Origin of the sequence: Ornithinimicrobium sp. F0845 (assembly GCF_023015765.1) — a bacterium.
In the GTDB taxonomy this organism is placed as follows: domain Bacteria; phylum Actinomycetota; class Actinomycetes; order Actinomycetales; family Dermatophilaceae; genus Ornithinicoccus.
In genome coordinates, this window is sequence record NZ_JALKAL010000005.1 from 171368 (window position 1) to 225318 (window position 53951).

The following is a 53951-nucleotide window of genomic DNA, read 5'->3' on the forward strand; positions in this document are numbered from 1 at the left end:
GAGGTGGCGCGGGCCTATGTCTCCGCCCTGCGCGATCTGCTCAAGGCGCTCGCTGTCTCCGAGGTCAGGATGGAGCAGGGCAACGTGCGCTGCGACGCCAACGTGTCGCTGCGGGCGAAGGCCGGTGACGGCGCGACCTCGGCAGAGCAGCTGGCCGTGCCGCTTGGCACCCGCACCGAGACCAAGAACGTCAACTCCCTGCGCTCGGTCGAGCGTGCGGCGCGTTATGAGATCTGCCGGCACGCGGCGGTGCTGGACTCCGGCGCGAGCATCCTGCAGGAGACCCGTCACTGGCACGAGGACACCGGGGTGACCACCTCCGGTCGCCCGAAGTCGGACGCCGACGACTACCGCTACTTCCCCGAGCCCGACCTGGTGCCGGTGGCGCCGACCCGGGAGCGGGTGGAGGAGCTGCGGGCCACGCTGCCCGAGCCGCCTGCCCAGCGCCGCAAGCGACTGCAGGGGGAGTGGGGCTACTCCGACCTGGAGATGCGCGACGTGCTCAACGCCGGCGCGGTCGAGGTCATCGAGGAGACCGTGGCCGCGGGCGCGACCCCGGCGGCCGCCCGCAAGTGGTGGACCGGCGACCTGGCACGCCGCGCCAACGAGGCCGGCACCGCGGTGACCGACCTGGGTGTCACGCCGGCGCACATCGCGGAGCTCGACGGGCTGGTGCGCGACGGCCGGCTCAACGACTCCATGGCCCGCCAGGTCATGGAGGGCGTGCTCGCCGGCGAGGGGACCCCGATGGAGGTCGCCGACGCCCGAGGTCTGGAGCTGGTCCAGGACGACGGCGCCCTCGAGGCGGCCGTCGACAAGGTCATCGAGGCCAACCCGGACGTCGCCGACAAGATCCGCGACGGCAAGGTGCAGGCCGCCGGTGCCCTGATCGGCCAGGTCATGAAGGAGATGCGCGGCCAGGCCGACGCCGCCAAGGCCCGCGAGCTGATCCTGGCCAAGCTGACCTAATTTTGGGTCGTTCGGCCCGCTCCTCACGCATTCTGCCCTCGTCGACGCGTACGCCCCAACGTGCTCGAAAACCCGTGGAGCACGGGTACACTGGGGTCATGGCGAATCTCACGCTGGTCATCGACGAGGACGTGCTGCGGCGCGCGCGAGTTCGCGCCACTGAGCAAGGCACCTCGGTCAACGCGACAGTTCGGGAGTTTCTCGACGACTATGCCTCCGGCCGCGACGCCCACCGCGAGGCGCGGCAGCGGCTCCTCCAGCTCGCCGACCGGTCCTCGGCCTCGAGCGATGGCCGCCACATAACCAGGGACGAGCTCTATGACTGAGCGGGTGTTCCTGGACACCAACGTGGTCGTCTATGCCTTCGACGCGGCCGAGCAGTCAGCCCCCAAGCGGGAGACTGCCCGGGCTGTTCTCGGAAACGTCGGCTACGACCTGTGCGTGAGCGCTCAGGTCCTCGGCGAGTTCTTCGTCACCGTCACCAGAAAGCTCCCGCGTCCGCTGAGCCTCCGGGACGCCGCCAGTGCGGTCGCCGAGCTCTCCGCACTCGGGCCGGTCCCGACGGATGCAGACCTCGTGGCTGCGGCCGTGGAGACCTCGCAGCAGGCACAGTTGTCCTATTGGGACTCCTTGATCGTCGTAGCCGCGTCGCGGGCGCGCTGCCCGGTGCTGCTCACCGAGGACCTGTCCGACGGCTCCGTCATCCGCGGAGTCCGGATCGAGAACCCGTTCCGCGGTCGTTGAGGTCAGCGCAAGCCCCCGGACGGCTCTTCCATCGGCCTCTCCCGAGGCCATCCGGATTACCGCGTCTGACACTACTGCGCCTGCGTCACCGATAGACCTCGCGCCGGTGCGCCGCCTTGACAGCCAGGACGACCAGACCGTGATTCTCGAGGTGGCACAGGAGCCGGTAGTCGCCGACCCGGTACCGCCACTCGTCCCGGCCACTCAGTGCCTTGCCGCGAGAGCGCGGGTTCTGCAAGTCGAGGGCCTCGAAGAACCGCCGGATCCGCTTCACCTGCGCACGGTCGAGGTTCCCGATCTTCTTGAGTGCTTTCGGTGTGTACCGGACCCGGTAACTCATCGACCGAGAGCGTCCCAGTCCACATCCTCGTGCGCGATCGAGTCCTCATCGGAGTCGTAGAACTCCTGCAGAGCGTCCTTCAGCAGGTGGTGGTCCTCGAGGTCGTTTAGCCCCCGCTCGATGAACTCGGCCGCGTAGTGGCGGCCGGTCCGGGTCGCCAGACGTTCGAGCCGCTCGTAGAGCGATGACTCGATGCTCGTGTTGAGCTGCCTCGTTGCCATCGTGGGTATCTCCCTCCGCCGTGGGTCTCACTCCGGCGCGGGCAGCGGGCCGAGGAGTGCGTTGGCCCAGGCGCCATGCACGGACTCGTCGTCACTGGGGTGGAAGATGCCGGCCAGCACGTCGCGATAGAGGCGGGAGAGCTCGTTGGAGCTGAAGTATGACGAGCCGCCGCTGGCCCGGATGGCCTTGGTCACCACCGACAGCGCGGTCTCGGTCGCGCGGGACTTCACTGCCGACAGCTGTGGCATCCAGAGCGGACCACGGTCCACGCCCTGGTCGACATCGCGGGCCAGCGCCGCGATCTGCGGGTGGATGGCGTCCAGCTCGATCGCCGCGTCGGCCAGCCGCCAGCGGATGTCCGGGTCGTGGGCGTAGGGGGCACCGTTGTTCTTCATCGAGGTGCGCTTGCCCACCGTCGCGACGGCCAGGTCCAGGGCCCGCTGGGCGATGCCGGTATAGACCGAGGCCAGCAGCAGCTCGAAGCTGGCGAAGATCCCGAAGACAAACGGGTCGGCTGTGGGACCCGGCGGGATGCGTCGGATGACCCGGTCGGCCGGTGCGTGCGCCCCGTCCAGCACGGTGGTGCGCGACTGGCTGCCCCGCATGCCGAGCGTGTCCCAGTCGTCCTTGATCTCGAAGCCACCGCCGTCGCGGGTGATGAAGCCGAAGACCGACATCGGCTCCTCGCCGGTGCTGTCGGTGCCGAAGGTGCCCAGCCGCGTCCAGGCCGGTGACAGCGAGGTGAAGATCTTGGTGCCGTGGAAGCTGAAGCCGCCCTCCCCGTCGGGCCGGGCCTCCGTGCGGGAGCCGAAGAGCACCAGGTCGTTGCCCGCCTCAGAGATCCCGAAGCCGAAGACCTCACCGGCCAACGCGTCGGCGAACACCCAGTCCATCGAGTCATCACCGGTGGCGTGCACCACCCGGGCCACACCCATCCACACCTGGTGCATGTTGACCGACAGCGCCGTCGCCGGCGCGGCACCGGCCAGGCGCATCTGCTCGCAGGTCATTTCCTCCAGGCTTAGCCCCAGGCCACCGAACTCGACGGGCACCATCGCCCGCAGGTAGCCGGCCTTCGCCAGGTCCGCCAGGTCCTCGTGCGGGAAGCCGTTCTCCCGGTCGACCTGGGCGGCGCGGCCGCGGATCCGCTCCAGCAGGTCATCGGTGAGCAGCGCATCGGGGCGAGGCATCGGCATACTCCTTGGTCGGTCGAGGAGGGAGGGTCAGGGGACCCGGTGGGTCCACTCGGGGGTCAGGAACTTGGTCTCGGTCAGCTCGCGGGCCGCGGCAAGCTCGGCGTCGGTGTAGCCACTGTCCACCGTGTCATAGCGTCCTCGGAAGTGGGCCAGCAGGGCCTCGATCACTGCGTCGCGGGCCATCCCGGTCTGCGAGCGCATCGGGTCGACCCGCTTGTTGGCGCTCTTGGTGCCCTTGTCGGACAGCTTCTCCCGGCCGGTGCGCAGGACCTGCATCATCTTGTCGGCGTCGATGTCGTAGGCCATGGTCACGTGGTGCAGGACGGCCCCCGCGGCGAACCGCTTCTGCGCGGCCCCGCCGATCTTGCCGGCGTCGGAGGCGATGTCGTTGAGGGGGACGTAGCGTGCAGAGATCCCGACATCGGCGAGTGCCCCCAGGACCCAGTCGTCGAGGAAGGCGTAGGACTGCTCGAAGGTCAGCCCCTCGACCAGGGAGGTCGGCACCACCAGGGAGTAGGTGATGCAGTTGCCGGGCTCCATGAACATCGCGCCGCCCCCGGAGATGCGCCGGGCGATCCGTATGTCGTGGTGCCGGGCCGCGTCCTCGTCCACCTCGTTGCGCACCGACTGGAAGGAGCCGATGACCACCACGGAGGCGTCCCAGTCCCAGATCCGCAGCAGCGGGTTGCGACGGCCGGCCGCCACCTCCTGGGGGAGGACCTCGTCCAGGGCCATGTGCATGACCGGGTCCATGACCTGCGGGCCGATGACGTCGAAGGTGTGGTCGGCCCAGCCGGTGGCCCGGCCCAGTGCACGGCGCACCGCGATACCGACCGCCTGCGGGCTGAAGCCGATGAGGGCCACGGACTCGTCGAGCGCCCCCTCGATCGCGGCCGCTAGGCCGTCGGCCTTCGTGTCGGCCGGCATGCCGGTCAGCGCGGCGTCGATGTCCTCCAGCGCCGAGTCCGGCTCCAGGAAGAAGTCGCCCGAGACGTGGACGTCGGCGAGCCGGCCGTCGACCACCTCGAGCTCGACCACCACGAGCTTGCCACCGGGGACCTTGTACTCACCACGCACGGCACCAACCTACGTCGCGGGGCGTCGGTAGCCGGTCTCGGGGCCGTGGCGAGCGACCAGGAGGTCGTCCACGCGGCCGTGGGACAGCACGGGCTGCACGCCCCCGCTCACGTGGACGTCGAGGTGGTGAACGCCCTGCGAGGACTGGTCCTGGGTCGCCATCTGACCAGGCCTCGTGCCCGGGACGCGCTGCGGGACCTCGACGACCTCCAGATCCACCGGTGGCCTCTCGACCACCGGATGGCTGGCGCCACACTCGACCTGCTCGACACCGTGACGCCCTACGACGCGGCAGGCGTGGTCCTCGCTCAGGGGTTGGGCTGCCCGCTGGTCACCCGCGACAAGCGGTTGGGCCGTGCTGTCAGGGAGTTCGTGGCCGTCCGCATGGTGTGAGTCGATGCGCGTCGGCCCACGGTCGCGTGGCAGCTATCTCAGCTCGGCGGGGTCCGCGAGGAGCAGCAACCGATCGTCGTCGGGAGCAGGCTCGCCGCGGAAGGTGTTGCTGGTCAGCACCCACAGCTCGCCCCCCGCGCCGGCGACCACGCTGCGCAGGCGCCCGAACTCACCCTCCAGCAGCCGCTCCGGCTCGCCGACGCTCACGGACGCCGGGTCGGTGCCGGGCGTCTGGGGCTCCACGGGGACGCGCCACAGCGACTCTCCGCGCAGCGCTGCGACATACAGATCGCCGTCGGGACCGACCGCCAGCCCCGACGGTGAGGCGTTCTCGGTCGGCCAGCTCACCACCGGGTCGATGAACTCCGGCTCGCCGCCCGGTCCCTCCACCTCCGGCCAGCCGTAGTTGCCGCCCGGCACGATCAGGTTGACCTCATCGAGCGCATTCTGCCCGAACTCGCTGGCCCACAGCCGCCCGTCCGCGTCCCAGCCCAGGCCCTGGACGTTGCGGTGGCCCATCGACCAGACCGGTGACTCCGGGTTGGGGTTGCCCGGCGCCGGCGTGCCGTCCGGGGTCACCCGCAGGATCTTGCCCGCCAGGGAGTCCGGGTCCTGCGAGCTCTGGCCCTCCGAGGCGTCGCCCGTGGTCACGAAGAGGTTGCCGTCCGGGCCGAACGCGATCCGCCCGCCGTTGTGGTTGCCTGCCTTCGGTATGCCGTCCAGGACCACCTCCATGGACGGCTCGCCACCGTTCTGGGCGGGGTCGACGAGGAGCACCCGGTTGTCGTCGGCGGTGGTCGCGTAGGCGTAGAACGACCCCGTCGCGCCGCCGTGCCACGGCGAGTCCGCGGGGACCGCCAGTCCCAGCAGGCCGCCCTCGCCGCCGGGCTGGACTCCGGGCACGGTCGTGAGCAGCTCCGGGTCGGAGCCGGGCACCACGCGGAACACCCGGGCCGTGTCCCGCTCGCCGATCAGCAGGCTGCCATCCACCAGGGGCACCAGGCCCCACGGCACCTGGAAGCCGGTGGCCACGGTCTGCGGGTCGGGGTCCGGGGCGGACGGTGCGGGCGGAGTCGAGATGGCCTCGTCGGACGATGGGGGAACGACGGACGCCGAGGTGATCGAGGGCTCCGGGTCCGAGGGCGGCGTGGGCGGAGCGGCGGGTTCCGAGGAGTGGGCGGGCGCCGACGGCAGCCGGCCGGGGTCCGGGTCGGTGCCCGCCGAGCAGCCGGCCAGCAGCACGACCGCGGTCATTGCGATCGCGGGGCGGACGCGCCGTCGCATGTGTCCACTCTGGCACGCCCCTGCGCGGGACACCACGGGCGCGGCTCGGATAGCGTGGCGGTGTGCCCGTGATCAGCGTCCCCACCGTCATCGCCGACCTCGTGCAGCCCGTCGAGGGGGCCGAGATCGTGACGTGGGACGTGGCCGACGAGCCGTCACGGTCGGACGTCGAGGTCATCGTCGTGCCCCAGGGGCCGACTCCGTTCCTCACCCGGCTGGACGAGCTGCCGCAGTTGCGTGGGGTGATCCTGTCGGCCGCCGGCTATGACGACGTCGTGCAGCTCCTGCCGCCGGGGGTGGCGCTCTCCAACGCGGTCGGCGTGCACGACACCGCCACCGCGGAGATGGCACTGGCGCTGATGCTCGCGGCCCAGCGCGAGCTGCCCACCTACGTCCGCGCCCAGGACGAGGGCAGGTGGCGCCCGCAGCAGGACCGTCGGTCGCTGGCCGACCAGCGGGTGCTCCTCATCGGCTACGGCGGCATCGGGCGTGCCCTGGCCGCGCGGTTGCTGGCCTGCGAGACCACCGTCACCGCCGTCGCCAGCCAGGTCCGCGACGGCGATGAGTATGTCGAGCGGGTCCACCCGGTCTCGGACCTGCCGGCTCTCTTCCCGGACCACGACATCGTGGTGGTGGCCGTCCCGCTGAACGACACCACTCGGGGGATGATCGGCGCCGACCAGCTGGCCCTCCTGCCTGACGACGCACTCGTAGTCAACGTGGGGCGAGGCCCCCTCGTGGACACCGACGCGCTGATCGCCGAGTGCGGCTCGGGGCGGCTGCGCGCGGCGCTGGACGTCACCGACCCCGAGCCGCTGCCCGACGGCCACCCGCTGTGGCACACCCCGGGCGTGCTGATCAGCCCGCACGTCGGAGGCGGGGGCCGGGCCTACCCGCCCCGGCAGGCGCGGTATGTCACGGCCCAGATCGAGCACTACCTGCGCACCGGCGAGCTCGCGCACGTCGTCGCCACGGGACAGGAGGAGTGATGGACACCACGGACCCGACCCACGGACCGGCACGGCGGCTCGTGCTGGTGCGGCACGCCAAGACCGAGCAGGTGCCCGGCAAGGTGGACCACGACCGCGAGCTGCTGCCCCGCGGCGTGGCCGACTCGCGGGCCGGCGGGGCCTGGCTCGTCGAGCACGACCTCGTGCCGGACCTGGTGCTGTGCTCGACCGCGACCCGCGCCCAGCAGACCTGGGAGCGCCTGGCGGAGGGCGGTGACCTCGAGGACGTCGAGGTGTGGGACGACCGCCGGATCTACAACGCCTACCCCGACGAGATCCTCGAGGTGGTCTGGGAGGCCTCCGAGGAGGCACGGACGGTGATGGTGGTCGGCCACGCCCCGGGCATCCCGTCGCTCGCGGCGGGCCTCGCGGACCCCGAGGCCTCCGACTCCGCTGCGCTCGACCAGCTGCACGAGGGCATGCCGACTGCCGTCGGGGTCGTCCTCGAGCTCGACAGCCTGTGGGCTGAGCTCGGCGCCGAGTCGGCCCGACTGACCGGCTTCCACCGCTGGCGCGGATCCGAGGACGACGCGTGACACAGGCACGCCAGCTGGACCCGGAGTCCGCCGACCTGACGCTGCTGCAGGACCGCCAGGTCGCGGTGCTGGGCTTCGGCCCCGTCGCCTCCGGACACGCGCTCAACCTGCGGGACAGCGGTGTCGACGTGCGCGTGGGCGTGCCCCCGGACAGCCGGGCGGCGGCCCGGGCGGAGGTCGAGGGGCTGCTCGTGGTCGAGGTCCCCGACGCCGTCGCCACGGCCGACATCGTGGTCCTGCCGACCGACGACTCCACCGATCCGGCCACGCTCGCCCCGGTCCTGGAGGCCGGTCTCGAGCCGGGCGACCTGATCCTGGTCACCGGCGGGGGACCGGTGCACCACGGGGCCGTCCGCCCACCGGAGGGCGTGGACCTCGTGGTGCTCCAGGGGATCGGGGGAGCGGACCGGCTGCGCGGTGAGTACCTCGACGGCCGCGGCATCCCCTGCCTGGTGGCGGTCGAGACCGACGCGAGCGGCGTCGCCTGGCCGGTGCTCACGGCATACTGCCAGGCCCTGGGCGCCCTGCGCTCCGGTGCCCTCGTCACCTCGGCCGCGGAGCTGGCCGAGACCGAAGAGTATGCCGACGAGGCAGTGCACCGCGAGGTCCGGCGACTGGTGGAGTCGGGTTTCGACACCCTCGTGGGGCGCGGGGTGAGCGAGGAGGTCGCCTACCTGGCCACCCTGCACGAGCTGAAGCAGCGGGTCGACACCGCGTGGGCGGCGGGTTTCGGCACCGACCACGTGCCGGACCGGGCGGCGGCCGAGCTGCCGAGCCGCAGTGCCGTGGCGCGGGCCGCCCACCCGATCGAGCAGGTGGGGCGGCGGGTGCGGGCGCTGATGAGCTGGATCCGGTGAGCGGGTATTTTGGACAGGACGCAATGACGCTCGACCAGGAGGACGCATGACCACCCAGACCGCACCGACCTTCACCGTCGAGACGCGGCCCGACGCCGCCACCGACGAGCAGGTGGCGGAGCTCCTGGCCAACCCGGCCTTCGGCGCGAAGTTCACCGACCACATGGCCCTGGTCGACTGGACCCAGGGCGGCGGCTGGGCCAACCCTCGCGTCACGGCCTACGGCCCGATCCCGCTGGAGCCCGCCGCGTCGGTCTTCCACTACGGGCAGGAGATCTTCGAGGGGATGAAGGCCTACCGGCACGCTGACGGCAGCATCTGGACGTTCCGTCCGGAGATCAACGCCGCGCGGTTCGCCCGCAGCGCGCGTCGCCTGGCGCTGCCCGAGCTGCCCGAGGACCTGTTCCTGGAGTCGCTGCGCGCGCTGGTCGAGCTGGACCAGCGGTGGGTGCCGGACCAGTCGCTGGGCGAGGTCAGCCTCTACCTGCGGCCGTTCATGATCGCCACCGAGCAGGCGCTGGGGGTGCGGCCGGCCAACCGGGCGCTCTACTGCGTGATCGCCTCGCCGGCGGGCGCCTACTTCACCGGCGGGCTCAAGCCGGTCAGCATCTGGCTGTCGGAGGACTACGTGCGCGCGGCCCCGGGCGGCACCGGGACCGCCAAGTGCGGGGGCAACTACGGCGCCTCGCTGGCCGCTCAGGCCGAGGGCATCGAGAACGGTTGCGACCAGGTGGCCTTCCTCGACGCCGTCGAGCAGAAGTGGGTCGAGGAGCTCGGCGGGATGAACCTGTTCTTCTGCTACAAGGACGGCACCATCGTCACCCCCGAGCTGAGCGGCACCATCCTGGAGGGCGTGACCCGCAGCTCGCTCATCGAGCTGGCGCGCGAGCGCGGCCACGAGGTCGTCGAGCGCCGCTACTCGATCGGGGAGTGGAAGGACGACGCCGCCAGCGGCGACCTGGCCGAGGTGTTCGCGTGCGGCACCGCTGCGGTCATCACGCCCGTCGGTCGGCTGAAGTGGCGCGGCGGCGAGGTCTCCATGGGCGGCGGCGAGATCGCCGAGTCCCTGCGCAACGCCCTGCTGGACATCCAGTACGGCCGGGTCGAGGACACCCACGGCTGGATGCACCAGCTCGTCTGACCGTCGGCCCCACCGACCGGGCGCGCGGGGCGTGGCCGCCGGCCCCACCGAGGCGTCTTCGAGCGCCTCGGTGATCCTCAGGCTGGCTGCAGTCGGCCCGAAGAACGCGAGGGCGCTCGAAGACGTCGGGCGGGCGCTGGTTGTCGGTGTCGCCGGCCCACCGAGCGCGTCGTGTCGGGGCTGTCGGCCCCACCGGGCGTGTGGGGCTGCGGCTGTCAGATCGGCCGCACGGGCTGGCGCAGGACGGTCCGCAGCTTCTCCGGTGCCACGCGCCGGGGATCGCTGAGGTAGATCTCGTGGTGGGGTCCGTTGAATGTCACGCCAGCCTCCGGCATCACCTCCTGATGCAGCCGCGCGAGCGTCGGACCCTCGTCGTCATAGCTGCCCACGTGCATGATCTGCAGGCAGCGACCCTCGTCCAGCACGAGCAGCCGGACGCTGCCGACCGGCAACTCCGGCTTCTTACGGGCGGCCGAGGCCAGACCCGAGTCGACGTCATCCGTCGTCACGACGTCGGGGAGCGGGATCAGCATCGTCCAGTCCCACTCGCCCTTGCGACGCGCGGTGAAGGAGGTCGGGTCCTCACTCGTCCACAGACCCTCGAGCGGCCCGACCACGAAGTCCTCACCGGTGCGGGCGCGCAGGGCGAACTTCACGGCATACGAGATGGCAAAGAGCGCGGCCACGGCGTCGGCGTAGTCCCGTGACGTGTTGGGGTCGCCGTGCCCGTCGATCGCGAGGTAGCTGCGCGGCGGCAAGTGCACCTCGACGAACTCTGCCGAGCCGGGTTGGTAGAAGTCCTTCAGGTCCTTCTTGAGGTCGATCTTCACTGCGCCTCCTCATCGTCACCAGTGGTCCCTTGCGCGGGCAGGGCCTAGCGTCTGGGCCATGATCACCGCGATCCACAACCTGGTGTACTCCGACGATCCCACGGCCACGCGTGCGTTCTTCAAGGACGTGCTCCGCTGGCCGTTCGTCTCCGAGGGTGCTCGGGGCGATGCCGCGGTCGGTGGCCAGGGGACCGGAGGGAGCGACCCGGCCGAGTGGCTGATCTTCGGCACCGGCCGCAGCGAGCTGGGGGTTCACCCCACCTCGGAGGTCCACGAGGGCAGGGAGTGGAGCGCTCCGCGGCACCACGCGATCGCCATCATGTGCGACGACATGGAGGCCACCGTCGCCGAGCTGGCCGGGCGCGGGGCAGAGTTCTCCGGCGAGGTCCAGGACATGGGCTTCGGCCGGGGCACCATGCTCAAGGTGCCCGGCGCCGACGACATGCTCCTCTACGAGGCACGCCACGCGAAGGCCTACGACCTCACCTGACGCGAACGAGTCACCTCAGCCGCCAGAGGGCTCGCGGATCAGGTCAAGGTCGACCCCCACCCGGCGTGGCACATACCGGAAGCCTTCGTGGGTGCCAGGGTCGTAGTCGACCACGGCACCGCGGTGCTGCAGGCTGCGTTTCCAGCCGGTCACGCGCTCGATGTCGATGGTGCGCAACTGCTCGCCAGCACGACGCCTCGCCTCGACCCGCAGCATCGCCAGCGGATACTCCCACCCGTGCTGGTCCCGGACCTCCCACGGGATCAGGTCACCTTCTGTCATCGCACTCCTCTCTGCCTCCACCGACGGTGCGGACGCTAGAGGTGAGCACTGACACCGAGACACCGCCGTCGCCGAGCAGGCGCCAGACGGAGCCCCGACGAGAGTCAGGCGAGACCCAGCTCCACCGGCACGCCCCACTTCCACACCCCGACGATCCCGTGCAGGTCCTGGATCCCCGTGGTCGGGTCGCCCTCCACGAGCAGGACATCGCCCCGCAGCCCCTCGGCGATGCGCCCACGGTCCATCAGCCCCCATGTGTCGGCCGGCGCGGACGTGGCTGCCGCGAGGGCCTCGACCGGCGTCATTCCGGCCTCGACCAGGATGTCCAGCTCGACGAGCATCCCGGCGCCGGACAGGGTGCCCGGGTTGCCGCTGTCCGTGCCCGCGAGCATCGGCACGCCAGCCGCGTGGAGCGCCTGCAGGGTGGGCAGCATCGTTGCCCACGTGTCGTCGCTGGCGTAAGTCGGCCGGCGGAAGTAGCCCAGCAGCTCCGGGTTGACCCGGTCGATCACGCGGTCGTCGTCGAAAGCGGGCTTGTGCTTGGTGGGCTGCGCCATGCCGGCGGTGGTGACCACGAAGATCCCCATCTCGCCGATCCGCTCGACAACGCTGGGTGGCAGCTCATCCCGGGGCGCGTGCGCGAGCCCGTCCAGCGGGACGGACAGCGCGACCAACGTATCCTCCAGGGACTGCGCGTGAACAATGGCTCGCAGGCCGTGCGCGTGTGCCGCCTCCACGAGAGCCCCCACGGTCTGCTGGTCCAGGGCTTGAAAGTCACCCCCGGACTCGACCACGATCTTGATGTACGCCGCGCCCTCGGCCACGCGGTCCTCCACCCACCCGAGGGCCTGAGAGGGCTCGGTCAGGAACTCCAGATCGTCGACCTCAAACTGCGTCCCGTGCCCGTCGGGGGCGGTGGCCATGGACGTGGCGCTGAAGATGTCGGCCCGCTCCGTCGCCCCGCTCGCCTGCTGCTCGGCCATCTGGTCCGCCAGGTCGACGGCGACGAACATGTCCAGCTCCGTCAGCACCCCGAAACGCGCAGCCTCCTCCTGGGACTCGGGGAAGGCGTGCACGTGGCTGTCGATCATCCCCGGCATCAGCGTGTGTCCCGCACCGTCGACGACCTCGGCGCCCTCCGGCTCCTCCAACCCAGATCCCACGGCGGTCACCAGACCACCGGCAAGGATGACGTCAACCTCCTCCGTGACCTTCTCACCGTCGAAGAGGCGAACCCCGCGGAAGATCGTGGGTGCCGCCTCGGGCAGGTCGGGCGGAACCGTGACTTGCTCGACCAGCGGTGCGAGGTCGCCGGTGAACGTGGGCGGTGGCCCGAGCGAGGTCGGTGCTGCGTCACCACCCGCCGGTCTGCTGGGCCCCCGGTCCTCCCCGGTCGAGGAGCAGCCCGCCAGCACCACGACTGCACCGAGGGTGAACGCCCGCCGGGACACCGTGCAGTGGTTGTGGTTTCCCATCCGGTCACGTTACCAGTGCACCCACCCGGCCCCACGACATACTGCGGGAGTATGCCGTGAGCCAGGTGCGCGCACGCCGGTGCGGAGCCGTGACCCAGCCGGGGAACTCGCGGTGACCCCGGGGCGGCCGGTTACAGTTTCGGCTGTCGCTCACAGAGGAGAATTGTCTTGGCCACCGTCTCTGCCCACGTCGCCGCCACGCTCACCCGGCACATCAGCCAGGTCTTCGGGGTAATGGGCAACGGCAACGCCCACTTCCTCAACGAGCTGGAGCGGACCACCGACGCCGTCTACACCGCGGTGCGGCACGAGGCTGGCGCGGTGGTGGCCGCCGACGCCTGTTATCGCGCCGGGGGCGGGCTGGCCGCGGCGACCACGACCTACGGTGCGGGCTTCACCAACACCCTCACCTCGCTCGCGGAGGCCGCCCAGGCGCGCGTGCCGCTGATCCTGGTCACCGGCGAGGCGCCGCGGTGGGGTCGCCGGCCCTGGGACGTCGACCAGCTCGCGCTGGCCAGCGGCGTGGGGGTGCGCACCTTCACCGTGGGCCGCACCGACTCGGCCGCCACCACGATGCTCGCCATCGAGCACGCGCTGTCCTATTCGCTGCCGGCGGTCCTGGCCATCCCCTATGACGTCGCCGGCCTGGACGTCGGGGACATCCCGCAGCCGCCGGACCCGATGGTGCCGCCGCCCGTGCCGCCCACCGGCGACCTGGCGGCCGGGAAGGTGGCGCAGATCGCCCGCGCCCTCGCCGAGGCCGAGCGGCCGGTGCTGCTCGCCGGCCGCGGCGCGTGGCTGGCCGGGGCCGCCGAGGACCTGGGGGCGCTCGCCGCCGCCACCGGTGCGGTCACCGCGAGCACCGCGCTGGCCCGCGGGATCTTCCCCGAGCAGGAGTATGACGTGGGCGTCGCCGGCGGCTTCGGTGCCGACGGTGCGATGGAGCTGGTGCACCAGGCGGACGTCGCAGTCGTCTTCGGTGCGTCGCTCAACCAGTTCACGATGCGCTTCGGTGAGCTGTTCTCGCCGAGCGCCCGGGTGATCCAGATCGACCTGTCCAACGTGGCGACCCATCCGCAGGTCGGGGACTACCTGCACGCCGACGCCGCGCTCGCTGCCCGGGCGATCCTTCAGGAGCTGACGGCCCTCGGGGCGGAGAGCAGCGGGTGGCGCGAGAGCGTGGACATCGCCGCGCTGCGTGAGTATGACGTGGGCACGGGCCAGGCCTCCGACGGCCGGCTGGACCCTCGCTCGACCGCGCGGCGGATCGCCGAGCTGCTGCCCGAGGACCGGGTCGTGGTCTCCGACGGTGGCCACTTCATCGCGTGGGCCAACATGTACTGGCCCGTCGCCGCACCGGACCGGATGCTGATGATCGGCACCGCCTACCAGGCCATCGGGCAGGGTTTCCCCTCCGTGGCCGGGGCGGCCCGCGCCAAGCCGGACTCGACGGTCGTGCTGACCACCGGCGACGGCGGAGGACTGATGGCGCTCGCGGACCTGGAGACCGCGGTGCGCGTCGCCGGGGGTCGCGGGCTGGCGGTCGTGTGGAACGACCGCGCCTACGGCGCCGAGATCCACCTCTACGGCCGCAAGGGCTTTGCCCGTGAGCCGATGCTGATCGACGAGGTGGACTTCGCCGGCCTCGCCCGGGCGGTGGGCGCCGAGGGCGTCGTCGTGCGCACCCTGGACGACCTCGCGGCCCTCGCGGTATGGACGCAGCGCCCGGTCGCTGATCGGCCCTTCCTCCTCCTGGACCTGCGGATCAGCGGCGAGGTGATGGCGCCCTACCAGCGCGAGGTCATCCGCGTCAACGCGTAGGGCCGCCAGGAGCCTCGGCCCGCACCCGACCACCTCGTGGGGAGCCTGCGGGTCGGCCACGACGCTGCGTGCACGCAGCGGCTTACCGAATCTCCCCAAGAATGGGTCGGGGGCGTCCAAAACCTCCCCAAGATTGCGTCAGAGGAGGTGCTGCGCGAAGAAGTCGGCCAGCTCACGGGTGGCGCTGAGCGGCAGGACGTGCGCGACGTACTGGTCGGGGCGGACCACGACGACCGCTCCCTCGCGGGAGATCGACCGCTCCTCGAAGATGTCCGAGCCGTTGCCGGCGCCATAGACCTTCTCCCAGTCCATCAGCCCGAACGGGCCGGTGCGCGGCACGAAGACCGGGTCGACCGTGGTCAGGTCGATGTCCTCGAAGCCCTGCTGGTAGATCACCTTGACGTCGAGGACGGCGTCGATGTCCCCGTCCTTCGGGGTGTGGCGCACCAGCGGCGAGTCGGGGGCCTGGGACAGCCAGCCAGCCCAGTCCGCCAGGGCCGAGCTCTCGCCCGGGGCGGGGGAGTCGGCGAAGGCGTAGATCCGCCACCGGCCGTCCGCACGCGCGTGGTGGCCGAGGTGCTGGACGTTGCCGTCGCACGCCCTCACCACCTCGGCGGACTTGAATCGCTTGCCGATCGGGAAGCCCTCGGCGAGCGCCTGGTGCTCGGCGGTGCCGGTGATCATCGAGGGGCCGTACTGGGTCATGAAGCCCGAGGGGAACTCGGCGGTGCCCAGGTAGTAGTTGGCCAGCTCCTGAGGATCATCGATCTCCTCGGGCCTGCGCGCCATCAGCGTGGACCACTCGCGGTCGAAGTCGATGAGCTGCTGGGCCACCGGCTGCCGCTCGGCCGAGTAGGTCGCCATGAGCGACTCCGGGCTGCGCCCGCTCAGCACCTGGCCCAGCTTCCAGGCGAGGTTGAAGCCGTCCTGCATGGAGACGTTCATGCCCTGCCCGGCCTTGGCGCTGTGCGTGTGACAGGCGTCGCCGGTCAGGAAGACCCGGGGGCTGCCCTCCCCGTCGAGCGGGATGTCGTCGAACTTGTCGGTGACGCGGTGGCCCACCTCGTAGACGCTGTGCCAGGCCACCTCCTTCACATCGATCGAGTAGGGATGCAGGATCTCGTTGGCCCTGGCGATCACCGTCTCGAGCGGGGTCTGACGGACCTTGTGGTCGTCGTCCTCGGCCACCGCCCCGAGGTCGATGTACATCCGGGAGAGGTAGCCGCCCTCGCGCGGGATGTGCAGGATGTTGCCGTGCGTGGAGTTGATCGCGCACTTGATGCGCCAGTCGGGGAAGTCGGTGTTGACCAGGACGTCCATGACGCCCCAGGCGTGTGCCGAGATGCCGCCGATGTGCTTGCGACCGATGGCCTCCCGCACGGCGCTGCGCGCGCCGTCGCAGCCCGCGACATACTTCGCGCGCACGGTGCGCTCCTCACCGGCCCGCTCGCCGGCAGTATGCCGAAGGGTTACCTCCACCGGGTAGTCACCCTCGCCGACGGTCAGGTGGACGAACTCGATGCCGTAGTCGGGCACGATCCGGCCGGGTCCGTTGTGGGCGGCCTCGGCGAAGTAGTCCAGCACCCGCGCCTGGTTGACGATCAGGTGCGGGAACTCGCAGATCTGGAAGGCGTAGTCCTCGGTGCGCGAGGTGCGGATGATGTTCTCCGGGTGCTCCGGGTCGGGGCCCCAGAAGTTCATCCAGCCGATGTTGTAGGCCTCGGCGATGATCCGCTCGGCGAACCCGAAGGCCTGGAAGGTCTCGACGCTGCGCGGCTGGATGCCGTCCGCCTGGCCGAGCCGGAGCCGCCCGTCCCGTCGCTCGATGATGCGGGTGGTCACGTCCGGGAACTGGGACAGCTGGGCAGCCATGAGCATCCCGGCGGGTCCGGAGCCCACGATGAGCACATCCATCTCGTCGGGGAGCTCGGTCGGCCGGTCGATGCCGGTCCCGGCGGCGGGCAGCACCCGGGGGTCCCGGGAGACGTAACCGTGGTGGTGGAACTGCATGGTGCTCGGATCCCTTCCTCGGACGACGGTGTCGAGGTCTCAGCCCGATCGTAGGCGGTGCCCCGGGGTCCTGGTCAGACGAGGAGGCTCGAGGAGGAGGACTACCGTGGACCGGGCTGATCCTGTTGCAGCGACTCGGCAGATCATATACGATTTTGCATCTGCTGACCGAACAGCCGGCGTCGTCGACGCGCTGGCAGGAGTCGCGCACCGCCCTGAGCAAGGAGGCCCATGGACGCCCAGCACGACCCCCGTTTCGCCGGCCTGCCGGACCGGCCCGGCAAGATCGTCGCCGTCCACGTGAGCTACGCGTCGCGCGCTGACCAGCGCGGACGCCGCCCGGGAGCCCCGTCATACTTCTTCAAGCCGTCGAGCTCGGTGGCGGCCACCGGCTCGGAGATCGTGCGCCCGCAGGGGACCGAGCTGCTGGCCTTCGAGGGCGAGGTCGCCCTGGTGATCGGGGAGCCGGCGCGGTGGATCAGCGCCGAGCGGGCCTGGCAGCACGTGGCCTGGGTGACCGCCGCCAACGACTTCGGTCTCTATGACCTGCGGGCCAACGACAAGGGGTCCAACGTCCGCTCCAAGGGCGGCGACGGCTACACCCCGATCGGCCCGGCCCTGATCGACGCGCGGGCGATAGACCCGGCCGCGCTGCGCCTGCGGACCTGGGTCAACGGCGAGCCGGTCCAGGACGACAGCACCGGGGGACTGATCTTCCCGCTCGCCCAGTTCGTGGCCGACCTGTCCCAGCACTTCACGCTCGAGACCGGCGACGTCGTCCTCACCGGCACGCCCGCCGGCTCGACCGTCGTGCAGCCCGGCGACCTCGTCGAGGTCGAGGTCGACGCACCCGCCTCGGGCCTGACCTCGGGCCGGCTGCAGACCCGCGTCGTCCAGTCCGAGGGTCCGTCCTTCGACGAGTCGGTCGGCTCGCTGCCCGCGGTGGACGACGCGCAGCGGGTCGCCGCCTGGGGCTCGGAAGAGGCTGCCGGTCTGGTTCCCGCTGCCGGTGGGGACGCCGAGGCCGTGGCCGGCGACGGCGCGCCAGCGGGAGACACCACCACCGCCGGCCTGACGTCCGAGCTGCGCGCCAAGCTAGAGCGGTGCCCGGTGGCCGGGCTCGCCCAGCGGCTGCGTGGCATGGGTCTGAACAACGTCTCGATCGATGGGGTCCGCCCCCTACCGGGGGCCGGCAAGATCGTCGGCACGGCCAAGACCCTGCGCTTCGTGGCCAACCGGGAGGACCTCTTCCGGAGCCACGGGGGCGGCTACAACGCCCAGAAGCGCGCCTTCGACGCCGTCGGTGAGGGCGAGGTCATCGTCATCGAGGCTCGCGGCGACTCGACGGCCGGCACCCTGGGGGACGTCCTGGCGCTCCGGGCGAGGGCCAGGGGCGCCGCCGGCGTGATCACCGACGGCGCGGTCCGCGACCACGACGCCGTGGCCGCGGCCGGTGTCCCCGTGTACAGCTCCGGGGCCCACCCCGCCGTCCTCGGCCGCCGCCACGTCCCCTGGGACCACGACATCACCATCGTCTGCGGCGGCGCCACCGTGCAGCCCGGCGACATCATCGTCGCCGACGCCGACGGCGCGCTGGTCATCCCACCAGCGGTCGCCGAGGAGGCCGTCGACGCCGCGCTGGCCAAGGAGGACGAGGACGCCTGGGTCGCCGAGCGGGTCAGCGAGGGCGAGCCCATCGAGGGACTCTTCCCGATGAACTCGGCCTGGCGGGAGCGCTACGAGGCCGAGCGCGACGGCACGGCCGGTCAGGGCGGTGCGGCGCCCCAGCACGGAGCGCCCGGGTGACGCCGAAGACCACCGCCGCCGCGCTGAGCAAGTCCCAGCGCGCCCACGCCTGGATCCGGGACCGCATCCAGGCGCGCGACTACGCCCCGGGGCACCGTCTCGTGCTGTCGACGATCGCCGAGCAGCTCGACATGTCGGTCGTCCCGGTCCGGGAGGCCATCCGGCAGCTCGAGGCCGAGGGGCTGGTCACCTTCGAGCGCAACGTCGGCGCCCGGGTGTTCATGGTGGACGTCGCGCAGTACGGCGACACCATGCAGACCCTCGCCCTCCTCGAGGCGGCCGCCACCGCGCTGTCCGCGCCGCACCTGACCGAGGCCGACCTGCGGGAGGCCCGCCGGGTCAACGGCAGGATGCGGGACCAGCTCGACCGACTGGTGCCGCACGAGTTCACCGCACTCAACCACCAGCTCCACGCCACCCTGGCCAGGCGCTGTCCCAACGAGCGGCTGATGGAGCTCGTCGAGGGCGAGTGGGCCCGGCTGGACAACCTGCGCGACTCGACCTTCACCCTCGTGCCGGAGCGGGCCGTCAACTCGGTCGCCGAGCACGACCAGCTGATCCACCTCGTCGAGACCGCCGCCGACCCGGCGCAGATCCAGTCCGCCGCGCTGCACCACCGCGCCAACACTCTGCACGCCTACCTCACCCGCAATGAGCCCGACCTCGAGGCCGAGCTGATCCCCGGGCTCACCCCCGGCACGACCCCTGACCTGACGCCCGAGGACACCGCGTCCTGACGACCCACCCTGGAGGACCCATGACCGACGCCACAGCCCAGGCGACCGGACACCGGCTGCCGGCCGAGCTGCCCGACCGCATCCAGCACTACATCGACGGCGCGTTCGTCGACTCGGTCGACGGCGACACCTTCGACGTGCTGGACCCGGTCACCAACCAGGCCTACCTGCAGGCGGCCTCCGGCAAGAAGGCGGACATCGACGCGGCCGTCGCCGCAGCGCGCCGGGCGTTCACGCAGGGGCCGTGGCCGCGGATGCTGCCCCGCGAGCGCTCGCGGGTGCTGCACCGGATCGCGGACCTCGTGGAGTCCCGCGACAGGCGGCTCGCCGAGCTCGAGTCCTTCGACTCCGGTCTGCCGATCTCCCAGGCGCTGGGCCAGGCCCGCCGTGCGGCCGAGAACTTCCGGTTCTTCGCCGACCTGATCGTGGCCCAGGCCGACGACACCTACAAGGTGCCCGGGCGGCAGATCAACTACGTCAACCGCAAGCCGATCGGTGTCGCGGGCCTCATCACCCCGTGGAACACCCCGTTCATGCTCGAGTCCTGGAAGCTCGGCCCGGCCCTGGCCACCGGCAACACCGTGGTCCTGAAGCCGGCCGAGTTCACCCCGCTGTCGGCCTCCCTCTGGGCGGGCATCTTCGAGGAGGCCGGCCTCCCGCAGGGCGTGTTCAACCTGGTCAACGGCTTCGGCGAGGAGGCGGGCGACGCCCTCGTGAAGCACCCGGACGTCCCCCTGATCTCCTTCACGGGGGAGTCGAGCACCGGAGCACTCATCTTCGGCAACGCCGCCCCCTACCTCAAGGGCCTGTCGATGGAGCTGGGCGGCAAGAGCCCGGCCGTCGTCTTCGCCGACGCCGACCTGGACGCCGCGGTGGACGCCACGATCTTCGGGGTCTTCTCCCTCAACGGCGAGCGGTGCACGGCCGGCTCCCGCATCCTGGTGCAGCGCGAGATCTATGACGAGTTCGTCGACAAGTATGCCGAGCAGGCCAAGCGGGTGCGGGTCGGCTACCCCCACGAGGAGACCACCGAGGTCGGCTCACTGGTCCACCCGGAGCACTACGACAAGGTGATGAGCTACGTCGAGCTCGGCAAGACCGAGGGCCGGCTGGTGGCCGGCGGCGGCCGGGCGGAGGGCTTCGACACCGGCAACTTCGTGGCCCCCACGGTGTTCGCCGACGTGAGCCCGGACGCCCGCATCTTCCAGGAGGAGATCTTCGGCCCGGTCGTGGCGATCACCCCGTTCGACACCGACGAGGAGGCGCTGGCCCTGGCCAACAACACCAAGTACGGGCTGGCCGCCTACATCTGGACCAGCGACCTGAAGCGGGCCCACAACTTCTCCCAGGCCGTCGAGGCCGGGATGGTGTGGCTCAACTCCAACAACGTCCGCGACCTGCGCACCCCCTTCGGCGGCGTCAAGGCCTCCGGGCTGGGTCACGAGGGCGGCTACCGTTCCATCGACTTCTACACCGACCAGCAGGCGGTGCACATCACGCTCGGCGAGGTCCACAACCCGACCTTCGGCAAGCAGGACTGACCCACTGACGCGCCCCACGGCATACTCCACCACCCGTGCCCGACAGACCAGCAAGGATGCCGAGATGACAAGCCCGACCCACCACCCCGCCAGCAGCGACCGCCCCGCCAACGCCATCCCGACGCCGCAGGCGCCGCCGCCGGACATCCTGCGCTGCGCGTACATGGAGATCGTCGTGACCGACCTGGCGGCGTCGCGGGCCTTCTACCACGACGTCCTGGGCCTGGTGATCACCGAGGAGGACGAGGACGCGATCTACCTGCGGTCCTTCGAGGAGTTCATCCACCACAACCTGGTGCTGCGCAAGGGCCCGGTCGCTGCCGTGGCGGCCTTCTCCTACCGGGTGCGCAGCCCCGAGGACCTCGACCGGGCGGTGGCCTTCTTCGAGGAGCTGGGCTGCCGGGTGGAGCGGCGGGCCGAGGGCTTCACCAAGGGCATCGGTGACTCGGTGCGGGTCGAGGACCCGCTCGGGTTCCCCTACGAGTTCTTCTACGACGTCGAGCACGTCGAGCGGCTCGCCTGGCGCTACGACCTCTACACCCCCGGGGCCCTCGTGCGGCTGGACCACTTCAACCAGGTCACGCCGGACGTCCCGAAGGCCGTCGCCTACGTCGAGGACCTCGGCTTCCGGGTCACCGAGGACATCCGCGACAGCGAGGGCACGGTCTACGCCGCGTGGATGCGGCGCAAGCCCACGGTGCACGACACCGCGATGACCGGGGGCGACGGCCCGCGCATGCACCACGTCGCGTTCGCCACCCACGAGAAGCACAACATCCTCTCGATCTGCGACAAGCTCGGGGCGCTGCGCCTGTCCAACCACATCGAGCGCGGGCCCGGTCGGCACGGCGTGTCCAACGCGTTCTACCTCTACCTGCGCGACCCGGACGGCCACCGCGTGGAGATCTACACCCAGGACTACTACACCGGCGACCCGGACAACCCGGTGGTGACCTGGGACGTGCACGACAACCAACGTCGCGACTGGTGGGGCAACCCGGTGGTGCCCTCCTGGTACACCGAGGCCTCGCTCGTGCTCGACCTGGACGGCAACCCCCAACCGCTGGTCGCGCGCACGGACGACTCCGAGATGGCGGTCACGATCGGCGCCGACGGCTTCTCCTACACCCGCGAGGGTCAGGAGGGCGAGGATGAGGACATGCCCAGCTGGAAGCAGGGCGAGTACAAGCTCGGCCACCAGCTGTAGCCCCCGTTTGTTGAGGAAGGAGCACGATGCTGCCCGCTGAGGACATCCAGGCCATCGCGGACGAGCTGGCCCAGGCCGAGGAGGAGCGGCGGATGGTGCCGCGGCTGACCACCCGCTATCCGGAGATGACGGTCGAGGACTCGTATGCCGTGCAGGCCGAGTGGCGGCGTCGCGGCGAGGCCGCGGGTCGTCGTCTCGTCGGTCGCAAGATCGGCCTGACCAGCAAGGTCATGCAGGCTGCCACCGGCATCACCGAGCCGGACTACGGTGCCATCTTCGACGACATGGTGTTCGAGAACGGGTCGGTCATCGAGTTCGACCGGTTCGCCAACGTGCGGATCGAGGTCGAGCTGGCCTTCGTGCTCTCCGACGACCTCGAGGGCGAGGACGTCACCGTCTTCGACGTGCTCCGCGCCACGGAGTATGTCGTGCCCGCCCTGGAGATCCTCACCTCCCGGATCGAGATGGAGGGTCGCACGATCGTCGACACGATCAGCGACAACGCCGCGATGGGTGCCATGGTCTACGGCGGCAACGCGGTCCGGCCGCAGGACATCGACATGAGGTGGGTCTCGGCGCTGCTCTACCGCAACGAGACGATCGAGGACTCCGGCGTCGCCGCCGCGGTGCTCAACAACCCGGCCCTGTCCGTCGCGTGGCTCGCCGGCAAGCTCGCCTCGCACGGCGACAGGCTGAGCAAGGGCGACATCATCCTGGCCGGCTCGTTCACCAAGCCCATGTGGGTGCACCGAGGCGACACGGTGCTGGCCGACTACCGGGAGCTGGGGACGGTGACATGCCGGTTCGTCTGACGCTCGGCCAGGCGCTGGCCGAGGCCGAGCGGCCGCTGGCCGGGATGTGGGTGTGCTCGGGCTCGCCGCTCGTCGCGGAGATCTGCGCGGGCGCCGGCCTGGACTGGCTGCTGATCGACATGGAGCACGGGCCGAACGGTCTGGAGTCGGTGCTCACCCAGCTGCAGGTCGCGGCCGCCTACCCGGTGATGCCGGTCGTGCGGGTCCCGGTCAACGACCCCGTCGTCCTCAAGCAGGTGCTCGACCTTGGCGCGCAGACGGTCCTCGTCCCGATGGTCTCCTCGGCCGAGGAGGCCCGGGCGGCGGTCGAGGCTGTGCGCTACCCGCCGCGCGGGAAGCGCGGGGTCGGGTCGGCGCTGGCCCGGTCGGCGCGCTGGAACCGGATCGAGGGCTACCTCACGCAGGCCGACGACCACGTCTCGCTCATCGTGCAGATCGAGACGGCGGCCGGGGTCGAGGCGGCCAGCGAGATCGCGGCGGTCGACGGGGTCGACGGTGTCTTCGTCGGACCGTCGGACCTGGCGGCCTCGATGGGCGTCATCGGCCAGCAGTCCCACCCGGACGTCGTCGCGGCGGTGCGCCGCACCTTCGAGGCGGTGCGCGCCGCCGGGAAGCCGGTCGGGGTCAACGCCTTCGACCCGAAGGTGGCCCAGGGCTACGTCGAGGCCGGCGTGCAGTTCATCCTCGTCGGCGCCGACGTCGCCATGCTGGCGCGCGGGTCCGAGGCGCTGGCCGCCCGGTGGGTCCCGGACGCCGACGAGACTCGCCGGGCGTCCTACTGACGCGGCCCGGCACCGGGCTCGCCGCACCGCAGCGGTCAGCCCGTCGGCCTGACCGGTCGGTCACTTGGGTGGCAGCGTCCTGGCGTAGCTCAGGCCGCGCCCCACGATCTCGCGCAGCTGCTCCTCGGTGGCCACCCCCTCCCGGTCGACGTGCAGCCAGCCGGTCATCACCCGCTCACCCATCACCTGTGGTCGGATGTGGTCCCCGACCGGGTCCTCCCGGTCGGGGTCACGCCGGAACATGAGCGCGCCGTCGCCGCCCGCCGCGACGGCCATGTTGCCGTCCACCAGGAACGCCAGACCACCGAACATCTTCTTCTCGGTGACTCCCGGCTCGCCCTCGAGCACGTGACGGATCCGCTCGGCCAGCCCCTCGTCATACGTCATGAGGGGAGTATGCCGAGCGGCACCGACAGTGGGTCCGTCCCGTGCGCGATGCACATGCATGTGTATGCTCAGGATATGTCGGTAATGGAGAAGAGACTGCAGTTGCTGCTCGACGCACAGCGCTACGAGCTGGTGTCTGCCGAGGCCGCGCGGTCCGGCAGGAGCGTCGCCTCGGTGATTCGCGAGGCGATCGACGTCCGTTTCGAACGGGCTGAGGCGCAGGCGCGACGGTCGGCGGCGCTCGGCGAGTTTCTGGCACTGGGCCCCGATGAGGATGGGCCGGAAGAGGATGTCGTGGCCGAGCTCCATCGCGAGTTCGAGGACCACCTCAGTCGCAAGGGGGGCCGGTGACCCAGGTCTTCGTCGACACCTCCGTCCTGCTCCTGGCCCAGGGAAGCCCGCACCCGCTGCGAGAAAGCTGCCGGAGATTCTTGGGCAGGTGTCAGGAGCGAGGTGCGGCGATACACGTCAGCGTCGAGGCGCTGCAGGAGTTCACCTTTCACCGACTGCGTGCCAGGCCTCGGGATCAGGTCGTGGCCGAGGCCAGAGTTCTTCGGAGCAGTTTCGTGGTGCACCCGTTCGACGCCCGGGTCCTGGACCAGATGCTCACCCTGATGGAGGGGTCAAGCCTGCGCAGCAGGGACGCGGTTCACGCAGCCACCGCGACCCTGGCTGGCTTCGACCTCGTCGTGACGGCTGATCGTGACTTCGCGGGTGTCCCGGGGCTGGCGGCGGTTGGCCCGGAGGAGTGGGGCACCTGACGTCCGGAAGGAGACCGTCTGCGAAACCACCGCGAAGTGCGTGGGGGACCTGCAAAACCACTACGAAAATGCGGGGGACGGGACCTCGATCTTGTTGAGGAGGCGGCGGCGCAGGTCGTTGGAGCGCTCGCTGAAGGCGCGCTGGGCCGCGGCGTACTCGGCGCGGCCCTCCGGCGTCTCGATCCGGATCGGCTCGTAGCCGAGTTCGGTCAGGTCGTAGGGCGCAGCGCGCATGTCGAGCTCGCGGATCTCCAGGGCCAGCCGGAAGGCGTCGAGCGTCAGGTCGCTCGGCACCAGCGGCGTCAGCTTGAAGCACCACTTGTAGACGTCCATGCCGGCGTGCAGGCAGCCCGGCTGTTCCATCGCCACCTGGCCCTCGCGCGTGGGTGCGAGCCGGTTGAGCGGTGCCGCCTCCCGGGTGAAGAAGCGGTAGGCATCGAAGTGGGAGCAGGTGATCGTCGCCTGCTCGACGACCTGGTCGGTGCCGTCCGGGCCCAGCCGCAGCGGCCACCCGCCGTGCCGGATCTGCTCGTCGGAGGCCCGATAGACCATCGCCCACTCATGCAGCCCGAAGCAGCCGAACCGACCTGGCCGCGAGAGCGTCGCGGTCAGAAGACCCCGCACGAAGTCGATCGCCGACCCCCGCCGCTCGACGAACGCCGCCACATCCACCCGGGCCAGCCCGTCGGCATACTCGTAGAAGGACCAGTCGGCGCGCTCGGCCGCGCCCTCCAACGCCACCCCGCCGCCCGGGTGCCAGCGGCGCAGCTGGGCTGGGCGGAAGTTGTAGTACTCGAACAGGAAGTCCTCGACCGGGTGCCTGCGGCCGTCTGCCCGACGCTCCAGCCGCCCGGCGGTCAGCGCGTCGACCGCCGCTGCGTGGACGTCGGCGCGCTCGCGCCAGACGGGCTCAGGAAGGATCTGCACGGTGTCCCAGGGTATGCCGTGCGCTCCGTCGGTCGGAAAGGCGCCACCGGTGCGGACGGCAGGTGGTGGACGTCAGGTGAAGGCGCTCAGGCCGGTCACGGCCCGTCCCACCAGCAACGACTGGACGGTCCGGCTGCCCTCGTAGGTGTAGACCGCCTCGAGGTCGGCGAAGTGCCGTCCGACGTGGTGGTCGAGGAGGATCCCGTTGCCGCCGAGCATGTCCCGGGCGATCGCGACCACCTCGCGGGCGCCCTCGGTGCAGTGCAGCTTGGCCATCGCGGCGTGCTCGATGGTGCAGGCCCCGCGCTCCTGCAGCTGCGACATCCGCGTGCACATCAGCTGCATCGAGGTGATCAGGGTGACCATGCGGGCCAGCCCGTCCTGGATCAACTGGTTCCTGGCCAGCGGGCGACCGAACTGCTCGCGCCGCAGGGTGTAGGTCAGGGCGCCCTCGTAGGCCGCGACGGCGTGGCCGACCGCCTCCCACGCGACGGTCTGGCGCGAGCGCATCAGGACGCGGTTGGTGTCGGAGAAGGTCCGCGCCTCCACAAGGCGGTTGTCGGTCGGCACCCGCACACCGTCGAGGCGGATGTGCGCCTGCCACACACCGCGGTTGCTCATCTTGCCGGTGATGACCTGCGCGTCCCAGCCGTCGGTCTCCTGAGGTGCCTCCACCACGAAGCCCCCGACGTCCCCCTCCTCGTCGCGCGCCCAGACGACCGCCAGGTCGCAGACCGAGCCGTTGCCGATCCAGCGCTTGGCACCGTCGAGCACCCAGTGGTCCCCGTCCCGGCGGGCGGTCGTCTCCAGGCTCACCACGTCCGAGCCGTGGGTGGGCTCGGTGAGGGCGACCGCCCCGAGCAGCTCGACGCGCGCCATCCCGGGCAGCCAGCGCTCGCGCTGCTCGTCCGAGCCCAGCTCGTGCACGGAGGTCATGGCCAGCCCGGAGTGCACCGCGTTGAGCGTGGCGACCGACCCGTCGCCGCGGGCCAGCTCGAGGCACATCATGCCCTCGGCCAGCGGGCTCACACCCGCGCAACCGAAGCCCTGGATCGCGGCCCCGGCGACCTGCGTGTCGGCATACCCGGGCAGCAGGTCCCGCGGGAACTCGGCCGCCTCCCAGAACTCGGGCGCGCGTGGCACCACCTGCTGCTCGCACCACGTCCGCACCCCGTCGCGCAGCTCGCGCTCGGTGTCGGTCAGGAGCTCGTCGAGGCCGAAGAAGTCGGTGCCCAGCGCGCGACCGAGATCGCTGCCGTCGGGGACCGCGCGGGCGGACTCGGGCATCGGGGTGATGGGCTGCTCGCTCATGATCCTGAGCGTATGCCGTGGTGCGGCTGATACTCCTGTCCCCGCGGGCAGGCGCGAGCAGGGTGCTGCTTCAGGCGAAGGCTGCCCGGTAGTGCTCGGAGAGGGCGGGGTAGTAGTCGTCCCAGACGACTGTCGCCGGGTCAACCCCGGACTCGGCCGCGACGAGGCGGTCCAGGTAGTAGTCCCAGCCAGGGCCGACGCCAGCGGCCATGGTCGCGTCCGGGACGTCCTGGGAGAACAGCCGGGTGGTCACGCCGGCGTCCTCGGAGAGATCGATCCGGAACTTCCAGGTCTGCTGCTCGGTGTCGTCGGTCAGCACGGTGGAGGTCAGCCGCAAGAGCCGGGGGGCCTCACACACGTCGATGACCATGCGCTCGGCGGTGGCGTCCTCCTCGAAGCTCATCAGGAACTGCACCTCCCCGTCCGCGGGGTCTCCGGTCCACGTGCCGATCCAGCGGGCGAGCCGGTCCGACTCGGTCACCGCCGCCCACACGTCCTCGATCGGTGCGCGGAACGTGCGGGTGAACTCGACGAAGGTGCGTCCGTCGTGGTCGGCCCTGGTGCCGGTGGGGCTGGGGGTCGTGGGGGTCGTGGTCATCCTGTCTCCTGGGTGTGCCTGTGTGATGGTGACGTCTGTGCGCGGTCCCGACCGGTGCGGCGGACCTCGAGGTCGAGGGCGTCGAGCACGTGCTCCGGGACGCGTGGTCCCGCCACGACGGTGACCTGGTCGAGCCAGGCGCGGACGGGGTGGAGCCCCTCAGCCACCAGCCGGTAGTGGCGCTCGCGCCCCACGTCCTCGGCGGCCACGAGTCCTGCCTCGCCGAGCACCCGCAGGTGCCGACTGATCGCGGGGCGGCTGATGTCGTGCTCGGCCGTGAGGTCCACGACGCGGGCCGGCCCGCGGGCCAGCCGCTGCAGCAGCGCGCGCCGCACCGGGTCAGCGAGGGCGCCGAAAGGTTCCACCGTCTATTAGTAACAAAGTAGTTACCAATGTGTCAAGGATGCTGGGGTGGTGGTGTCATCCCCCGCCACCGGTGCCGTGCCGAGCCGGTCTCGCGTGTGGGTAGAAACCTGGATTGCCGCACATTCTTATTCCAGTTTTCTAAAGAAGCTGGATTATGATGGGGCCATGTTCCAGGTTCCACCGTTCGGACGCGTCGATGAGCACTGGCTAGCCGAGGCAGACGGCCGCACGGGGCGTGCCAGGCTTGCCGACGCCTCGGGCCCCTTCCAATCGAGTGTGCCACCGCTCATCGCCGCCTGGGCACCGATGGTGCCGGCAGGCCTGGCTGCCGAGTCGGAGGAGGCGGCCGCCGCCCTGAGTGCGTTCGACAGCCATGCGCGGGCGGTGCTGGGCGGGGCGAGTCCCACGCTTGGGCCGATGAGTTCTATCCTGCTGCGGACGGAGTCGACCTCGTCGTCACAGATCGAGAACCTCACGGTGGGGGCTCGCCAACTCGCGCTCGCAGAACTCGGCCAGGCCAACTCCGAGAACGCGCGCACGGTGGTGGCCAACGTCCACGCGATGGAATCGGCACTTGAGCTTGCGGACCGACTCGACACCGAAGCGGTGCTGACGATGCACCGGACCCTGCTCTCGGGGCAGCCTGGCTGGGCAGTGCATGCGGGGAGGTGGCGGGAACAGCTTGTGTGGGTCGGTGCCAGTTCGGTCAGCCCGCGCGGAGCGGCGCACGTCGCGCCACAGGCGTCCTTGGTCCCAGAGGCCATGGAGGACCTCATGGCCTTCGTCCGCAGAAACGATCTGCCGGTCGTCGTGCAGACCGCCGTGGCGCACGCCCACTTTGAGAACATCCACCCCTTCGCGGACGGCAATGGCCGGACCGGCCGGGCGCTCGTCCAGGCCATGCTGCGCGGCAAGGGTCTCACGGTGAGCACGACGGCGCCGGTCTCCGCTGGATTGCTGGTGGACACCCCGCGTTACTTCGGTGCACTCACGGCCTACCGGGAAGGAGATGCACGCCCGGTCGTCGAGGAGTTCTGTGCTGCGGTCCGCTTCGCATCATCTCGAGGCTCGCAACTGATCGATGACCTCGCGGGTGAGCTGGAGCGCTCTCGCGCCCAACTGGCAGGCCTCCGACGCCAGGCCTCGGCCTGGCGGGTGCTGCCGCACCTGCTCTCCCACCCGGTCATCAACGGGCGCTTCCTCACCACCCAACTCGGCCTCGGTTCGCAGACCGCGCAGAACGCACTGGACCAGCTGGCCGGCGCCGGTGTGCTGGTGGAGCGCACGGGCCAACGGCGCAACCGGGTGTGGCAGCACTCCGGTGTGCTCGCTGTCCTGGATGAGTTCGCGGACGGCCTCATCCGTCGGTAGCCCTGAGGGGCTGCTCAGCTGAACGGCCGGCGGGCATCCAGCCGCGTCGACCCCTTGCCGGCCGACCGCCACACACGCGCCGCCGCGTCGCGGTCCTCCTCGGTGATCAGGTTGCCCATCCAGCGCAGCGCCAGCCGCATCATCCAGGGGGAGCGCATGCCGATCGGGCCCAGTTTCGGGAGGACCCAGGGGACCGTCACCAGTCCGGCCAGCCGGCGGGCGATGGAGAACGCCTCGCCGTAGTGGTCGGTCAGCAGCGCGGGCCAGGCCGCCGAGAGGTCGGACTGCTCGGACAGCATCTGGGCCGCGAGCCGCCCGGTCTCCAGCCCGTAGTCGATGCCCTCACCGTTCAGCGGGTTCACACAGGCCGCCGCGTCCCCGATCAGCATCCAGTTGGGCCCGGCCACACCGGACACCGCACCGCCCATCGGCAGCAGCGCCGAGGTCGGCATCCGCAGCGGACCGCTGACCCCGAAGTCGCCCTGACGCTGCTCGGCATACCACTGCATCAGCGGACGCAGCTGCACGTCGGCGGGGCGCTTGGCCGTCGCCAGGGTCCCCACGCCGAGGTTCACCTGGCCACCGCCGAGCGGGAAGATCCAGCCATAGCCCGACACCATCTCGCCGTCGCGGTCGCGCAGCTCGAGGTGGGAGCTGATCCACTCGTCGTCGCTGCGCTCGGAGTCGACGTAGGACCGGGCCGCCACGGCATACACGGTGTCGCGGTGCCACTCCCGGCCCAGCATCTTGCCCACCGGCGACCGGACCCCGTCGGCCACGACGAGCCGGTCGCACTCGATCTCGAAGGTGCCCTCGGTGCCCTTGAAGGTCACCCCGCGGACTCGCCCGGCCTCCTGCCGGACCTGGACGGCGCGGGCCCCGTCGAGGCCGAGGGCCCCGGACTTCAGGGCCACCGTGCGCAGATGGTCGTCCAGCTCGGTGCGCGGCACCGCCGAGCCGTATGACGGGAGGTTGCCCGAGGCCTTCCGGCCGCGGCCCTCGGTCCACTCCAGGTGGAGGGTCTGCCCGAACCCGTGCGCCCGCAGGCCACGGCTGCGCGGGTGGGTGGAGAGCCAATCGCCCAGCCCGAGCAGCTCCAGCTCGGCGATCGCCCGCGGGGTCAGGCCGTCGCCGCAGGTCTTGTCACGGGGGAAGGTCGCCGCGTCGGCCAGCACCACGTCCAGTCCGGCCCGGGCGGCCCACGCCGCGGCAGCCGATCCCGCGGGACCGGCGCCCACGACCAGGACGTCGGTGCGCTGCGGAGGGGAGGAGACAGTCACGCCCTCTATCTTCCCAGGCCGGGCAAGAGGCTGAGAATCCGCCTCGGAAGAACCCTGGCGGAGCGCTCGAGGCGTAGGTAAGGTAAGCCTAATCTAACGACGGTGTGGTCGACGTTCTGCCCGCCCGGCCCCACCCCCGGAGTCAGTGAGGACCCACATGCGTGCTGTGCGTTTCAGTCGAGTTGCCACCGCCGTCCTCGCGGCGGCCGCCCTCAGTCTCACCGCCTGTTCCGGTGACGGCGACACCCCGGACGAGGATGAGGCGGCCGCGGACGACACACCGAGCGCCGACGCGGGCGCCGACAGCGAGAGCACCGACGACGGGACCGACGAGGACGCCGAGGCCGGTGCCGGAGCCGACGAGGGTCCGCTGGTCATCTACTCCGGCCGCAGCGAGGACCTGGTCGACCCGCTGATCGAGGCGTTCGAGGAGGCCAGCGGCCTCGAGACCGAGGTCCGCTACGCCGGCAGCGCCGAGCAGGCGCAGCTGCTGCTCACCGAGGGCGACAACAGCCCGGCCCACGTGTTCTTCTCCCAGGAGGTCGGCGCCCTCGGCCTGGTCGGCGACGCCGGCATGCTCGTCGACCTGCCCGCGGAGACGCTGTCCGCGGTCCCCGAGACCTACGTCGCCGACGACGGCAACTGGGTCGGGATCACCGGGCGCGCCCGGGTCGTCGTCTACGACTCGGAACAGGTCTCCGAGGGGGAGGCGCCGGACACGGCCGAGGCCATCCTGGACCCGCAGTGGGCCGGGGAGGTCGGGGTGGCCCCCGGCAACGCCTCCTTCCTGGCCTTCGTCACGGCGCTGCGGATCACCGAGGGTGAGGACGGTGCCGCGCAGTGGCTGGAGACCCTGGCGGGCAACGGCGTCCAGACCTACGAGCGCAACGGCGACATCCTCGAGGCGGTCAACAACGGCGAGGTCAAGCTCGGCCTGATCAACCACTACTACTGGTTCGCCGCCGCGGCGGAGCAGGGCAGCGACATGCGCGCCCAGCTGAAGTTCGGTGCCAGCGGCGACGTCGCCGGCCTGGTCAACGCGACCGGCGTGGGCATCCTGACCGGCGGCGAGGGACGCAGCGACGCACAGGCCTTCATCGACTACCTGCTCTCCGAGGAGGGCCAGACCTACTTCGTGGAGGAGACCTACGAGTACCCGCTGGTCCCCGGCATCACCGGCCCCGAGGGCGTGCCGCCCCTGGAGTCCCTGGGCGGCCCGGACATCGACCTGTCCGACCTCGGCACGGTCGACGTCAGCGCTGGGCTGGTCGACGCCGCCGGGATCTCCGTGGGCTGACCACCCTCCCGTGACACCTGATCTCGCGGTCCGACCCCGCGCTGGGACGGGCCCGCCGGCCGGGCTGGGCCGGCTGCGGACCACGCGCAGTCGGCCCAGCCCGGTGCTGCTCCTCCTGGCGGCGGCCGTGGTCGCGCTGGTCGCCACGCCCGTCGTCTTCATCGTCACCGAGCTGCTGGCCCAGCCGGACGGCTCGGTCTGGCAGGCGTTCTGGCGGCCGCGGACCCAGACCCTCACGCTCAACACGATCGCGCTCGTGGTGACCGTGACGACGGGGACGCTGCTGATCGGTCTCCCCACGGCATACCTGATCGCCCGGACCGACCTGGCCTGGCGCCGGGGCTGGCAGGTCCTCACCGCCCTGCCCCTGGCGGTGCCGTCGTATGTCGCGGGGTTCGCCTGGGTGTCTCTCACACCGGTGCGCGGGTTCTGGGGGTCGGTGATCGTCATCACGCTGGTGAGCTCGCCGTACGTCACGCTGCCGGTGACAGCTGCGCTCCTGCGCGCCGACACCGACGCCGAGGCGGTGGCCCGCACGCTGGGAGCTGGCCCGCTGCGGGCCTTCTGGTCGGCCACCCTGCCGCAGATCGCGCCCGCCGCGGGGGCGGGCGCGCTGCTGGTCGCGCTCTACACCCTCGGCGAGTTCGGTGCCGTCGCGATCATGCGCTTCCCGGCGCTCACCTGGTCCATCCAGACCGCCTTCGGCGGCACCTTCAACCGCTCCCTGGCACTGGTGCTCTGCCTCATCCTGGTGGCGCTCGCCCTCGTGGTCGTCGTGCTCGAACGGGCGGTCCGGCGCCGCGACACAGGCCACGGTCGGGTCCGGGTGGACGAGGCCGCGGCCCGGGCGCGGCTCGGTCCTGGCGGGCAGCTGCTGGCCGCGGGTGCGCTCACCGGGCTGTGCTTCGCGGCTATCGGGGTGCCCGTGGTGACGATGACCATCCGCGCGGTGCAGAGCGTCGCCGAGCGAGAGCTCGAGGCGGCCCGCCTGGCGGAGGCCGCGGCCACGACGGTCCTGCTCGGCCTGGGTGGCGCGGTCCTGGCGGCACTGCTCGCCCTGCCGATCGGCATCCTCTCGGCGCGCCACCGAGCCCGGACCGTCGGCGCCCTGGAGACCGCCACCTACCTGGGCCACGGCCTGCCCGGGATCGTGCTCGGCCTGTCCATGGTCTACCTGGCCCTCCTGCTGCTGCCCTCCCTCTACCAGACCCTGTGGGTGCTGGTGCTGGCCTACGGCATCCTGTTCGTCCCCAAGGCCGCCGGCTCGGTGCGCACCGCCGTCGGGCAGGTGCCGCTGGAGCTGGAGGACGTCGCCCGCTCCCTGGGGCGTTCGCCGGTGCGGGTCTGGACGGCCGTCACGGCCCGGCTGGCCTGGCCGGGCATCGCCGCCGGGGCCCTGCTCGTGGCCCTGACCGTGATGAAGGAGCTGCCCGCCACGCTGCTGCTGCGCCCGACCGGCACCGACACCCTGGCCACCCGGCTGTGGCAGCTCACCGACATCGCGGCCTACGGCGCCGCGGCCCCCTATGCGATCGTTCTGGTCGTGATCGCCAGCGTGCCCGCCTTCCTCCTCTCCCGGCGACTGGGGACATCGTGAGCGCGCTGAGCGTGCGCGGCCTGTCGGCCGGCTATCCCGCGCGGCGGGCCGGGGAGGACCCCACGACCGTGCTCGACGGCATCGACCTCGAGGTCGAGACAGGTGCCTTCGTGGCCGTGCTCGGGCCCAGCGGGTGCGGCAAGACGACGCTGCTGCGGGTGATCGCCGGTCTGCACCCGGCCAGGTCCGGACAGATCGAGCTGGCCGGGCGGCCGGTGGTGGACGGGCCGCGTGGCGTGCCACCGGAGCAGCGGCGCATCGGGCTGGTGCCCCAGGAGGCCGCCCTCTTCCCGCACCAGAGCGTCGCCGCGAACGTCGCGTTCGGGCTGCGGTCGCCGCGGGCCGGGGTGCCCCGCCCGGGCCGGGCCCAGCGGGATGCCCGGGTGGCCCAGATGCTCGACCTGGTGGGCCTGCCCGAGCTGGGTGGCCGGCTGCCCCACGAGCTCTCCGGCGGGCAGCGGCAGCGCGTCGCCCTCGCCCGGGCGCTCGCCCCTGGGCCGACGCTCGTGCTGCTGGACGAGCCGTTCGGCGCCCTCGACGCGTCGTTGCGGGTCGAGCTGCGCACCGAGGTCCGCCAGATCCTGCGCGAGACCGGGACCACCACCGTGCTCGTCACCCACGACCAGGACGAGGCGCTGTCGACAGCCGACCAGGTCGTGGTCCTGCGAGACGGGCGGATCGTCCAGCAGGACAGCCCGGACGCGCTGTATGCCGGACCGGTCGACGAGTGGGTCGCGCGGTTCGTGGGGGACTGCACGATCCTGCCCGGGACCAGCGACGGCAGCGCGGTCCGTTTCGAGCTGGGCACGCTGCCGGCCCAGGCTCCCGCGGGCCCGGTCGAGGTCGTGGTGCGCCCGGAGCAGGTCCTCGTCGGTGCAGGTCCGCAGGGCGTCTCGGGGGTGGTCGCCGGTCGGGAGTTCTTCGGCCACGACACGCTCTACCACCTGGAGCTCGCCACCGGGACCCGCTTGCTGGCCCGGATGAGCGGGGCCGGCTCCCACGACGTGGGCTCCACGGTGTCCGTCGGCGTCGCGGGCCCGGTCCAGGTCCTCCCCATCGATCGAGGCTGAGGGCCGTCACATGCACTACGAGGAGCGGCCCCCGCCGCCGGGGCTGGAGGACCTGGTCTCCCGGCTGTGGTTCCTGGAGGCGCCGCGGGTGCGGCGGTTCGAGAAGATCCTGCCGCTGCCCTTCGTCCACCTGATCGTCAACCTCTCCGATCCGTATGCCGTGTACGACCGGTCCGGCGCGCCCACCCCGGTGGGGGAGACCTTCCTGTCCGGTCTGCAGACGGAGTTCCTGGTCATCGAGTCGCCACCGGTGATCCGGCACGTCGGCGTCGAGGTCCTGCCGGCCGGGCTGGGCGCCGTCACCGACGCCGCCGGTCCCGCCGTGGCCGGACGGGTGCAGGACGCCCGTGCCCTGGTGCCGGGGCTCGAGGACGTCGCCGCTGCGGGACGCCGCGATGCCCCCGAGGTGGCGCTCGACCGGCTGGTCGACGTCCTGCTCGCCCGTCGGGCGCGCACCCGGTCCCGGCCCGACCCGCTCGTCATCGAGGCACTGGCCGCGCTCGACGCCGACCCCAACCGCCCGGTCAGCGACCTCGTCGCGGGCGCGTCGCAGCGGACGCTGCTGTCCCGATTCCGCACCGCCACCGGGCTGTCGCCGAAGAGCTACGCCCAGGTGCTGCGCTTCCACCGACTGGTCACCGGGCTGGCCGACCCCGCCCTCGATGGTCGGGAGGCGGGTGCCGCGGCCTGGTCGGCGGTCGCGGTCGAGTCGGGCTACTACGACCAGCCGCACGTCATCCGCGCGTTCCGGAGGTTCTGCGGGTGGACGCCGGCGGAGTATGCGCGCCGGGTCGCCGAGTTCGGCGCCGACGCCGCGCTGTTCGTCCCGCTCGACGAGGTGCCGGTCAGCCCGCTCACCTGATCACCGGCCGGACCCCTGGCCGGCGGCCCACGGTCACGCCCGGTCGTAGGCCTCGCGCAGCCAGCCCAGCAGCTCCTCGTCCACCTCTGCCTCACCGGTGACGTCGACCCGGTGGGTGCACATCCCGCCGGCCGCCCGGAGCCGCTCCGTGGGCGCCGTGCCCCTGAGGTTCAGGCCCAGCTGCACCCGCTTGGCGCTGGGCGCCTCCACCAGGGCGAACTGCTTGCTGCGCCGCAGCGACACCCCGGTCTTCTTGGGTGCGACCTCGACGTCGGGGCCGAAGCCGCCCACCTCGGTGAGCAGGCGGCTCAGGATCGGCCGCAGGTGGGCCTTCGCCCCGGCATACTGCGCGTCGACCAGGTCCTCCGCGGAGACGGGACCGGCGGCACGGGCCCGGTGCTGGGAGGCCACCAGGTTGGCGAAGCCGTGGGAGACCCCATGCTCGCCCTTGAGCAGCGCCATCGCCGCACCGTGCGTCGCCGGCGCGGCGGTGTCCAGCAGCGCGAACCACTCCTCCAGCGAGCGGCCGGTCCGAGCCGGGAGGTTGTCGATCATCGTCTGGGTCGCGGCATCCACATCCATGGTTCGCACGCTACGACGCGAACGGCGGCCGGGGATTGTAGAAATCGGCAGCCGAACCGCGCCGTCAGTATGCCGTGGGCAGGGTCAGGCGAACAGGTTGCGGTAGTGCTGCGCCAGGGCCGGGAAGTAGTCGTCCCAGTTGATCGTGGCCGGGTCCCCGCCGGTCTCGGCTGCGACCAGCCGATCCAGGTAGTAGTCCCAGCCCGGTCCGACCTCGGCGGCCGCGGCCGGGTCCGAGAGCTCCTGAGCGAAGCGCAGGGTCGTCACACCGGCGGCCTCGCTCAGCGCCAGACGGAGATGCCAGGCCAGCGGGTCCGGGTCGGCGTGGTTCACGACCGTGGTCACGTGCAGCAGTCGCGGGGGCTCGCACCGGTCGATCGTCAGCGGGTCGGCGGTGGCGGCCTCTCCCTCGAACAACATCCGGAAGCGGACCTCGCCCTCCGCGGGGTTGCCGGACCACTCGCCGATCCACCGGGCGAGGCGCGCGGACTCGGTCACCGCCGCCCACACGTCTTCGATGGGGGCGCGGAAGGTGCGCGTGAACTCGACGAAGGTCTGGCCGTCCAGCTCCCGCCTGCTGCTCTGGGTGCTCGTCGGGGTGGTCATCCTGTCTCCTTGGTCTCTATGGTGCCTGGTGGTGTCGCCTGTCCGCGGTCGCGGCCGGCGCGGCGGACCTCGAGGTCGAGGCCGTCGAGGACGTGCTCCGGGACCCGTGGACCCGGCGTGGCCGTCGCGACCGCCCCCAGCCCCCCGAGCCAGGTCTGAACCGCTGCGAGTCCGCCCGGGGTCAGGCGGTAGTGCCGTTCGCGACCCACGTCGTCGGCGGACACGATCCCGGCCGCACCCAGGACGCGCAGGTGCCGGCTGATCGCCGGACGGCTGATCTCGTGGTCCGCGGTGAGGTCGACGACCCGGGCCGGGCCACCGGAGAGCCGCTCGACCAGGGCGCGCCGCACCGGGTCGGCGATGGCGGTGAACGGGTCCATGGACAATTAGTAACCGATACGTTACCAATCTGTCAAGGGAAGCAGGCGAGTCGGTCACGCGAGGCAACGACGAGCCGCCGCGGCCCGGGACCGGTGAGCCACGACATACTCTTGTGCCCATGCGCATCTGCAGGTTCACCACAGGTGAGGATCCCGAGTTCGGCCTGGTCGACGGGGAGGGCAAACGGATCGTCTCGATCACCGGCGACCCGCTCTACACCAAGATCGAGCTGACCGGTGAGAAGTACGACCTCGAGGACGTGCGCCTGCTCGCGCCGGTGATCCCGCGGTCCAAGGTGGTGGCCGTGCAGCGGAACTACGCCGACCACGCCCGGGAGATGGGCGGGTCGGTCTCGGAGGTGCCCGGCCTGTTCTTCAAGCCGAATACCTCCGTGGTGGGGCCGGGCGACCCGGTGGTCATGCCGTCGATCACCCAGGAGGTCAGTTACGAGGCCGAGCTGGCCGTGGTGATCGGGCGGATGTGCAAGGACGTGCGGGCCGAGGACGCAGCGTCGGTGATCCTCGGCTACACCGTCGCCAACGACGTGACCGCCCGCGACCTGCAGCGCTCGGACGGCCAGTGGTCGCGGGCCAAGGGCATCGACACCTTCTGCCCGCTCGGGCCGTGGATCGAGACCGAGCTGGACACCTCGGACCTGCGGGTCATCAGCCGGGTCGACGGCGAGGTCCGCCAGGACGGCACGACGGCGGACATGGTGCACGGCATCGGGGCGCTCATCGAGGTGGCCTCCGCGGCGTTCACGCTGCTGCCCGGCGACGTGGTCCTGACCGGCACCCCGGCCGGTGTCGGCCTGGTCGAGCCCGGCCAGCGCGTCGAGGTCGAGGTCGAGGGCATCGGCGCCATGAGCAACCCCTTCGTCCGCGCCGAGGCCCCGGCTTCGCCCCAGCAGGCATAGCCTTTGCCGGTGCAGGATTCTCCGGTCGGCGTCTTCGACTCGGGCTTCGGTGGGCTCACCGTGGCCCGGGCCGTCATGGACCAGATGCCCCACGAGGCCGTGCTCTACCTCGGGGACACCGCCCGTGCGCCCTATGGTCCGCGGCCGATCGCCGAGGTGCGGCAGTACGCCCTGGAGTGCCTGGACCGCCTCGTCGACCACGGGGTGAAGGCCCTGGTCATCGCGTGCAACTCGGCCTCGGCGGCGATGCTCGCCGACGCCCGGGAACGCTATGACGTGCCCGTCATCGAGGTCATCCGGCCCGCCGTGCGACGCTCGATGGCGGCGACGCAGAGCGGGCGCGTCGGCGTGATCTCCACGGCGGCCACCCACCAGAGCAAGGCCTACCTCGACGCCTTCGCCGCGGCCCCGCCGACCGTCAAGCTCTTCAGCCAGCCGTGCCCGCGGTTCGTGGAGTTCGTCGAGGCCGGGATCACCAGCGGGCCGGAGGTGCTGGCGACCGCGCGGGAGTATCTCGCGCCCCTCATCGAGGCCGACATCGACACCCTGATCCTGGGCTGCACGCACTATCCGCTGCTGTGGTCGGTCCTGCAGTACGTCCTCGGCGAGAGCGTCACCCTGGTCTCCTCGGCGGAGGCCACGGCGGCCGAGCTCTTCCGGGTGCTCACCGACACCGACACGCTGCGCCCCGAGTCCCAGGGGGAGCCGACGCACCAGTTCCTGACCACCGGCGACCCGCACGGCTTCACCCCGCTGGCGCGCCGCTTCCTGGGCCCCGAGGTGGAGCACGTCGGCCGGGCCTACGTCGGGCGGGAGGGCGAATGACGCTGCGACTCACCGTGATCGGGTGCTCGGGGTCCTTCGCCGGCCCGGACAGCCCCGCGTCCTGCTACCTCCTGGAGGCCGAGCACGGCGGGCGCGACTGGCGCCTGGTGCTCGACCTGGGCAGCGGCGCGCTCGGCGCCCTCCAACGGCACACGGACCCGCTCGCGCTCGACGCCGTCGTCCTGTCCCACCTGCACCCCGACCACTGCCTGGACCTCACCGGGCTGCACGTCATGCGCAGCCACCACCCGACCGGCCCGTTCGACCGTCGGCTGCCGGTGCACGGGCCGGACGGGACCGCCGAGCGGATGGCCCGCGCGCACGGGGTCGAGCACCCCACAGACCTCGGCGACGTCTTCGCGTTCTTGCCGGTGGCCGACCGCCGCGAGTTCACGATCGGGCCGTTCCGTCTCGTGCCAGTGCGCGTCACCCACCCGGTCGAGGCCTACGGCTACCGCGTCTCGGTCGGGGACGTGACACTCGCCTACACCGGCGACACCGACTCCTGCCCGGCGCTCGGCCCGCTCATGGCCGACGCCGACCTGGTCCTCACCGACAGCGCGTTCGTCGAGGGCCGCGACACCACGACGGGGATCCACCTCTCCGGCCGGCGTGCCGCCGAGGCCGCGGTCGCCGCGGGCGGGGTGCGGCGGCTGATGCTCACCCACATCCCGGCCTGGAACGACCCGGCAGTATGCCGTGCGCAGGCCGCCGAGGTCTGGCCCGGCGAGGTGGAGCTCGCCGAGCCGGGGCTGACGTACGAGTTGTAGTCACTTCCCTCCGGGATCTCGCAGGGGAAGGCGGGTGTCGGCAGAGCGCACCAGAGTGACCCACGAGATGGGGCTGGAAGGCCCGGGGAGCGTCAGCTCAAAGGCCGGGGGAGCGTCAACTCAGGAGTTGGCCGGCGCGCCAGACGCCTGTGGGGACCAGGTCCTCGTCGAGGGTCAGCAGGTCGGCGGGGGCGCCGGGCGCGAGGGTGCCGCGGTCGAGGCCGAGCGCCCGGGCGGGGGTGCTGGTCGCGGCGACCAGGGTGTCCGCCGTGGGGATCCCCGCAGCGCGGGCGGTGCGCACCGCCCGGGCGAGGGTGAGGGTGCTGCCGGCGAGGGAGTCGCTGCCCTCCAACCGTGCGACGCCGTCGACGACCTCCACGGCCAGGCTGCCCAGCTCGTAGGAGCCGTCCGGGCAGCCGGCTGCCGCCATCGCGTCGGTGACCAGCGCAACCCGCGCCCGCGAGGCGCGGTGCAGGAGCGAGACCACCTCGGGGTGCACGTGCACGCCGTCGACGATGAGCTCGACCGTGAGGTCCTCCTCGGCCAGCGCGGCCGGGATGGGGCCGGGGTCGCGGTGGTGGATCGGGCGCATTGCGTTGCACAGGTGGGTCACCACGCTGGCCCCGGCACGCACGGCCTCCCGCAGACCGTCGGCGTCGCAGTCCGTGTGGCCGACGGCCACGACCACGCCCGCCTGCCGCAGGAGGGAGATCGCCTCCATCGCCCCCGGCAGCTCGGGCGCGATCGTCACCATGCGCAGGTGACCCCGGGCCGCGTGCAGGAGCCGCTCGACCTCCTCACGCGTCGGCGGGCGCAGCTGGCCGGGGTCGTGGGCACCGCGGTGCAGCGGGCTGAGCCACGGGCCCTCCAGGTGGATCCCGGTGATCTCCCCGCCCTCGGCGAGGGGCACCAGGGCCGCCACCTGGCGCTCGAGCTCCTCCGGACCTGCCGTGACCAGTGAGCCCACCACGGAGGTGGTGCCGTGCCGGTGGTGCAGCGCCAGCGCGGCGCGCGCCTCCTCGGGGTCGGTCGTGGCAAAGCTGGCTCCCGACCCGCCGTGGCAGTGGATGTCGACCAGGCCAGGCACGACATACTCCCCGGTGACGTCCACCGGACCCGGTGCCTGCCCGGCGCCGATCTCCGCGACCAGCCCACGGTCGGTGTCGACCCGTACCCAGCCTGGCGCGAACGACCCGTCCGGCCCCAGCAACCGCTCACTGCTCACGATCATCGCGACACCTCCGGCCCCGAACCTATCCCGCTGCCGTGCCGTCCCGCCGGAGCGGTACCGTGCCGCCATGACTGAGCAGATCTCGTTCCTGACGGTGCCCGGGCGCGACGACGTGCCCGAGGGCGTGGCCCGACTGTGGGACAAGTCGCAGGAGGCGTTCGGCTTCGTGCCCAACGTCTTCCGGGCCCAGGCCGTCAACGGCGACCAGTTCCTGGCGTGGTGGAGCTATTTCAACCTGCTGGTCAACAAGGAGGGCCACCTGACCAACGCCGAGCGGGAGCTCGTCGCAGTGGTGGTCAGCGGTATCAACCGCTGCACCTACTGCACGGTCTCCCACGGGGCCGCGCTGCGCGAGCACTCCGCAGACCCGGTCACCTCCGACCTGGTGGCGGTGAACTGGCGCCAGGCCGACCTGCCCCCGCGTGAGCGGGCCATCGCGGAGTATGCCGAGCGCCTCACCCGGGCGCCGGACGAGGTCGGGCCGGAGGACCTCGAGCCGCTGCGCGAGGTCGGTATGGACGACCACCAGATCATGGAGCTCGTGCAGGTCATCGGCATGTTCAACATGACCAACCGGGTCGCCAGCGCCATCGGGATGGTGCCCAACGAGGAGTACCACTCCCACGCCCGGGACTGACCACGCGGGACCCTGTCCGCGACTCTTGGGGCGCGGCATACTGGTCGGAGGCACCCGCGCGGACCGAGGACGAGAGCCATGAGTTTGTCGCTGCCACCCCGCAAGGCGCTGGTCGTCGCCCTGATCGTGCTCGGTCCGGTGCTGGCCGTCGCGGTGCTCGCGGCCTGGTGGCTCGGCCTGGCGGCCGCGGTCTGGGTGATGTTGGGTGTCGTGGCCGGTGCCAATGTCGCCATCGCCAGGGCGGACGTGCCGGCCCGGCTCGGGGCGTTGACGGTGCTGGCACTCGCCGGCCCGCTCGGGCTGCTCACCGCGCAGCGGCCGTGGCTCGCCGCCCTGGTGATCGCCCTCGCGGGCCTGGCCCAGGCGCCGCTGAACCGGTCGAGCCGTGGCCTCGCGGCGCTCGCACCGATGCTGGTCGCCTTCGGCGCCACGTCCGGGTTCCCGCAGGACCCGCTCGTCGCCCTGGCCGGCACCGTGCTGGGGGTGGTCACCGTCGCGGCCACCGCACGCGCCCTCGGCGTGGCCAAGGAGCCCGAGCCGGTGGGCCGGCTGGACGCGGTGGTGCACGCCGCCGGGATGGCCGCCGGTGCCGTGGCCGCACTGCTGGCTGCGTTCGCGCTGGATGTAGCCCACGGTTACTGGATGGTGCTGATGCTCGCGGCGGTGCTGCAGCCGCGCGGGCACCTGACCCGCCAGCTCGCCCGCGACCGGCTGGTCGGCACGCTGATCGGGCTGGTGGTGGCGGCGGCCATCGTCCTGCTGGTGCCGGGTGAGATCGCCTGGCTCCTCGTGGTGCCGTGCCTGGTGTTCACCCTCGCCTGGACCGTCGCCGGTGACATCCGGCAGTCGGTGGTCTGGGGCGTGCCACTCATCGTCCTGTTGTCGTCCTCGGACCTGGTGGCCCGCGCCGACGTCGCCGCCGAGCGTCTCCTGCTCACCGCCGCCGGCGTGCTGCTCGCGGTGCTGCTCGGCTGGGCCTGCGACTGGCTGGTCGAGCGCCTCGAGCGTTCCCAGGCAGGAGTGGGAGCATAGGGCGATGAGCACCCGGGGCACTGGTGCGCTCGTCGGCGTCGCCGCGGGCGCGCTCACCCTCGCGGTGGCCGAGATCGGCGCCGCGCTGTTCGCGCGCGGAGGCTTGGAGGGCGGCACGGCCTCACCACTCGTAGCGGTGGCCGGCGCTTTCATCGACCGGACCCCGCCGTGGCTCAAGGACTTCGCGATCAGCACCTTCGGAGCCAACGACAAGCTCGCTCTGGTGATCGGCATGGGCCTGGTCCTGACGGGCCTGTGCGCGCTGATCGGGATGCTGGGTGCGCGCCCGACGAAACGAAGACGTAGAGGCGAGGCAGACCGCCGGAACCACAATTTCGCGTGGGGGTTGGGGGCGTTCGCGCTGGTCGGCGTGGTCGGGGTGCTGGCCGTCGCCAGCAGGCCGAACTTCGCGTGGCCGGACACGCTGCCCACGATCGTGGGCACCGTCGTCGGCCTGGTGACGCTCGACCGGCTCTGGGCTCGTCTCGCGGCGGCGGATGCGGCACCGGACGCCGTGCCGACGCCGATGGGCTCGGGTGCCGCGAGCCGGCGGGCGGTCCTGGGGTGGGCCGGCGGGCTGACGGTCGTCGGGGCGCTCGGCATCATCGCCGGCCGGACGCTGAGCCGGGCGGGCGAGGTGGTCGAGGCCGCGCGGGCCCAGCTCGGCAGGCTCCGGGTCGCCCGGCCGGTGACCGTCCCAGACGGTGCCTCGCAGGGCGTCCCGGGCCAGACGTCATACATCACGCCCGCCGACACCTTCTACCGGATCGACACCGCCATCAGCGTGCCCCAGGTCGACCCGCAGACCTGGCGGCTGCGGGTCACCGGCATGGTCGACCGCGAGGTCGAGATGACCTTCCAGGACATCCTCGACGAGGAGCTGGTCGAGGCGCTGGTGACACTCACCTGCGTCTCCAACTACGTGGGGGGCAACCTGGCCGGCAACGCGGTGTGGACCGGGCTGCCGGTCCGCGAGGTGCTGGCCCGCGCAGGCGTCCAGGAGGGGGCCGACATGGTGCTGTCGACCAGCGTCGACGGCTTCACCGCCGGCACGCCGCTGGAGGCGATGACCGACGACCGCAACGCGCTGCTGGCGGTCGCGCAGAACGGCGAGGCGCTGCTGGCCGAGCACGGATTCCCGGTGCGGCTCGTGGTGCCGGGGCTCTACGGCTACGTCTCGGCCACCAAGTGGGTGACCGAGCTCAAGGTGACCCGGTTCGACCAGGACGAGGGCTACTGGACGCCGCGCGGCTGGTCCGCGCGCGGACCGATCAAGACCGCCTCCCGGATCGACGTCCCACGGGTGGGCGAGCGACTCAACGCCGGGGAGGTGGTGATCGCCGGGGTCGCGTGGGCGCAGCACCGCGGCATCGACCGGGTCGAGGTCCGCATCGGTGACGGGGACTGGCAGGAGGCCACCCTCGCCGAGGAGCCCACCATCGACTCGTGGCGGCAGTGGATGCTGACCTGGGACGCCGAGCCGGGGGAGTATGCCGTGAGCGTGCGGGCCACCGACGGCACCGGCGAGGTGCAGACCGACGAGCGGGCCCTGCCCGCGCCGGACGGGGCCAGCGGCTGGCACACCGTGACCGTCATGGTCGAGGGGGCCTGAGCCGGGGGGAGTCCATGGGTCCGGTCGCTGTCGTCGCCGTCTGGGTAGTCCTTCTCGCGGGGTGGACCGTCCTGCGGGGCGACGTCGTCCGCCGCGCCCAGACCACGGGCGTGAGCCCGCTGCGCCTGCTCCGGCCCAGGCCCTGGTCGATCGGGCTGTGGTGCGTCGTGGCCGTGCCCTCGCTGGTGCAGGTGGCAGCTGCTCCCGAGCTGCTCAAGTGGGGCCAGCGGGAGTCCTCGGCCCTCGCCGCGGGTCAGTGGTGGCGCCTGGTCACCGCGCTCGGCCTGCAGGACGGCGGTTGGGCGGGCACCGCCTTCAACCTGGCGGTGCTGGCGGTCACGCTGCTGCTCGTCGGGGCAGTATGGCGCGGGGTCCCGGCCGTCCTCGTCTTCCTGGTGGGCGGGGTGCTGGCCAACGCGCTCACCTGGCTCGTCCTCGACCAGACCGGGGCCGGCAACTCGATGGCCACGTTGTGCCTGCTCGCGGTCGTCGCGGTCGCCACGGCCTGGCCGGGGAGCGGGTGGTGGTCGTGGTCTGCGGTGCTCCCGGTCCTGCTCATGGCCGCGGCTGCGGTGACGCTCCTGGCGGTCCGCGACCAGCACGGCCTGGCGGTCGCCCTCGGTCTCCTCGGTGGGGCGGTGCTGCGCTGGTCGGGGCCGCGGTGGTCGCGACCGTGGGCCGCTCAGGACGCGTCGGTGGTCCCCTCGTAGAGGCCGATCTCGTTGCCGTCAGGGTCGGTGAAGGAGGCGAACCAGCTGGTCTCGCTGATCGGGGTCTTCTCCATGACGACGGTGCCGCCGTGCTCGCGCGCCAGGCTCAGCGTGTCGTCGATCGAGTCGACCTCGACGTAGGACCGGGGAGAGGTGAAGCTCTCACTGCGGGGCGCCAGGCCACCGCCGCTGATCTTGTTGGGTGCCTGCCACATGGGGTAGCCCTCGTAGCCGGGCACCTCGGCGATCTGCCAGCCGAACAGTCTGCTGTAGAAGTCCGTGGCGCGGGCTGTGTCCGCGACCGGGATGTCGATGTGCGTGATGTCTCCGTGAGGCATTGGTCGTGTCCTCCTTGGCGTCTGCGACCGTCGTCGGCCGCACCCTTCCGAGTCTGGCACCGGCCCCTGACATCCGCACCCGACTTCTGCTCGCGGCCGCGGTCTCAGCCCCGGAGGGCGCCTCAGTCCTCGGGCGTCCCGTCCTGCCAGGCCGAGTCGAGGGTGTCGACCGCGATCTCGTCATACTCGTCGAGGTCCTGCCCCTGTCCCCGGCGCACGTGGTAGCGGCCGACGCAGAGCAGGGAGTAGGTGGCGCTGTCGTCCTCGCCGGTGCGCTCGGCGAGGTCCAGTCCCCGGTTGAACCACCCGAGGGCGCGCCGCGGGTCGCGCGAGGACCAGAGCTGCCCCAGGACCGAGTAGGTGACGACGTGGAGAGGTCGGCTCCTGCGCGTCTCGTTGTCGAGGGCCAGGGCCTCCTCGTCCCGGCCGGTCTCCAGATACAGCTCGATCAGGAAGCACCGCGGGTCCACGCCGCCACGATCGTCGAGGTCGATGGCCCGGCGGAGCACCTGCTCGGCGGTCTCGGCGTCACCGGCGTCCCCGAAGTACTGCCCCGCCATGGCGAGCAGGGCGGACGGGGCGTGGTCGTCGGCGGGATGGGGGTCCTCGGCCAGCGCCAGCAGCTCCCGCGCGAGGGGGAGGAGCTGCTCGCCCTGGGCCTCGTCATACGACATCTCGAGGTCCAACACGTCGCTGAAGGTGACTGGTTCGCGCACCCGACGACCCTACCGGCCCCCTGTCGCAGAGCACCCACGGAGTTAGGTTAGCCTTGCGACGTCTACGAGCTCTCCGGCGGTCAGCGACAGCGCGCCTGGGTGGCGATGGCGCTGGCGCAGGAGAGCCCCATCCTGCTGCTCGACGAGCCCACCACCTTTCTGGACATCTCCTACCAGGTCTCGCTGCTCGACCTGTTCGCCGACCTCAACCGGGAGGCGGGACGCACCGTCGTCGCGGTGCTCCACGACATCAACCACGCCGCCCGCTACGCCTCGCACCTCATCGTGATGCACGAGGGCGACATCGTCGCGCAGGGACCGCCTGCGGACGTCATCACCGCACCGCTGCTGGACCAGGTGTTCGGCATCGACGCCACCATCATCGAGGACCCGCTCAACGACGGCCCCCTGGTGATCACTGCACACCGGGGACACTCCGCCCCGGTGACCACCCTGGAGAGGACACACAGCGCATGAAGCGACACACCCACTCCTCCGTCCTCACCGCCTCGGCGGTGACGCTCGGTCTCCTGCTCACCGGCTGCGGTGGTGCGGAGGACCAGCCCGAGGAGGCGGAGGCCGACACCCGGACCGTCGTCGACGCGACCGGGACCGAGGTCGAGGTCCCGGCGGACCCGCAGAAGGTCGTCACCCTGCACTACGCCGCGACCCAGCCGATGTACGACCTCGGCCTGATGCCCGTCGGTCAGGGCGATGTCAACGAGGAGATCGTGCCGGAGGACGTGTGGCCGGAGCTGTCGAACGTGCCGGTCGTCACCGACCTGGGCGAGCCACAGCTGGAGGAGATCGCGCTGCTGGAGCCGGACCTGATCCTGGCGCCGAACACCACCGAGGACGACGTGCTGGAGCACCTGCGCAACACGGCGCCGGTCTACATCTTCACGCTGCGCGGCGGCGACCGCGCCAACTGGCAGCACCGCACCGTCGAGGTCGCCGACGCGATCAACAAGAGCGACGGCGTGGACGAGCTGCAGGCCGCGTTCGAGGCCCGACAGGAGGAGATCGCCACCACCTACGCCGACCAGATCGCCGACACGAAGGTGGCCGTCGTCGGCTCCTTCGAGGAGAACAACATGTACGTCTGGGGCGAGGCGAACATGACCGGCACCATCCTGCTGCCGCTGGGCTTCACCTGGTCCGAGCAGGCCAACACGATCGTCGCCACCGAGGACGAGGCCGAGGTCACCGTCTCCTTCGAGAAGATCGGCACCGCCATCAGCGCCTTCCCGGGCGGCAAGAACACCATCGCCGGCTACAGCGACGCCAACTACCTGCTGGACATGGTGGAGGAGGCCCTGGCCGCCCAGGGCTGACCTGCACACCAGGAAGTATGACGACCCTGTCCGGTCTCCCTGACGACCCTGTCCGGTCTCGCTGACCGGGCAGGGTCAGTCGTCGTCGGCCGCCAGCGGGAAGGCGTCCAGGTAGATCCGCACCCGACGCCGCGCCGTTGACGCTCCGGGCTCCTCCGCCTCACGCCCTCGCTTGGCGGCCTCACTGTGCTCGTGCAGGAGCGTCATCAGGGCCTCGCCGAGCGCGGTCGCCTCGTCGAGGGTCAGCTCGGCGGTGACCCGGCTGTTCAGCGAGCGGGCCGCCCACTCCGGGTCCTCGGTCACCGAGCGCTCGAACCAGTCGGCCAGCGCCTCCGCCCGCTGGGCGACCTGCCGGCGCAGCGTCGCCTCGATGGCGGGCCGGGTGCTCGAGTCCTTGGCCATCTCGTAGCCGTTCATGCTGAAGCCGACGGCCTTCCACCACCGCTCACGACCCGTCCCCCGCCCGACGTCCTCGGTCACGAAGCCGTGCCGCTCGAGCTGGCGCAGGTGATAGCTGGTCTGCCCGGTGTTCTCTCCGGTGTGCCTGGCCAGCATCGTCGCTGTCGCCGACCCGTGGTCGTTCAGGTAGTCGTACATCGCCATGCGCAACGGGTGGGCGAACGCCTTCATGGCCGTCGCGTCCACGGCGGGAGCGAGGTAGGGCGGGTGGTTCGCCGACGAGGCATCGACGGGGGTCTTGCGCTCAACCATGGTGCAGAGGTACCTTTGCAGAGAAAGTTATGCAGATGAACTTCTGCACCTACTCTACCTGGAGGCACCGATGAGCACGAGCACCACCCAGGACCCGACCGAGGCGCCGATGAGCACGAGCATCACCCCCGACCCGACGCCAGCACCGCAACCGACCACGACCCCGGCGCGCGCACGCCTGGGCCGGCCCTTCGGCATACATCTCACGGGGGTGTCCCTGGCCAACCTGGCCGACGGCATCATCCTTGGCGGGCTGCCGCTCGTGGCGGTCACGCTGACCCGCTCGCCGGGGGAGATCTCGCTGCTGCAGGTCGCCTTCTGGCTGCCGTGGCTGCTGCTCGGTGTGGCCGCGGGTGTTGTGGTCGACCGGCTGGACCGGCGGCACGTGCAGCTGGCCGGCGCCGCGGCGCGGGTGCTCCTGCTGGGCGGTATGACGGGGCTCGCGGCCACCGACCGGCTCACCATGCCGCTGCTCATCGCCGCGGTCGGGGTCTACGGCATCACCCAGGTCTTCGTCGACCTCGCGGCCTCATCGATCATCCCGCAGGTGGCGCCGCGCTCGCGGCTGTCCGCTGCCAACGGGCGGATCATGGGCGCCGAGACCGTCTTCAACAACTTCGTCGGCGGCCCGGTCGGCGGGCTGCTGTTCGTGCTGGGCGCCGGCTGGGTGTTCGGCATCCCGGTGGCGCTGGGCATCGCGTTCCTGCTGCTCATCGGCCTGGGGCTGCGTGGTAGCTACCGCGCCGAGCGCACGCCCGAGCCCGTCGGCCGGCAGCGGCAGGAGCTGCTCGAGGGCTTCCGCTTCCAGATCACCCACCCGGTGCTGCGGCCGCTGCTGCTCACCGGCTCCACCCTCAACTTCGCCAACACGGCCTACTTCGCGGTCTTCGTGCTCTGGGTGGTCGGTCCGGAGTCCCGGGTGGGTCTGTCGCCCGAGCAGTTCCCGCTGCTCCTGGCCGTCCTCGCCGTCGGCGCCGTCGCCGGTGCGCTGGTCGCCGAGCGGCTGTCCGCCCGCGTCGGTGAGGTGCCACTGCTGATCGGCGGCTGGTTCGTCAACTCCGCGCTGCTCATCGTGCCGGTCCTGGCGCCGGAGGCGTGGTCCATCGCGGCGGCCTTCCTGGTGATCGGCTTCACCAACATGTGCGGCAACGTGGTCGGGCGCACCATGCGCCAGCGGCTGGTGCCGGCCGACAAGCTGGGCAAGGTCGGCGGCGCCGGCGGCATGATCGGCTACGGACTGATGCCGCTGGGCGCGCTCCTGGGCGGCGTGGTCGCCGAGGTGTGGGACCTGCCGGCCGTGTTCGTCGGCGCGGTCGTGCTCAACCTCCTGGCCGTGACCTACGCCGCGACACGGGTCAGCACGCGTCTCCTCCACGAGCACGAGACCGTCTGAGTCACCTGACTGGTGACGGACGCGGTCGTCGGCATCGGGCAGGATGGCGCCATGAGCCACAGCGAGCAGGGACCGCCCCCGGACGCCTGGATCCCGGTCATCCTGTTGTTCGCCCGGGACCGCTCTGAGGCCGGCTGGGTGTGGACCCGGCCCGAGGACGTGCGCAGGGAGCTCGCCGAACGCCACATCCTGGCCGGGGTCGTGGGGGAGGGCCCGCGGGCCATGGAGGACCTGGTCATGGCCCGGGTCGCGGTGCATCCGGACGGGCTGGTCGCGATGCTGCCGGAGCCCGACGGCCCGCCGGTGGCCGGCCCGCGTGTCGAGGAGGTCGTCTCCGAGCTCGCCCACGCGATGCGCACCGTCATCGTGGTCGACGGGGAGCTGGCGGTGGGCACGGCCGGGGTGCCGCTCGAGCAGGTGCCGCCGGAGCTCACGCGAACCACCGAGGACCGGCGCACGGTGTACGCGTGGCCCGGCACCGAGCGCTACGTCGCGAACGCCGCCGCCCTCCAGCTCAAGGAACCGGTCACCTGGCACGACGCCGAGGGCTGGACGGTCCTGGCCTCCGAGCACGCGCCCGAGCGGGTGCTGACCGGCCTGCCGCCGGGTGCGACCCGGTCGCCGTTCGTCGTCCTGAGCCGGCGCGGCCCGGAGCGGACCTTCGAGTATGTCGTGGGCAAGGGGGCCGACGACCTGCGCCTTATGGCCTGGTGGGGACCCTGGCTGGAGCCGGTGCAGGACTTGGGGTCCGCGCACGAGGAGACCCGTGAGCTGCTGGACCGCCTGGTCCACCCGCGGTTCGGCGACGACCAGGTGCCCGCCCACGACGGGATGACCGCCGAGCAGCGACGCGAGGTCGGCCAGGCGATGGCCGACCCGGACGGTGGGGCGTTCCTGGCCCGGATCGGCGCCGCCTTCGACCTGCCCGAGGTCGCGGCCCAGCTGGCCGAGCAGCCACGTGAGGACGACGACCCAGCGCTGACCGGCGAACCGGTCGAGGTGAGCGGCCGCCTCAACCTGGCGCGCGCGGCATACTCCGAGATGCAGACCGCGGAGCTGACCCCGCAGCAGGAGCGGATGGCGAGGGGCGTCGCGTGGGTCGAGCTGGTCATCGGACTGGTCGCGCTGGCGGTCGCGATCTGGGGGTTCCTGCCGGGCCCCTGGTGGCTGTGGCTGGTCGCCGGCGTGGCCCTGACCGGCGATGCCCTCAAGGACCTGGTGGTCGACCCGCTCCGCGAGCGGCGCAAGGCGGCTGAGGCGGCCCGGTCGGCTGACGCAGGCTGACCTCGTCGACGGGACTCACCGTGCCGATGGTGGGCCGCATCCCCTCCAGAGCCACCTGCATGCGCGTCACCTGGCCGTGGGTGAACATCATCATCGAGTCGTCGTCGACGTAGTCCATGTAGTTCATGAACAGGTCGCCGTCGGGCGCGTTGTTGCAGGAGATGACCGGGAAGAGCGGCTTGCCGGTGTTGGGCCCTCCCTGGTTGGGGGTGTCGTCCACGAAGTCGGTGCCGTGGCAGCCGGTGCCGTCATCACCCCAGATGTGCCGCAGGTTGAGCCAGTGGCCGACCTCGTGCGTGGCGGTGCGTCCGAGGTTGAACGGAGCGGTGGCGGTGCCGGTGCTGCCGCAGGCGGTGTGCGTGATGACGACGCCGTCGGTCGCGTCGGGGCCGCCGGGGAACTGGGCGTAGCCGAGCAGCCCGGCGGCCAGCTGAGCGACCCACACGTTGAGGTAGTGGTCGGCCGGCCACGCGTCGGCGCCCCCGGTCGCCGCCGCCTTCACGGCGTCATCATCGGTGAAGCCCTCGACGGTCGTCCTGGTGCGGGTGATGCCGTCCGACGGGTTGCCGGCGGGGTCAGTGGTGGCCAGCTCGAACCCGACCCGCGCGTCACCGCGGAGCCCGGCGAACGGTGCCGGCACGGTGCCGCCGTCGAGGTTCAGGTTGCGGAAGTCCGCGTTGAGGGTCTCGAGCTGCGAGGCGATCTGCTCCTCGGAGATGTTCTCCTCGTCCGTGCGGTGCACGACGTGCACCACGACGGGGATGGTGGTGACTCCGGCCCGGCCCGCGGTGCCTGCGCCCCGCTCCGCACGCCAGGCCTGGTTCTCGCACGTGGCCCGGCGCTCGGCGTAGCCGGGCACCTCCCGCAGCAGCCGCTCGTGCACCCGGTCGGTGGCACAGGTGCGGGTCGCTGGTATGAACGGCTCGGCCGGTCCGCCGCCGTGGTCGTCACCCTGCATCGGGCTCGTCATGTGCACCCCTCCCTGTCTCGGTCGACGTCATCAGGAGTGCAGTCTGGTCGAGGCCACCGACAGTGAGGTGGAGCGCCCGGCCGTCCTCGGTCTCGACCACGACCTGGTCGTCCACGACGCGCCACGTGGCCGGGGTCTGATCGGTCCGGTCCGCCGGTCCGGGCCTGCCCACGGAGGCCGAGCCGTCCGGGCCCAGCGTGATGCTGTCCCGAGGCATCCGCGCCCGCGGGAACGCGAACGACGTGGGGCGGTAGACGGCGACTCCCGGCTGGTCCTCCTCGTGGGAGTGGAACCACTGTCCGCGAAGGCTGGCCTCGTGGCCCGGCGCGCCGGCGCTCATGCCGGTCGCCCCCGCCGGGTCAGGCGCACCACGAGGACGACCAGGACGGCGCCGGCGGCCAGCACCAGCAGACCCAGGATGATCGCCACGTCGATCGGGATGAGGTAGGTGTCCTCGTAGATGACTCGCTGGAACGGCGCGTCGTCGGCCGCCGCCGCGAACGTGTAGTCGGAGGTGATCATCCGGTCGGGCTGGGAGAACCCCTGGTCGATCGTGGTCAGGTAGGGCGTGCTGCCCACCAGGGCGCGGAGCTCGGCGGACTCGAGGGAGTCCGGGTCGAGCTCCCCGGCGAAGAGCACCTCCGGCGTCGAGCCACTGCTCGCGGTCGGGTCGGTGCGCTCGGCCCGGTGCCCGGAGAGCACGTAGGTGCGGGTCTCCTGGTGGCTGGTGGCCGCCCGGGACATCCGCATCGGATAGACCAGCTCCTCGCTCGGGAAGCTGACCTCCAGCGGGGGCAGGTCGCCGGCGAGGGCCTGTCCCTCGGCGGTCAGCTGGACGGCGACGAACGCCCACCCCTCGTCGGTGTAGGGCTGCACGACGGAGGCGAACTCCTCGCTCATCACGTAGTCGCGCTCGTCGAGCCAGGCCTCGAGCGCCCCCGGGTCGTCCGCTGTGAGCACCGTCGCCTCGAGCGGGCCGAGGTCCTCGACGCTCAGCACGTTGACACCACCGTCGCCCGGCGCCCCGGCGCCGTCCCCACCCCCGTCGCCGTCGCCGACGAAGAGCCACCGTGGGCCGAACAGGTGCCGGCGCTCCTCGTGCCGGGGCTGGGAGGCGCGGAACAGGTCGACGAACATCTGCTGGTTGCCCAGCGAGACCTCCGCGGGTGCCGGTGTCGGCAGCAGGAGCCCCGCCTCGCTATCGGTGCCGTGGGCGCTGAGCTGCAGGTGGATCGTCTCGACCCCCTCGTGCAGCTGGAGCACGGCGGTCTCGCGGCCGATGACGGTGCTCGCGTCGTCCGGGCCGACCATCCCGCCGCAGGCGCACGCCATGGCCGAGGACGCCCCGACGGACAGCGCCGCACCCACCACCCCGGCCGCTGTGGCCCGGGCGATCCAGGCTCTGGTGCGTGTCGGCATACTGCCCCTCCTCGGTCGTCTCGTCCGGACCTCGGACGCACTATCCCACCGATCGGCTCCGACCGAGACGTGTGGCGCCTACAGTGGGCGCCGTGGGAGAGGTGTTCGCGGGCCGCTACGAGCTGGTCGACCCCCTCGGTGAGGGCGGTGGCGGTGTGGTCTGGCGTGCCTGGGACCGGCGCGAGCGGCAGTATGTCGCGGCCAAGGTGCTGCGTCAGGTCGACGCCGCCTCGTTGCTGCGCTTTATCCGCGAGCAGGCGGTGCGCATCGAGCACCCGCACGTGCTGACGCCGGGGGGCTGGGCGGGGGAGGACGACCGGGTGCTGTTCACCATGCCGATCGTGCGCGGCGGCTCGGTGGCAACGCTGATCGGGGACTTTGGCCCACTGCCGCCGAGGCTGACCGCGGTGCTGCTCGACCAGGCCCTCGCCGCGCTGGAGCAGATCCACGACCACGGGGTGGTCCACCGGGACGTCAAGCCCGGCAACCTGCTGCTCGACGCGACCGGACGTGACCTGCCGCACCTGCGGCTGAGTGACTTCGGCATCGCCGCGGCGGTTGACCAGCCGCGGCTCACGCACGGGCCGGTCACGCTGGGCACCGAGGGCTATCTCGCGCCCGAGTGCCGTCAGCCGGGCTGGGACCCGGACCCGCGGGCCGACCTGTATGCCGTGGGGATGAGTGCCCTGGAGATGGTCACCGGGCAGCGTCCGGCACCGGGTGCTCCGCTGGAGGCGCTGGCTGGCGCGGACGTGCCGGAGCCGCTGCTGCAGTTCATCCGGGGCCTGGGGGAGTTCGACCCGCAGCGCCGGACGGCGACGGCCGCCGCGGCGCGCGAAGAGCTCGCCGCGACCGGGCTGCTGGACGGCCGCGACCCGGAGCAGATCCTGGGCGACATCGAGGTCTTCGACCACGTGCCGGAGCTGCCGCCCGGCTGGACGACCGACGGCCCGGGGGTCGCGGCCAGCACCACCACGCCCCCGCCGGTCCGGGACCGACGGGGGCTGGGGCTGGCCGTGCTGCTGCTCGTCGCCGGGGGCGTCGCGCTGATGCTGGCGGTCTACCTCGCCTGGGGATGAACGTCCGGAGACGTCA

Annotated in this window: 59 protein-coding genes and 1 pseudogene (1 of these 60 cut by a window edge); 35 read left to right on the plus strand and 25 right to left on the minus strand. The window is 71.7% G+C overall.

Annotated features, from left to right (window positions below; translation table 11 throughout):
- From gatB to MWU75_RS09655, 3 genes are all read left to right on the plus strand, one after another.
- Positions 1-969: the 3' portion of an Asp-tRNA(Asn)/Glu-tRNA(Gln) amidotransferase subunit GatB gene (gene gatB, locus MWU75_RS09645; protein ID WP_247089998.1), read on the plus strand. Its footprint begins 582 nt before the window's first position; the window shows 969 of its 1551 coding nt (coding positions 583-1551); its start codon lies beyond the left edge, outside the window; its stop codon occupies positions 967-969.
- 98 nt (positions 970-1067) lie between these two features.
- A complete protein-coding gene (locus tag MWU75_RS09650) occupies positions 1068-1295 on the plus strand; it encodes a hypothetical protein (RefSeq protein ID WP_247090000.1) in 228 nt (75 codons plus the stop codon).
- On the plus strand, positions 1288-1713 hold the full coding sequence (locus tag MWU75_RS09655) for a PIN domain-containing protein (protein WP_247090002.1): 426 nt from the start codon (positions 1288-1290) through the stop codon (positions 1711-1713). Before MWU75_RS09650 ends, MWU75_RS09655 begins: the two co-directional genes overlap by 8 nt.
- Before the next feature lie 85 nt (positions 1714-1798).
- Here MWU75_RS09655 and MWU75_RS09660 read toward each other — a convergent pair whose 3' ends face one another.
- The 4 genes from MWU75_RS09660 to MWU75_RS09675 are packed head-to-tail and all read right to left on the minus strand — an operon-like array spanning position 1799 to position 4548.
- Positions 1799-2053: a type II toxin-antitoxin system RelE/ParE family toxin gene (locus MWU75_RS09660; protein ID WP_247090003.1), complete on the minus strand. Its 255-nt coding sequence runs from the start codon at positions 2051-2053 to the stop codon at positions 1799-1801.
- Positions 2050-2274 (minus strand): translation repressor RelB, encoded by a 225-nt coding sequence (locus MWU75_RS09665; RefSeq protein ID WP_247090005.1) that lies wholly within the window; start codon positions 2272-2274, stop codon positions 2050-2052. The genes MWU75_RS09660 and MWU75_RS09665 overlap by 4 nt, the downstream gene beginning before the upstream one ends.
- Before the next feature lie 27 nt (positions 2275-2301).
- On the minus strand, positions 2302-3465 hold the full coding sequence (locus tag MWU75_RS09670) for an acyl-CoA dehydrogenase family protein (RefSeq protein ID WP_247090007.1): 1164 nt from the start codon (positions 3463-3465) through the stop codon (positions 2302-2304).
- A 33-nt stretch (positions 3466-3498) separates the two neighbouring features.
- Positions 3499-4548, minus strand: coding sequence for a biotin/lipoate A/B protein ligase family protein (locus MWU75_RS09675; protein WP_247090009.1), 1050 nt, complete (start codon positions 4546-4548; stop codon positions 3499-3501).
- 45 nt (positions 4549-4593) lie between these two features.
- Between MWU75_RS09675 and MWU75_RS09680 the strand changes: the two genes are divergently transcribed.
- Positions 4594-4941, plus strand: a complete 348-nt coding sequence (locus MWU75_RS09680) for a type II toxin-antitoxin system VapC family toxin (protein ID WP_247090011.1) — start codon at positions 4594-4596, stop codon at positions 4939-4941.
- Positions 4942-4974: 33 nt separating this feature from the next.
- Here the strand turns inward: MWU75_RS09680 and MWU75_RS09685 are convergent, their stop codons facing one another.
- Positions 4975-6225, minus strand: coding sequence for a PQQ-dependent sugar dehydrogenase (locus tag MWU75_RS09685; RefSeq protein WP_247090013.1), 1251 nt, complete (start codon positions 6223-6225; stop codon positions 4975-4977).
- Positions 6226-6287: 62 nt separating this feature from the next.
- On the opposite strand from MWU75_RS09685, the gene MWU75_RS09690 reads away from it, so the two are divergent.
- Genes MWU75_RS09690 through MWU75_RS09705 form a run of 4 tightly spaced genes read left to right on the plus strand, consistent with a single transcriptional unit; the run spans position 6288 to position 9769 of the window.
- Complete coding sequence (locus tag MWU75_RS09690) at positions 6288-7214, plus strand: 2-hydroxyacid dehydrogenase (RefSeq protein WP_247090015.1); 927 nt, start codon at positions 6288-6290, stop codon at positions 7212-7214.
- Entirely contained in the window at positions 7214-7771 is a 558-nt protein-coding gene (locus tag MWU75_RS09695; RefSeq protein ID WP_247090017.1) for a histidine phosphatase family protein, read from the plus strand. Before MWU75_RS09690 ends, MWU75_RS09695 begins: the two co-directional genes overlap by 1 nt.
- Positions 7768-8628 (plus strand): hypothetical protein, encoded by an 861-nt coding sequence (locus MWU75_RS09700; protein WP_247090019.1) that lies wholly within the window; start codon positions 7768-7770, stop codon positions 8626-8628. The genes MWU75_RS09695 and MWU75_RS09700 overlap by 4 nt, the downstream gene beginning before the upstream one ends.
- Positions 8629-8674: 46 nt before the next feature.
- On the plus strand, positions 8675-9769 hold the full coding sequence (locus MWU75_RS09705; protein WP_247090021.1) for a branched-chain amino acid aminotransferase: 1095 nt from the start codon (positions 8675-8677) through the stop codon (positions 9767-9769).
- Between the two features lie 215 nt (positions 9770-9984).
- Here MWU75_RS09705 and MWU75_RS09710 read toward each other — a convergent pair whose 3' ends face one another.
- On the minus strand, positions 9985-10599 hold the full coding sequence (locus MWU75_RS09710; protein ID WP_247090022.1) for a GyrI-like domain-containing protein: 615 nt from the start codon (positions 10597-10599) through the stop codon (positions 9985-9987).
- 58 nt (positions 10600-10657) lie between these two features.
- On the opposite strand from MWU75_RS09710, the gene MWU75_RS09715 reads away from it, so the two are divergent.
- Positions 10658-11089 carry a VOC family protein gene (locus MWU75_RS09715; protein WP_247090023.1) on the plus strand — a complete coding sequence of 144 codons (432 nt, stop codon included), beginning with the start codon at positions 10658-10660 and terminating at the stop codon, positions 11087-11089.
- 15 nt (positions 11090-11104) lie between these two features.
- Here the strand turns inward: MWU75_RS09715 and MWU75_RS09720 are convergent, their stop codons facing one another.
- Together MWU75_RS09720 and MWU75_RS09725 are read right to left on the minus strand one after the other, a co-directional pair.
- Positions 11105-11371 carry a hypothetical protein gene (locus tag MWU75_RS09720; RefSeq protein WP_247090024.1) on the minus strand — a complete coding sequence of 89 codons (267 nt, stop codon included), beginning with the start codon at positions 11369-11371 and terminating at the stop codon, positions 11105-11107.
- 104 nt (positions 11372-11475) lie between these two features.
- Positions 11476-12846, minus strand: coding sequence for an amidohydrolase family protein (locus MWU75_RS09725; RefSeq protein WP_247090025.1), 1371 nt, complete (start codon positions 12844-12846; stop codon positions 11476-11478).
- 168 nt (positions 12847-13014) lie between these two features.
- On the opposite strand from MWU75_RS09725, the gene MWU75_RS09730 reads away from it, so the two are divergent.
- Positions 13015-14667, plus strand: coding sequence for a thiamine pyrophosphate-binding protein (locus MWU75_RS09730; RefSeq protein WP_247090026.1), 1653 nt, complete (start codon positions 13015-13017; stop codon positions 14665-14667).
- Positions 14668-14805: 138 nt separating this feature from the next.
- Here the strand turns inward: MWU75_RS09730 and MWU75_RS09735 are convergent, their stop codons facing one another.
- The gene (locus tag MWU75_RS09735; protein WP_247090027.1) at positions 14806-16677 is read right to left on the minus strand and encodes an FAD-binding monooxygenase; all 1872 of its coding nucleotides are present in this window, start codon (positions 16675-16677) and stop codon (positions 14806-14808) included.
- Positions 16678-16908: 231 nt separating this feature from the next.
- Here MWU75_RS09735 and MWU75_RS09740 point away from each other — a divergent pair, with 231 nt between their 5' ends.
- The 6 genes from MWU75_RS09740 (at position 16909) to MWU75_RS09765 (ending at position 23562) form a co-directional block, all read left to right on the plus strand.
- A complete protein-coding gene (locus MWU75_RS09740) occupies positions 16909-18483 on the plus strand; it encodes a fumarylacetoacetate hydrolase family protein (RefSeq protein ID WP_247090028.1) in 1575 nt (524 codons plus the stop codon).
- Positions 18480-19220 (plus strand): GntR family transcriptional regulator, encoded by a 741-nt coding sequence (locus MWU75_RS09745; RefSeq protein ID WP_247090030.1) that lies wholly within the window; start codon positions 18480-18482, stop codon positions 19218-19220. Before MWU75_RS09740 ends, MWU75_RS09745 begins: the two co-directional genes overlap by 4 nt.
- A gap of 20 nt (positions 19221-19240) precedes the next feature.
- Positions 19241-20761 (plus strand): 5-carboxymethyl-2-hydroxymuconate semialdehyde dehydrogenase, encoded by a 1521-nt coding sequence (gene hpaE / locus MWU75_RS09750; protein ID WP_247090031.1) that lies wholly within the window; start codon positions 19241-19243, stop codon positions 20759-20761.
- Positions 20762-20825: 64 nt separating this feature from the next.
- The gene (gene hpaD, locus MWU75_RS09755) at positions 20826-21968 is read left to right on the plus strand and encodes a 3,4-dihydroxyphenylacetate 2,3-dioxygenase (RefSeq protein WP_247090033.1); all 1143 of its coding nucleotides are present in this window, start codon (positions 20826-20828) and stop codon (positions 21966-21968) included.
- Positions 21969-21994: 26 nt separating this feature from the next.
- Positions 21995-22780, plus strand: coding sequence for a 2-oxo-hept-4-ene-1,7-dioate hydratase (gene hpaH / locus MWU75_RS09760; RefSeq protein ID WP_247090035.1), 786 nt, complete (start codon positions 21995-21997; stop codon positions 22778-22780).
- On the plus strand, positions 22765-23562 hold the full coding sequence (locus MWU75_RS09765) for an aldolase/citrate lyase family protein (RefSeq protein WP_247090037.1): 798 nt from the start codon (positions 22765-22767) through the stop codon (positions 23560-23562). The genes hpaH and MWU75_RS09765 overlap by 16 nt, the downstream gene beginning before the upstream one ends.
- 60 nt (positions 23563-23622) lie before the next feature.
- On the opposite strand, the gene MWU75_RS09770 is transcribed toward MWU75_RS09765, so the two are convergent.
- On the minus strand, positions 23623-23949 hold the full coding sequence (locus MWU75_RS09770) for a TfoX/Sxy family protein (RefSeq protein WP_247090039.1): 327 nt from the start codon (positions 23947-23949) through the stop codon (positions 23623-23625).
- 9 nt (positions 23950-23958) lie between these two features.
- Between MWU75_RS09770 and MWU75_RS09775 the strand changes: the two genes are divergently transcribed.
- Together MWU75_RS09775 and MWU75_RS09780 are read left to right on the plus strand one after the other, a co-directional pair.
- The gene (locus MWU75_RS09775) at positions 23959-24300 is read left to right on the plus strand and encodes a hypothetical protein (RefSeq protein ID WP_247090041.1); all 342 of its coding nucleotides are present in this window, start codon (positions 23959-23961) and stop codon (positions 24298-24300) included.
- Positions 24297-24710, plus strand: a complete 414-nt coding sequence (locus tag MWU75_RS09780) for a type II toxin-antitoxin system VapC family toxin (RefSeq protein WP_247090043.1) — start codon at positions 24297-24299, stop codon at positions 24708-24710. Before MWU75_RS09775 ends, MWU75_RS09780 begins: the two co-directional genes overlap by 4 nt.
- 60 nt (positions 24711-24770) lie before the next feature.
- Here the strand turns inward: MWU75_RS09780 and MWU75_RS09785 are convergent, their stop codons facing one another.
- The 4 genes from MWU75_RS09785 to MWU75_RS09800 form a co-directional block, all read right to left on the minus strand.
- Positions 24771-25637: a 3-methyladenine DNA glycosylase gene (locus tag MWU75_RS09785; protein ID WP_247090045.1), complete on the minus strand. Its 867-nt coding sequence runs from the start codon at positions 25635-25637 to the stop codon at positions 24771-24773.
- Positions 25638-25709: 72 nt separating this feature from the next.
- Positions 25710-26948: an acyl-CoA dehydrogenase family protein gene (locus MWU75_RS09790; RefSeq protein ID WP_247090047.1), complete on the minus strand. Its 1239-nt coding sequence runs from the start codon at positions 26946-26948 to the stop codon at positions 25710-25712.
- Between the two features lie 70 nt (positions 26949-27018).
- Positions 27019-27546 (minus strand): SRPBCC family protein, encoded by a 528-nt coding sequence (locus MWU75_RS09795; RefSeq protein WP_247090049.1) that lies wholly within the window; start codon positions 27544-27546, stop codon positions 27019-27021.
- Complete coding sequence (locus MWU75_RS09800; protein ID WP_247090051.1) at positions 27543-27911, minus strand: metalloregulator ArsR/SmtB family transcription factor; 369 nt, start codon at positions 27909-27911, stop codon at positions 27543-27545. Before MWU75_RS09800 ends, MWU75_RS09795 begins: the two co-directional genes overlap by 4 nt.
- 46 nt (positions 27912-27957) lie before the next feature.
- Here MWU75_RS09800 and MWU75_RS09805 point away from each other — a divergent pair, with 46 nt between their 5' ends.
- Positions 27958-29283 carry a Fic family protein gene (locus MWU75_RS09805; protein ID WP_247090053.1) on the plus strand — a complete coding sequence of 442 codons (1326 nt, stop codon included), beginning with the start codon at positions 27958-27960 and terminating at the stop codon, positions 29281-29283.
- A gap of 14 nt (positions 29284-29297) precedes the next feature.
- On the opposite strand, the gene MWU75_RS09810 is transcribed toward MWU75_RS09805, so the two are convergent.
- Complete coding sequence (locus MWU75_RS09810) at positions 29298-30563, minus strand: geranylgeranyl reductase family protein (RefSeq protein WP_247090055.1); 1266 nt, start codon at positions 30561-30563, stop codon at positions 29298-29300.
- A gap of 157 nt (positions 30564-30720) precedes the next feature.
- On the opposite strand from MWU75_RS09810, the gene MWU75_RS09815 reads away from it, so the two are divergent.
- Genes MWU75_RS09815 through MWU75_RS09830 form a run of 4 tightly spaced genes read left to right on the plus strand, consistent with a single transcriptional unit; the run spans position 30721 to position 35389 of the window.
- Positions 30721-31860, plus strand: a complete 1140-nt coding sequence (locus MWU75_RS09815; RefSeq protein WP_247090057.1) for an extracellular solute-binding protein — start codon at positions 30721-30723, stop codon at positions 31858-31860.
- A 10-nt stretch (positions 31861-31870) separates the two neighbouring features.
- A complete protein-coding gene (locus MWU75_RS09820) occupies positions 31871-33457 on the plus strand; it encodes an iron ABC transporter permease (RefSeq protein WP_247090059.1) in 1587 nt (528 codons plus the stop codon).
- Positions 33454-34527 (plus strand): ABC transporter ATP-binding protein, encoded by a 1074-nt coding sequence (locus MWU75_RS09825; protein ID WP_247090061.1) that lies wholly within the window; start codon positions 33454-33456, stop codon positions 34525-34527. The genes MWU75_RS09820 and MWU75_RS09825 overlap by 4 nt, the downstream gene beginning before the upstream one ends.
- A gap of 10 nt (positions 34528-34537) precedes the next feature.
- Complete coding sequence (locus MWU75_RS09830) at positions 34538-35389, plus strand: AraC family transcriptional regulator (protein ID WP_247090063.1); 852 nt, start codon at positions 34538-34540, stop codon at positions 35387-35389.
- Between the two features lie 33 nt (positions 35390-35422).
- Here MWU75_RS09830 and MWU75_RS09835 read toward each other — a convergent pair whose 3' ends face one another.
- From MWU75_RS09835 to MWU75_RS09845, 3 genes are all read right to left on the minus strand, one after another.
- The gene (locus tag MWU75_RS09835) at positions 35423-35971 is read right to left on the minus strand and encodes a DUF5655 domain-containing protein (RefSeq protein ID WP_247090065.1); all 549 of its coding nucleotides are present in this window, start codon (positions 35969-35971) and stop codon (positions 35423-35425) included.
- An 84-nt stretch (positions 35972-36055) separates the two neighbouring features.
- On the minus strand, positions 36056-36577 hold the full coding sequence (locus tag MWU75_RS09840; RefSeq protein WP_247090067.1) for an SRPBCC family protein: 522 nt from the start codon (positions 36575-36577) through the stop codon (positions 36056-36058).
- The gene (locus MWU75_RS09845) at positions 36574-36957 is read right to left on the minus strand and encodes a metalloregulator ArsR/SmtB family transcription factor (protein ID WP_247090069.1); all 384 of its coding nucleotides are present in this window, start codon (positions 36955-36957) and stop codon (positions 36574-36576) included. The genes MWU75_RS09840 and MWU75_RS09845 overlap by 4 nt, the downstream gene beginning before the upstream one ends.
- A 119-nt stretch (positions 36958-37076) precedes the next feature.
- Between MWU75_RS09845 and MWU75_RS09850 the strand changes: the two genes are divergently transcribed.
- Genes MWU75_RS09850 through MWU75_RS09860 form a run of 3 tightly spaced genes read left to right on the plus strand, consistent with a single transcriptional unit; the run spans position 37077 to position 39469 of the window.
- Positions 37077-37874 carry a fumarylacetoacetate hydrolase family protein gene (locus MWU75_RS09850; RefSeq protein ID WP_247090071.1) on the plus strand — a complete coding sequence of 266 codons (798 nt, stop codon included), beginning with the start codon at positions 37077-37079 and terminating at the stop codon, positions 37872-37874.
- 9 nt (positions 37875-37883) lie between these two features.
- A complete protein-coding gene (murI, locus tag MWU75_RS09855; RefSeq protein ID WP_247090073.1) occupies positions 37884-38699 on the plus strand; it encodes a glutamate racemase in 816 nt (271 codons plus the stop codon).
- Positions 38700-38701: 2 nt separating this feature from the next.
- A complete protein-coding gene (locus MWU75_RS09860; RefSeq protein ID WP_247090171.1) occupies positions 38702-39469 on the plus strand; it encodes an MBL fold metallo-hydrolase in 768 nt (255 codons plus the stop codon).
- A 115-nt stretch (positions 39470-39584) separates the two neighbouring features.
- Here the strand turns inward: MWU75_RS09860 and nagA are convergent, their stop codons facing one another.
- Positions 39585-40700 (minus strand): N-acetylglucosamine-6-phosphate deacetylase, encoded by a 1116-nt coding sequence (gene nagA / locus MWU75_RS09865; RefSeq protein WP_247090075.1) that lies wholly within the window; start codon positions 40698-40700, stop codon positions 39585-39587.
- 67 nt (positions 40701-40767) lie between these two features.
- Here nagA and MWU75_RS09870 point away from each other — a divergent pair, with 67 nt between their 5' ends.
- The 4 genes from MWU75_RS09870 to MWU75_RS09885 all read left to right on the plus strand — a co-directional run bounded on the left by MWU75_RS09870 (position 40768) and on the right by MWU75_RS09885 (position 44691).
- Positions 40768-41337: a peroxidase-related enzyme gene (locus MWU75_RS09870; protein ID WP_247090076.1), complete on the plus strand. Its 570-nt coding sequence runs from the start codon at positions 40768-40770 to the stop codon at positions 41335-41337.
- Positions 41338-41415: 78 nt separating this feature from the next.
- Complete coding sequence (locus tag MWU75_RS09875) at positions 41416-42369, plus strand: FUSC family protein (RefSeq protein ID WP_247090078.1); 954 nt, start codon at positions 41416-41418, stop codon at positions 42367-42369.
- A 4-nt stretch (positions 42370-42373) separates the two neighbouring features.
- Positions 42374-43981, plus strand: coding sequence for a molybdopterin-dependent oxidoreductase (locus tag MWU75_RS09880; protein WP_247090081.1), 1608 nt, complete (start codon positions 42374-42376; stop codon positions 43979-43981).
- A 14-nt stretch (positions 43982-43995) separates the two neighbouring features.
- Positions 43996-44691, plus strand: a complete 696-nt coding sequence (locus MWU75_RS09885) for a hypothetical protein (protein ID WP_247090083.1) — start codon at positions 43996-43998, stop codon at positions 44689-44691.
- Here the strand turns inward: MWU75_RS09885 and MWU75_RS09890 are convergent.
- Positions 44664-45029, minus strand: a complete 366-nt coding sequence (locus MWU75_RS09890; protein WP_247090085.1) for a VOC family protein — start codon at positions 45027-45029, stop codon at positions 44664-44666. The two genes, MWU75_RS09885 and MWU75_RS09890, sit on opposite strands and share 28 nt — an antisense overlap.
- A 122-nt stretch (positions 45030-45151) precedes the next feature.
- Entirely contained in the window at positions 45152-45745 is a 594-nt protein-coding gene (locus tag MWU75_RS09895) for a hypothetical protein (RefSeq protein WP_247090087.1), read from the minus strand.
- A gap of 66 nt (positions 45746-45811) precedes the next feature.
- On the opposite strand from MWU75_RS09895, the pseudogene MWU75_RS09900 reads away from it, so the two are divergent.
- Positions 45812-46222: pseudogene (locus MWU75_RS09900) on the plus strand (ABC transporter ATP-binding protein); the annotation flags it as partial.
- Entirely contained in the window at positions 46219-47079 is an 861-nt protein-coding gene (locus MWU75_RS09905) for an ABC transporter substrate-binding protein (protein WP_247090089.1), read from the plus strand. The pseudogene MWU75_RS09900 and the gene MWU75_RS09905, both read left to right, overlap by 4 nt.
- A 75-nt stretch (positions 47080-47154) precedes the next feature.
- Here MWU75_RS09905 and MWU75_RS09910 read toward each other — a convergent pair whose 3' ends face one another.
- Entirely contained in the window at positions 47155-47790 is a 636-nt protein-coding gene (locus tag MWU75_RS09910; protein ID WP_247090091.1) for a helix-turn-helix domain-containing protein, read from the minus strand.
- A 70-nt stretch (positions 47791-47860) separates the two neighbouring features.
- Here MWU75_RS09910 and MWU75_RS09915 point away from each other — a divergent pair, with 70 nt between their 5' ends.
- Complete coding sequence (locus MWU75_RS09915; protein WP_247090092.1) at positions 47861-49183, plus strand: MFS transporter; 1323 nt, start codon at positions 47861-47863, stop codon at positions 49181-49183.
- A gap of 51 nt (positions 49184-49234) precedes the next feature.
- Positions 49235-50467: a DUF2892 domain-containing protein gene (locus tag MWU75_RS09920; protein ID WP_247090094.1), complete on the plus strand. Its 1233-nt coding sequence runs from the start codon at positions 49235-49237 to the stop codon at positions 50465-50467.
- On the opposite strand, the gene MWU75_RS09925 is transcribed toward MWU75_RS09920, so the two are convergent.
- Genes MWU75_RS09925 through MWU75_RS09935 form a run of 3 tightly spaced genes read right to left on the minus strand, consistent with a single transcriptional unit; the run spans position 50391 to position 52856 of the window.
- A complete protein-coding gene (locus MWU75_RS09925; RefSeq protein WP_247090096.1) occupies positions 50391-51437 on the minus strand; it encodes a zinc metalloprotease in 1047 nt (348 codons plus the stop codon). The genes MWU75_RS09920 and MWU75_RS09925 overlap by 77 nt on opposite strands.
- Positions 51415-51777 carry a hypothetical protein gene (locus MWU75_RS09930; protein ID WP_247090097.1) on the minus strand — a complete coding sequence of 121 codons (363 nt, stop codon included), beginning with the start codon at positions 51775-51777 and terminating at the stop codon, positions 51415-51417. The genes MWU75_RS09925 and MWU75_RS09930 overlap by 23 nt, the downstream gene beginning before the upstream one ends.
- Positions 51774-52856: a DUF2330 domain-containing protein gene (locus MWU75_RS09935; protein ID WP_247090099.1), complete on the minus strand. Its 1083-nt coding sequence runs from the start codon at positions 52854-52856 to the stop codon at positions 51774-51776. The genes MWU75_RS09930 and MWU75_RS09935 overlap by 4 nt, the downstream gene beginning before the upstream one ends.
- 92 nt (positions 52857-52948) lie before the next feature.
- Here MWU75_RS09935 and MWU75_RS09940 point away from each other — a divergent pair, with 92 nt between their 5' ends.
- Entirely contained in the window at positions 52949-53935 is a 987-nt protein-coding gene (locus MWU75_RS09940; RefSeq protein ID WP_247090101.1) for a serine/threonine-protein kinase, read from the plus strand.
- The last annotated feature ends 16 nt before the right edge of the window (positions 53936-53951 follow it).

Bases quoted from the DNA above. Each gene is read 5' to 3' on its own strand.
- MWU75_RS09735 (WP_247090027.1), bottom strand. From the start codon at position 16,677: ATGCAGTTCCACCACCACGGTTACGTCTCCCGGGACCCCCGGGTGCTG.
- hpaH (WP_247090035.1), top strand. From the start codon at position 21,995: ATGCTGCCCGCTGAGGACATCCAGGCCATCGCGGACGAGCTGGCCCAG.
- nagA (WP_247090075.1), bottom strand. From the start codon at position 40,700: ATGATCGTGAGCAGTGAGCGGTTGCTGGGGCCGGACGGGTCGTTCGCG.
- MWU75_RS09740 (WP_247090028.1), top strand. From the start codon at position 16,909: ATGGACGCCCAGCACGACCCCCGTTTCGCCGGCCTGCCGGACCGGCCC.
- MWU75_RS09845 (WP_247090069.1), bottom strand. From the start codon at position 36,957: ATGGACCCGTTCACCGCCATCGCCGACCCGGTGCGGCGCGCCCTGGTC.
- MWU75_RS09705 (WP_247090021.1), top strand. From the start codon at position 8,675: ATGACCACCCAGACCGCACCGACCTTCACCGTCGAGACGCGGCCCGAC.
- MWU75_RS09835 (WP_247090065.1), bottom strand. From the start codon at position 35,971: ATGGATGTGGATGCCGCGACCCAGACGATGATCGACAACCTCCCGGCT.
- MWU75_RS09870 (WP_247090076.1), top strand. From the start codon at position 40,768: ATGACTGAGCAGATCTCGTTCCTGACGGTGCCCGGGCGCGACGACGTG.
- MWU75_RS09685 (WP_247090013.1), bottom strand. From the start codon at position 6,225: ATGCGACGGCGCGTCCGCCCCGCGATCGCAATGACCGCGGTCGTGCTG.
- MWU75_RS09720 (WP_247090024.1), bottom strand. From the start codon at position 11,371: ATGACAGAAGGTGACCTGATCCCGTGGGAGGTCCGGGACCAGCACGGG.
- MWU75_RS09935 (WP_247090099.1), bottom strand. From the start codon at position 52,856: ATGCCGACACGCACCAGAGCCTGGATCGCCCGGGCCACAGCGGCCGGG.
- MWU75_RS09850 (WP_247090071.1), top strand. From the start codon at position 37,077: ATGCGCATCTGCAGGTTCACCACAGGTGAGGATCCCGAGTTCGGCCTG.
- MWU75_RS09775 (WP_247090041.1), top strand. From the start codon at position 23,959: ATGCCGAGCGGCACCGACAGTGGGTCCGTCCCGTGCGCGATGCACATG.
- MWU75_RS09790 (WP_247090047.1), bottom strand. From the start codon at position 26,948: ATGAGCGAGCAGCCCATCACCCCGATGCCCGAGTCCGCCCGCGCGGTC.
- hpaE (WP_247090031.1), top strand. From the start codon at position 19,241: ATGACCGACGCCACAGCCCAGGCGACCGGACACCGGCTGCCGGCCGAG.
- MWU75_RS09770 (WP_247090039.1), bottom strand. From the start codon at position 23,949: ATGACGTATGACGAGGGGCTGGCCGAGCGGATCCGTCACGTGCTCGAG.
- MWU75_RS09890 (WP_247090085.1), bottom strand. From the start codon at position 45,029: ATGCCTCACGGAGACATCACGCACATCGACATCCCGGTCGCGGACACA.
- MWU75_RS09660 (WP_247090003.1), bottom strand. From the start codon at position 2,053: ATGAGTTACCGGGTCCGGTACACACCGAAAGCACTCAAGAAGATCGGG.
- MWU75_RS09830 (WP_247090063.1), top strand. From the start codon at position 34,538: ATGCACTACGAGGAGCGGCCCCCGCCGCCGGGGCTGGAGGACCTGGTC.
- MWU75_RS09880 (WP_247090081.1), top strand. From the start codon at position 42,374: ATGAGCACCCGGGGCACTGGTGCGCTCGTCGGCGTCGCCGCGGGCGCG.
- MWU75_RS09840 (WP_247090067.1), bottom strand. From the start codon at position 36,577: ATGACCACCCCGACGAGCACCCAGAGCAGCAGGCGGGAGCTGGACGGC.
- MWU75_RS09885 (WP_247090083.1), top strand. From the start codon at position 43,996: ATGGGTCCGGTCGCTGTCGTCGCCGTCTGGGTAGTCCTTCTCGCGGGG.
- MWU75_RS09695 (WP_247090017.1), top strand. From the start codon at position 7,214: ATGGACACCACGGACCCGACCCACGGACCGGCACGGCGGCTCGTGCTG.
- MWU75_RS09670 (WP_247090007.1), bottom strand. From the start codon at position 3,465: ATGCCTCGCCCCGATGCGCTGCTCACCGATGACCTGCTGGAGCGGATC.
- MWU75_RS09905 (WP_247090089.1), top strand. From the start codon at position 46,219: ATGAAGCGACACACCCACTCCTCCGTCCTCACCGCCTCGGCGGTGACG.
- MWU75_RS09795 (WP_247090049.1), bottom strand. From the start codon at position 27,546: ATGACCACGACCCCCACGACCCCCAGCCCCACCGGCACCAGGGCCGAC.
- MWU75_RS09920 (WP_247090094.1), top strand. From the start codon at position 49,235: ATGAGCCACAGCGAGCAGGGACCGCCCCCGGACGCCTGGATCCCGGTC.
- MWU75_RS09765 (WP_247090037.1), top strand. From the start codon at position 22,765: ATGCCGGTTCGTCTGACGCTCGGCCAGGCGCTGGCCGAGGCCGAGCGG.
- MWU75_RS09715 (WP_247090023.1), top strand. From the start codon at position 10,658: ATGATCACCGCGATCCACAACCTGGTGTACTCCGACGATCCCACGGCC.
- MWU75_RS09725 (WP_247090025.1), bottom strand. From the start codon at position 12,846: ATGGGAAACCACAACCACTGCACGGTGTCCCGGCGGGCGTTCACCCTC.
- MWU75_RS09915 (WP_247090092.1), top strand. From the start codon at position 47,861: ATGAGCACGAGCACCACCCAGGACCCGACCGAGGCGCCGATGAGCACG.
- hpaD (WP_247090033.1), top strand. From the start codon at position 20,826: ATGACAAGCCCGACCCACCACCCCGCCAGCAGCGACCGCCCCGCCAAC.
- MWU75_RS09875 (WP_247090078.1), top strand. From the start codon at position 41,416: ATGAGTTTGTCGCTGCCACCCCGCAAGGCGCTGGTCGTCGCCCTGATC.
- MWU75_RS09925 (WP_247090096.1), bottom strand. From the start codon at position 51,437: ATGACGAGCCCGATGCAGGGTGACGACCACGGCGGCGGACCGGCCGAG.
- MWU75_RS09665 (WP_247090005.1), bottom strand. From the start codon at position 2,274: ATGGCAACGAGGCAGCTCAACACGAGCATCGAGTCATCGCTCTACGAG.
- MWU75_RS09655 (WP_247090002.1), top strand. From the start codon at position 1,288: ATGACTGAGCGGGTGTTCCTGGACACCAACGTGGTCGTCTATGCCTTC.
- MWU75_RS09910 (WP_247090091.1), bottom strand. From the start codon at position 47,790: ATGGTTGAGCGCAAGACCCCCGTCGATGCCTCGTCGGCGAACCACCCG.
- MWU75_RS09815 (WP_247090057.1), top strand. From the start codon at position 30,721: ATGCGTGCTGTGCGTTTCAGTCGAGTTGCCACCGCCGTCCTCGCGGCG.
- MWU75_RS09650 (WP_247090000.1), top strand. From the start codon at position 1,068: ATGGCGAATCTCACGCTGGTCATCGACGAGGACGTGCTGCGGCGCGCG.
- MWU75_RS09930 (WP_247090097.1), bottom strand. From the start codon at position 51,777: ATGAGCGCCGGCGCGCCGGGCCACGAGGCCAGCCTTCGCGGACAGTGG.